Here is a 55861-nt window from a genome sequence, read left to right as displayed (position 1 = left end):
CGCGATGTCGACGCCCTCGTGGCGACGGGTCTTGCCGGCCAGACGGCGGATGCCGAAGGCCGAGTTGATGGCGTGGCCGCGAACCGGCTCGACGAAGGCGATCAGGCGCGTGACCGGACCCGCGTCTTCAACGACGGCGGTGACCGGAGGAGCCTCGGGGATGGAAACCGCATCGACGGCCGCGGGCTCGCTCGACGGGGTGAGGGGGGCGGCGGCCATGGCCATGACGGCGACGGCGCCGAAAGCGGCGATTTGGCCGGAGTGGATCAGAAACGACCGGGCGGTCGGCAACAGGCGTCGCATGGGCGGCGTCGGCTCCGTATTCGGCTCGGGCAGAGCAGGAAGGGACACGAGGACCGGCGCCGATGCGGCGGATCCGTGAAAGCAGGAGTGCGTCCCGGGAAGCGCTTAATCTGGGGACACCCGGCGGCCACTTTGGGGCGGCGCGTCGCGGCAGGACGTCGCAGGCCAGGAACCAAAGGAAAGGGCGCGCGACCCGGAGGTCGCGCGCCCTTCTTTCAGGCAAAAAAGTCCCGGTATTACTGGAGCTTGATGGTGTAGTTGATGCCGCCCATGTGGCTGTCGGCCGAGTCGCCGAAGCGACCGCGGTAACCGATGGACATGGTGCCCGGCCCCATTTCCGCCTCGACCCCGACCACCGCCAGGAAGGAACCGCCGAACGGATCGGCGAACTCGCGGTGCAGAACCTGGGCCGGGTTACCGGCGATGCCGACCCGGACGTCATCGCTGCTGTCGGCGAAGGAGTCGCGGTAGCCGCCTTCGGCGAAGAAGTTCATGCGTTCGTCGCCGCCTTCGGCCCGCAGGGTGATCTCGGCGGAGGCGCCCTGAACCGTCCGGTCCTGGTACTGGTACTGCGCCGCGAGGCCTTGTTCGGTGTAACCGTTGACGTCGGTCGAAACCATGCCGACGGCGACGCGGGGCGACAGGGCGATGCCGCCCATGTCGAACCACATGCCGCCCTGGACACGGGCGCCGACGCTGCCGCCGTCCGTATGGCCGGTGTGAACGATCGGAGCCAGCGAGGTGGCGCGGGTGATGTCGTCGTACTGGTCGATCGAGCCGCCCGCGGCGACGTTCACGAACATGTCGCCCGAGCGCCAGCCGGCGAAGGCGTCGATGGCGTAGGTTTCGACGTCGAAATTCATCGCGCCGGCGTCAACCTCGGCGGTGCGGAAGGCACCCGCGAAGCCGAAGCGGATGTTGCTGGCCATGGTGTAGTCGATGCCGACCCGACCGCCCCAGCCGGTGGCTTCGGATTCGGCGACCACGCCGCGGCGATCCGTATCAACGGTGTCGGCGATGGCGGAGAAGGTGATGCGGCCGCCCGGCTCCCAGGCTTCACGGCCGGCCAGACTTTCGGACGCCATGTCCAGCAGGTCCTCGCGCTGGCGGAAGGCGGTTTCGCCCTGCACCGTCGATTGGGCGCCCTGGTCGCCGTAATACAGATAGTCGTCGGCGAGCGCGGCGATCAGGCGGTGACCGGCGGCCGTCGGGTGGACGCCGTCCCAGTACAGATAGCCGTCCGGATTGGCGCAGACCGTGACGCCGTTGAAGCAGGCGTCGCGGGCGTTGGTCAGGCCGAAGCGGCCCGGGTTGGCGGCCAGCGGATCGCTGATCTTGTACAGGTCCATCATGATGATGTTGGTGCCCGGACGGGCGGCGGCCGTGGTCATCAGGCCGTTCAGCAGGGCGGTGTTGAAGGTCGTGCCGGCGAAGTCGGCCAGCGGACCCGCGGCGGCGCCGGGGCCCTGGTTGAACTGGGGCGTGATGCCGAGGCGCGGCAGGTTGGTCACCAGAATGGTGCCTGCGCCGGCGCCAGCCACGGAGTTGACGATGAAGTTGACGTCGGCGGCGGCCGAGGTGGCGGCCGGGGCGACGAAGCCCTGCGGGTTCAGCAGCGCCGGGTTGCCCGGCGGCAGGGCCGAGAAGGCCTGGATCTGCTGGAAGATGTTGTTGGCGCCGCCGAGGACGCTGACCAGATCATTGGGGCCGAAGGTGCCGCCCGCGCCCGTGTAGGCCAGCAGCTGGTTGCGCATTCCGGGCGGGAAGGCGGAGCTGTCGGTCCGCGCGCCGCCGAAGGCGTAGTTGATGCTGCCGGTGACCGGGGCGCCGAGGGCGTAGCGGCCGGCGTTGAAGCCGAGCAGTTCGGTGAACACCGGGCCGTTCGAGAATCGGCCCTGATAATAGGGAGGCGATGTCGGGGTCGTTCCGCCGCTGGCGGCGTAGAGGTTGCCGTTGTCGCTGAGGCTGTCGCCGAAGACGACGAGGCGGTTGTAGGACTGGGCGTTCGCGGCCGATGCGATCGCGCCCACGGCGGCGACGGCCAGCGCGGCTGCCGCCGCGTTGCGCAGGAAACGAGACATTGAGATCCTCCCTCGGTCGTCGGGTTGCGACCGTTACGGGTAGTCTGCGCCCGTTTCGCGGGCATGCAAGATGCCGCGAGGTAAGCTTTCAGTAGAGGAGGCGGAAGCGCAGCGTCCCTGCCACAGTCTTCAGACCGTCCAGAGCTTGCGGATCATAGTCGCGATCGACGTCTGTAATGACGTAGCCGGTGCGTTCGTCGGTCTTCAGATGCTGGCCCAGAATGTTCAGTCCCGCCGCGGCCAGGGCCCTGTTGAGGTCGGCGAGGACGCCGGGCTGATTGCGGTGGATGTGAAGGATGCGGTGGGCGCCGGAGACTTCGGCCAGCTGCACGTTCGGCAGGTTGACGCAGAAGGTGGTGTCGCCCCGGTTCAGGTAGGCGAGCAGGCGGTCGGCGGCGAATTCGCCGATGGCTTCCTGGGCTTCTTCGGTCGAGCCGCCGATGTGCGGGGTCAGAATGACGTTCTTCAATCCGCGCAGCGGGCTGTCGAACGGATCGGCGTTGGTGGCCGGCTCTTCGGGGAAGACATCGACGGCCGCGCCGCCGATGCGGCCGGAGCCCAGAGCCTGCGACAGGGCGCCGACATCGACGATGTGCCCGCGCGACAGGTTCAGCAGCAGGGCGCCTTCCTTCATGCGGGCCAGCTGCGCGGCGCCGATGATGGCGGTGTTCTCGACCCGGCCGTCGACATGCAGGCTGACCACGTCGCTTTCGGCGAGCAGGACGTCCAGCGAAGGCAGGCGACGCGCGTTGCCCAGCGCCAGCCGCTCGGTCAGGTCGTGGAAGACCACGCGCATGCCCAGCGACTCGGCCAGCACTGACAGCTGCGAGCCGATGGCGCCGTAGCCGACGATGCCGAGGGTCTTGCCGCGCAGCTCGCGAGAGCCGGTGGCCGACTTGTTCCATTCGCCGCGGTGCATGGCGGCCGACTTGTCGGTGACGTCGCGCATCAGGGCGATCATCACGCCGACCGCCAGTTCCACGACCGAGCGGGTGTTGGAGTAGGGGGCGTTGAACACCGCGACGCCCCGGTCGGCGGCGGCGGCGAGGTCGATCTGGTTGGTGCCGATGCAGAAGGCGGCCACGGCCATCAGCCGGTCGGCGGCGTCCAGCACCCGGGCGCTGACCTGGGTCTTGGAGCGAACGCCGAGGACGTGGACGCCGCGGATGCGGGCGATGAGCTCGTCCTCGTCCAGCGCGCCCTTGACGGTGTCGACCGTGTAGCCGGCGTCCTCCAGCCGTTCGACGGCGGCCGGGTGGACGTTTTCGAGCAGCAGGATCTTCATGCGGCTGCGCGGGTAGGACCAGCGACCCGTCAGTCCCTCGGCATGGAGCAGTTCGTCCATCGAGGCGACCTCGGCGTCGGCGGCGGCGACGACGGGCTCGCGGCGGACGACCTCGGTGAAGGCGTAGAAGCGATCGGCGGCGCCGGCCAGCTTGACCTCCGCATCGGTCCAGCCGTCGCCGATCATGACGATGGGGCCAGTCAGGTTGAGACCGCGGATGGCCTCGGCCTTGCCGCCGGCGCGTGACAGCGGATTGGTCCCGTCGACGCCGGTTACCCGCCCGGAGGCGTCATAGGTCAGGTCGTTGCACAGCACCCGGTCCGGGGAGACGCCCAGCCGTTCGGCGACCGGCGCGATGATCTCGCGGAAACCGCCGGAGACGATGACGATGCGGCCGGGGTTGTCGCGGAAGAAGGCGAGGTTCCGCCGCACGGAGGGCGTGCCTTCATCGAGGATGCGGGCCGCCAGCGTCGCGACGTGCTCGCGGGTCAGGGGCAGCAGGGCCAGGCGACGGCGCAGGGCCTCGCCGAAATCGAGCTCGCCCGCCATGGCCTGGTCGGTCAGCCGGCCGATCTGCGTGCGGATCGAGGCGGCGTCCGGGCAGCCGGCGAGGGCGAGATCGGCCAGCGCCTCGAGCGTCTCGATGCGGACGAGTGTGGAATCGAAATCGAAGACGAAGGTCGCCGCATCAGCCATGCGACGACCCTGGCTGACGTTCGCAGGTGCAGCAATGGCCGGAGACTATGGCCTCAGAATTTTCCGAGGGCGCGCAGCTTGCTGTCCGGGCGGCGGGCGTCGAGCGCCGCGGCGCCGACGGCGGCGGCGATGGTCGCAAGCGCCAGCAGCGCACCGGCCTCCTTCGCGTGGCCGCGGGCATAGTCGCCGGCGTCGTGCGCATAGCGGCCAGCGGTCTTCTTGTGCTTCTTCAGGGCTTTGCGGGACGCATATTTGGCGTCGTGCAGGAAGCGCTCGGAGCGGTGGCGGGCGTCGTCGCGCAGGTCGGCGGCGTGTTCGCCGACATCGTGCAGGCCGTGCCGCATGCTTTCGGCGAGATCATCCCAGCGGCCGCGCAGGGCGTCGGTATCCACCCAACCGCGCGGATCGAAGCGGTCGCGCAGGCTCTGCAGGCGGGTCGGGCCGGTGCGCTGGTTCAGCAGCAGGGTGGCGAGGCCCACGCCGGCCAGTATCGCGATGACGCCGGCGGTGATGCCGGGATGTTTGCGGACTTCGGCCAGGGCGGAGAACTGTCGAACCATCGGGTAGTAGACCTCTTCATCGAGGCCGTCTTCGGTCGGGTCGTACAGCCCGTCGTCGTACGGCTCATAAGCGGAACGTTTGTCCCGCATGAGAACAGGAGCGAACCGGGCGAAGAGTGGTTCCGCGACGCCGGGCAGGGCGGCGTAGAAGCTGGCTACCAGCCGGCCGCCGCCGCCCACGGTGATTTCGCGGATGGCGTGGCTGGCGCAGTACAGGATGGTGTCGGCGACGACGTGGGTGGCGTAGACCGGCTGCGGGTTCTGCACCGCCTGGCCCGTCAGGTTGCGGGCGTGCTTGCTGTAGGGGCTGTCGACCGCGGCCGGTTTGACGAGGCTGACCGAGATCGGCGCGCCGTCGTTGATCAGCTCCATACGCAGCGCGTTGGTGAAGCCCTTCACGGCGTGTTTGGAGGCGGAATAGACACCCTGCACGGGCATGGGGGCGTCCGACAGCGTCGAGCCGACGTTGATGATGGCGCCGCCGTAAGGCCGTTCGCGCAGGCGTTCTGCCGCCACCAGAGAGCCGTTGACCACGCCCCAGTAGTTGGTTTCGAACAGGCGGCGCTGATCCTCCAGGGTGGTGTCGCGGATGACGCCGAAGATCGACACGCCGGCGTTGTTCACCCAGGTGTCGAAGCCGCCGAACAGGCGGCGGCATTTTTCGGCCGCCTCGACCAGGGCGTCGTAGTCGGCGACGTCGGCCACGGCCCAGGCCGCGCGCGCGCCGGTGGCCTGTAGCTCCTCGCACAGGGCTTTCAGGTCGCTTTCGCCACGCGCGATCAGGAAGACGCAGGCGCCGGCCCGGGCGGCGCGACGGGCGACGGCCAGTCCGATGCCCGACGTGGCGCCGGTGATGACGATGGACTGGTTTCTCAGGGGCTTGAGGGTCGCTCTGGTCATGAAATCGCCGGTTCGATGCGCTGAAATCTGGCCTTTCGAAACGGGGTCGGAACTCCGTTCGTTCCTGCCTCTAGCACGCAGGCCTTATCATTCGCGATACGGACGCCTATCTAGCGGCGCTTCCGAACATCGGCCTTTTCGAGGACAGCCCGTGACCGATCACGCGCATATTCATTCCGCGCCTTCCGACGATCTCGCCGCCGCCTTCCAGATCGAAGGCTGGCCCGTGCGTGGCCGTCTGGTTCGTCTGGGCGAGACGATCGACGCCATTCTGTCCGCCCACGCCTACCCCGAGCCGGTCGCCGCGCTGCTGGGCGAGGCCTGTGCGCTGGCGGCCCTGGTCGGCTCGAGCCTGAAGTTCGACGGCCGTCTGATCGTGCAGGCGCAGGGTGACGGGCCGGTGCGCTATGTCGTGGCCGATTACGACACCGAGGGCCATCTGCGCGGCTATTGCCGCTTCGATCCGGACGAGGTCGAGGCCGCGTCGCAAGGCTTCACCCGCCCGGGCGCGAAGACGCTGCTGGGGCAGGGCGTGTTCGTGATGACGCTGGATCGCGGTCCGGACTTCGAGCGCACCCAGGGCATCACTCCGATCGAGGGCGAGTCGCTGTCGCTGGCCGCCGAGCACTATTTCCAGCAGTCCGAACAGGTGCCGACCAAGGTGCGCCTGGCCGTGGGATCGGTCACGACCGACGCCGGGACGGCCTGGAGGGCGGGCGGCGCGCTGATCCAGCTGATCGCGGGCGATGATGCGCGCGGCTCGACCGAGGAGGTCTGGGACCGCACGCGGGCGCTGTTCCAGACGCTGGCGGACGACGAACTTCTGGACCCGACGATCACCCCGGAAACCCTGCTGTTCCGCCTGTTCCACGAGGACGGCGTGCGGCTGGAGGACGCCCGCGCCCTGCTGGCCCAATGCCGCTGCTCGAAGGACCGGATCGGGGCCGTGCTGGGCTCGTTCAGTCCCGAGGAACGGGCCGGCATGGTCGAGGACGACGGCAAGATCCGCGTGACCTGCGAGTACTGCGCGACGGTCTATGAGCTGGAGCCGGAAGAGATCGCGGCGGAATAGCGCCGCATCCTGAGGGCGAGTTCATTTGAACCTTGGCGGTGGTCCGGACATTCAATGCGTCCATGATCACCGCACTGCTTTCCGCCTTCGCCCTGCTGACAGCTCCGGCGACCACGCCCGCGGCGCCCCAGTGCCGCTTCGAGGGCGAGCCTCGCCAATGGACGGCAGAGGCGCTGGCGTCGTGGGACCGGCTGGATCGCGAGCGGTTGCGGCTTGAGCGGCCGGTGACGCCGGTCATCACCCTGTTCGACCAGAGTTGCGCCTACACGCTGACGCCTGACCGGCGGGGCGATTTTCGGGTCGGCGCACGACGCTACCGCACCGGCGGCAGGCCGCACGACGGGCGGATCGGCTTGCCGGACGGGAACACCGTCCCGGCGCAGCGGCTGGCGTTCGCGGCGCCGATCTCGAACGGCGAGATGTTCTTCATCATGGCCCTGCCGTCGCTGTGGCGGGCGGACGCGTCGGAGCCGCGGGACGCCCGGCTGCTGTCGATGGTCGTGTTCATGCATGAGTTCGCGCACACCCAGCAGGGCGAAGGCCTGGGCGAGCGGATCGATGACCTGCTGACGCGTGGTCTGCCGGAAGACGCCAATGACGACGTGGTGCAGGACCGGTTCGCCGCGCGCGAAGGCTATACCGCCGCCTATGTCGCCGAGCGGGACCTGTTCTACCAGGCGGCGCAGGCGGGGGACGCCGCCCAGGCGAGGGACCTGCTGCAGGCGGCCGATCGCCGGATGACGGCGCGCCGGGACCGGTGGTTCACCGGCGAGGACAGGCTGTACGCCGAGGCCGACGACATCTTCCTGACCATGGAAGGGTCAGGCAACTGGGCCGCCTGGGCGTGGCTGACCCATCCGGAGGGCGGGCGGCTGTCGCCGGACGACGCCACCGCCTTCATCCGCGGCGGCGGCACGCACTGGAGCCAGGACGAGGGTCTGGGGATCATGCTGGCGCTGGAACGCCTGACCCCCGACTGGCCGCGACTGGCCTTTGGTCCGGACGGGGTGACGGCGGACGAGCTGATCGCCCGGGCGCTTCGCTAGGGTCGGCCGTCGGCGATGGCGGATTGCTTGATCGACGCCGCCGCAGGCGCGGCCCGGCGCTGCATTTGGAAAGTCCCCGACCAGGCGCTGGGAATGCTCCAGTGGCCGTCGACCGACAGGCCGTCGCTGGAGATCGCGCCGTCATAGTGGATCGGATGCTCGAAGCCTTCGGCCGCCTCGCTGAACTTGACGAACCGCAGGGTGCGCCCGTCGTGCCAGCCGTCGATGATGGACGGGATGACGGCGGCGGCGTCGTAGAGCAGGTCCGGCTCGGCCGCCGTACCTGACACTGCTCCGGCGACATCGCTCAGCTCCGCCGTGAACGGGACCGGCGGGAGGTCGTCGAATGGGTTCTCAATCGGGTCGAAGGGATAGAAATACACCCCCGTCCAGCGGCCGGAGAGGTCCACCAGCTTCGTCATCAGTACGCCAGCGCGATGCCGTCCTTGCGCATCTCGGTGGCCGCACCGTAGGTCCAGCGGCCGCCCGGGTTCTGCTGCATCATGACGTTCTGATAGCCGCCGAAGCCGCCGTTGGGGCCGCGCAGGACCCAGCCCATGGCTTCCAGCTGGGCCTTTGAGGCCGCCGGAACGCCGGTTTCGAGGAACAGTTCGCCGACGCCCTCGGCCAGCTGGCCGGTCGGTTCGGACGAGCCCTCGTGCTGCCAGCGCGGCGCGTCGCCGGCTTCCTGCGGGTCGAGGCCGTAGTCGACCATGTTGATGATGATCTGGGCCTGGCCCTGGGGCTGCATGCCGCCGCCCATGACGCCGAAGGCCATCCACGGATTGCCGTCCTTGCAGGCGAAGCCCGGAATGATGGTGTGGAAGGGCCGCTTGCCCGGGGCGTAAACGTTCGGATGACCGTCGGTCAGGGCGAACAGCTCGCCGCGGTTCTGGAACATGAAGCCCAGCGTGCCGCCCTGGCCGTCGTCGGGGGTCAGGCCCGAGCCCATGCCGCGGTAGTTGGACTGGATCCAGCTGACCATCATGCCGTCCTTGTCGGCGACGCTGAAATAGGTGGTGTCGCCCTGGGTCGGGGCGTCGCCGGGGAAGGCGCGGTCCATGACGCGGTCCGGACGGATCAGGGCGGCGCGCTGGCGGGCGTATTCCTTGGAGTTCAGCCACGCGACCGGGGTCTGGCTGAAGCGGTCGTCGGCGAACCATTTCGCCCGGTCCTCGAAGGCCAGGCGCTTGGCCTCGGCCTGGTGGTGGATCGAGGCGGCGGACTGGAAGCCCATCGACTTGAGGTCGAACTGTTCGCAGATGTTGAGGATCTGGTTGGTCGACAGGCCCTGGGTGTTCGGGCCGAGGCCGTAGACGTCGACGCCGCGATAGTTGGTCTGGATCGGCTCGACCCATTCGGTGCGGTGGGCAGCCAGGTCGGCGCGGGTCATCCAGCCGCCGATGCGCTTGAAGTAGCCCTCGATCGCATCGGCGATGGGGCCGTCATAGAAGGCGTCGCGGCCGTGCTCGGCGATCAGGCGCAGGGTGCGGCCCAGCGCCGGATTGGCGAACATCTGGCCGACCTTGGGTGTCGCGCCGCCGGGGGCGTAGACCTTCTTGCGGTTGTCGTTCTCCTCGATCGTCGCCGACTGGCGGTCGAAGCCGGCCATGTTGCGCTCGAGATACCAGGCGATGACCTGCGGGATCGGCACGCCTTCCTCGCACAGCTCGGCGACCGGCAGCAGAACGTCCTTCCACGGCAGCTTGCCATAGCGCTGGTGGGCGCTCCACCAGGCGTCGACGGTGCCGGGGACGTTGACCGTGACCGCGCCGTAGGAAGGCAGATAACCCTCGCGCGCTTTCGAACGGGCTGTCTCCAGCGACAGGCCGCGGGGGCTGTTCCCCGAGCCGTTGAAGCCGACGACCTTCCGCTGGGCCGGGTCCCACAGCATGCAGAAGGCGTCGCCGCCAATGCCGTTGGCGGTGGGCTCCAGGAAACCGAGCGCCGCATTGATGGCGATGGCCGCATCGATCGCCGAACCGCCGCGCCGCAGGGTGTCGATGCCGACCAGGGTCGCGCGCGGATGGGCCGTGGCGGCGGCGCCGTGCGCGCCCCACACCGTCGAGCGGCCGACGAATTTCGGACCCGTGACGCGATCGCCGATGCCGATGCCGGCGAAGGGATCGGCCGGGCGGGCGGGGGCAGGGGCGGCGCCGCCTGTCGACTGGGGCGCGGACGGCGCAGCGTTTGCGACGCCGGCGCCCGCAAGGAGCGCGCCCGCAGGCAAGGTCGACAGGAAGGTGCGGCGACGCATCGGCAGACTCCACGAAATGTGCGGGGGACCCTAGCGGGTCTAACGCGGCTGTGAAGGCTGTCCGTCGGCAGTCCTTCTCCCTCAAGGGGAGACGAAGGGCTTCAGCCCCCCAGATCCAGCGAATAGCCCGCCGAGCGCACCGTGCGGATCGGGTTGATCGTGCCTTCGACGTTCAGGGCCTTGCGCAGACGGCCGACGTGGACGTCGACGGTGCGGGCCTCGACGTAGACGTCGGAGCCCCAGACGGCGTCCAGCAGCTGCTCGCGGCTGAAGACCCGGCCCGGGTGCTGCATGAAGTGGTCGAGGAGGCGGAATTCGGTGGGCCCGAGGTGAATCTCGAGGCCGGCGCGGCGGACGCGGTGGGCGACGCGGTCGATGACGATGTCGCCGTGGTTGATGCGGTCGTCGGCCAAGCCCGGACGGATGCGGCGCAGGACGGCGCGGATGCGGGCCGTCAGCTCGGTCATCGAGAAGGGCTTGGTCAGATAGTCGTCTGCGCCGGTGTCGAGGCCGCGGACGCGGTCCGATTCCTCGCCGCGGGCGGTCAGCATGATAATCGGCAGGTTGCGGGTCTCGGCCCGGCCGCGGATACGGCGGCAGACCTCGATGCCCGACAGCTTGGGCAGCATCCAGTCCAGCAGCACCAGGTCCGGCAGGCGTTCGTCGACCTGGAGCATGCCTTCCTCGCCGTCGGAGGCGACGACGACGCGATAGCCTTCCTTCTCGAGATTGTAGGACAGCAGCGTGGCCAGCGCGTCCTCGTCTTCCATCACCAGAACATAGGGTTGCACGTCAGGCTCTCCGGTCTTGCTCGAGGGTCTCAGGCGGCAGGGGTGTCGAGGTCAGGGTCGGGGTTCCAGCGCGGGCGCTCGCCCGTGAACTCAAGCCCGGTGATCTCGTAGTGGATGGTCTCGGCGATGTTGGTCGCGTGGTCGCCGATGCGTTCGAGGTTCTTGGCCATGAACAGCAGGTGGGTGCAGGCCGTGATCGTCCGCGGGTCGCCCATCATGTAGGTCAGCAGTTCGCGGAACAGGGCGTTGTAGTGCTCATCGACCTCGTCATCGGTGTTCCAGACGGCGATGGCGCGGTCGACCTCGCCGACGGCGTAGGCGTCCAGCACGTCGCGCAGGCGCATCGACACCAGCTTGCCCATGCGCTCGATCGAACGCGTCAGGGGCTGCATCGGCTCGCCCTCGGCGAGGATGAGGGCGCGCTTGGAGATGTTCTTGGCGAGGTCGCCGGTGCGCTCCAGATCCACTGCCAGCTTCATCGCCGCGAGGGTGCGGCGCAGGTCGGAGGCGACCGGCTGGCGCAGGGCGATCAGGCGTATGGCCTTCTTCTCGATATCGCGATGCATGCCGTCGAGGCGGGCGTCGCGCTCGATCACGGCGCGGGCCAGGGCCACATCGCGACGGGCGACGGATTCGACGGCGTCGGCGACCTGGGCTTCGGCCAGACCGCCCATACGCGCGACCTCGGCGGTGAGCTGGTTCAGCTCGTCCCCGTAGGCCTTGACGGTGTGCTGGTTCATTTCAGGGACACTCTAGCCGAAGCGGCCGGTGATGTAGTCGAGCGTGCGGCGCTCGCGGGGATTGGTGAAGATCTCTTCGGTCGGCCCGGTCTCGACCAGACGGCCGAGGTGGAAGAAGGCGGTGCGCTGCGATACGCGGGCGGCCTGGGCCATCGAGTGGGTGACGATGACGATGCAGTAGCGCTCGCGCAGCTCGTCGATCAGCTCCTCGATCTTGGCCGTGGCGATGGGGTCCAGGGCCGAGCAGGGCTCGTCCATCAGGATCACTTCAGGCTCGACGGCGATGGCGCGGGCGATGACCAGACGCTGCTGCTGACCGCCCGAAAGGCCGGTGCCGGGCGAGTGCAGGCGGTCGGAGACCTCTTCCCAGAGACCGGCGCGCTTCAGCGAGATCTGGACGATGTCGTCCAGCTCGCCCTTCGAAGAGGCGAGGCCGTGGATGCGGGGGCCGTAGGCGACGTTTTCGTAGATCGTCTTGGGGAAGGGGTTCGGCTTCTGGAACACCATGCCGACGCGGGCGCGCAGCAGCACCGGGTCGACGGACTTCGCGTTGATGTCCTCGCCGTCCATCTCGATGCGGCCGGTGACACGGCAGTGCGAGATGGTGTCGTTCATGCGGTTCATGGTCCGCAGGAAGGTCGACTTGCCGCAGCCCGACGGGCCGATCAGGGCGGTGACGGTCTTGTCCGGAATCTCAAGCGAGACGTCGTAGAGGGCCTGTTTGTCGCCGTAGAAGACGGAGACGTCGCGCGCCGAAATCTTGGTCGGGCCGACGGGGCCGGCGCCATGGGTGACGACGGGCGTCGAGATGACGGGCGCTTCGGGGGCGGAACCGCCGCCCTGGCTGCCGTCCGGTGCGCGGAAAAGTTTGAACTTCATTGTCTTACCACCGGCGTTCGAAGCGCCGGCGCAGCAGGATGGCGGCGGCGTTCATCACGATCATGAAGGCGAGCAGAACCAGGATGGCGGCGGCCGTACGCTCGTGGAAGGCGCGTTCGGACGCGTTCTCCCAGATGTAGACGAGCGAGGGCAGGGCGCCGGTCGGCTCGACCAGGCTGTGGGGCAGGCCGGGCACGAAGCTGACCATGCCGATGAGGAGGAGCGGGGCGGTCTCGCCCAGCGCGTGGGCCATCGAGATGATGGCGCCGGTCATCACGCCGGGCATGGCCAGCGGCAGGGTGTGCTGGAAAACCGTCTGGGTCTTCGAGGCGCCCATGGCCAGCGCGGCCTCGCGGATCGAGGGCGGCACCGCCTTCAGCGAGGAGCGGGTGGCGATGATGATGGTCGGCAGGGCCATCAGGGCCAGCACGAGGCCGCCGACCAGCGGGCTGGCGCGGGGCAGGTGCATCCAGTTGATGAACAGCGCCAGGCCCAGCAGGCCGTAGATGATCGACGGCACCGCGGCCAGGTTGTTGATATTGACCTCGATCAGGTCGGTCAGCTTGCCCTTGGGCGCGAACTCTTCGAGGTACAGGGCCGCGCCGACGCCCAGCGGAATGGCGATCAGGGCGGTGACCAGAAGCATCAGCGCGGAGCCGATGACCGCGCCCAGCACGCCGGCGAGTTCGGGCTCGGTGGAGTCGCCGCGGGTGAACAGGCCGCTGTTGAAGTGGGCCGAGACGTGGCCGTCGGCCTTCATCTGGTCCAGCCACTGGATTTGCTGATCCGAGAGGCGGCGCTGGTCGGCGGGCGTGTCGCGCGACACCTTGCCCTTGAAGAACAGGTCGGCGTCGTCGGAGGCCGGGGCGGCGATGGTGACGGTCTGGCCGATCAGGCCGGGCTGCCTGGCCACGCGATCCGCCGCGAGGTATTTCAGTTCCGACGAGAACAGGCCCCGCATGGCGGTGGCCTTGGTGCCGGCCGCGTCGTCCTGGACGCCCATGCGCGCCAGCTGCTGCTCGGCGACCAGTTGCTCGAAATTGGTGCCTTGCGGATAGCCGCGGTCGATGCGGGCGGGGTCCATGTAGACCGGCACGGTGACGGTGTGGGCGTAGAAGGCGGTGTGGCCCTGCTCGACGATGCGTCCGAGCAGCAGGACCAGGAAGCCGACCGCGATGGCGATGGCGAGCAGGCCATAGGCGCGGAAGCGCTTCTCGCGGGCGTAGCGCTTCTTCAGGCCCGCGCGCAGGCGGTCGATGCGGGGGGAGTTGGCGGCGGCGTCAGTCATATTGCTGCCGGTAGGTCTGGACGATGCGCTGGGCCACGATGTTCAGCAGCAGGGTCACGAGGAAGAGGGTCAGGCCGAGGCCGAAGGCGGCCAGCGTCTTGGGACTGTCGAACTCCTGGTCGCCGGTCAGCAGGGTGACGATCTGCACCGTGACGGTGGTGACGGTCTCGAGCGGGTTCAGGGTCAACTTCGCAGCCAAGCCGGCGGCCATGGTCACGATCATGGTCTCGCCGATGGCCCGCGACATCGCCAGCAGCATGGCGCCGGAGACGCCCGGCAGGGCGGCGGGCAGCAGCACGCGCTTCACGGTTTCGGACTTCGTCGCGCCCATGGCGTAGGAGCCGTCGCGCAGCGACTGGGGCACGGCGTTGATGATGTCGTCGGACAGGGAGCTGACGAAGGGGATCAGCATGATGCCCATCACGCCGCCCGCGACGAGGGCCATCTGGTTCTGGACCAGCATCAGATACTGGCCGAGGCCGTCCAGGGGACCGCCGACCATCCAGCTGCCGATGGTGTTGAAGAAGGTCCGCAACGCCGGGCCGACGGTCAGGGCGGCGAAGAAGCCGTAGACCACGGTCGGGACGCCGGCGAGGATTTCGAGGACCGGCTTCACCGTCGCCCGGAACACCGGTCCCGCGTACTCCGACAGGTAGATGGCCGAGAACAGCCCGACCGGCGCGGCCACGCACATGGCGATGAGCATGATCAGGAAGGTGCCGGTGAACAGCGGCAGGGCCCCGAAGGCGCCCGAGGAGCCGATCTGGTCGGCGCGGATCGCGGTCTGCGGGCTCCACTGGGTTCCGAAGAGGAACTCGGTGATCGGCACCGAATGGAAGAAGCGGATCGAGTCGTAGACCAGGGAGGCGACGATGCCGATGGTGGTCAGGACCGCGACGGCCGAACAGGCGAACAGGGCGCCGACGATCCAGCCCTCGACGCGATTGCGCGCACGCATGCCGGGGCGGATCTGGCTGAAGACGAACAGGGCGCCCAGCAGGGCGGCGAGGGCGGCGGCGACGATTCCGCCGAGCGACAGCATCAGGCTGATGCGGTGGGCGCGCTGGCCTTCTGCGGGCAGGAGTTCGGCGTAGGGGGCGGGCCAGATTTGCGCGGTCTGATGGCCGGCGCCGACGGCGCGGGCGTCGGCGTAGAAGGCTTCACGCCGGAAATGCTCCAACTGCTGCACCGCTTCGGGCGCGCCGGAGGCCATCAGCTGGCGCTCGACCTGTGGCGAGAACACCGAGGCGGCGATCAGGACGATAAGGGCCGGAACGGCGGTCCAGATCAGTGCATAGGCGCCATGCTGGCCGGGGCGTGAATGGGCGCGCTGGCCTTCGGAGCGCCGACGCGCCAGCGCTCGCCCGCCGAGGAATGCGGCGACGGCTGCGGCGATCAGGATCGGCAGGAAAAGCCAGGTCATGGGCGTCCGGGAGGGAGAATCGGGACGGTCCGGTCACCCGGTTTGCCCCGCGGCGGAAACTGCCCTCGAATGGTCAGCGGATTAAGACGGCGACGTGACAGTTCTGTTACGGCGTCAGGCCCCCTGCAACGCAGGCGTCACAGTTCCGCCTGGGCGGCCCTGGCTTGCGCCACCGGGAAGTAGGCCGTGAAGACCGAACCCTGACCCGGCGCGCTCTCGACGGTCAGTCCGCCGCGGTGCCGGTTGACGATGTGTTTGACAATGGCGAGGCCCAGGCCGGTGCCCGACCGCTCGCCGCTTTTCTGGCCCTCGACCCGGTAGAATCGCTCCGTCAGACGCGGCAGGTTTTCGCGGGCCATGCCGGGGCCGTGGTCGCGCACGGTCACGGCGGCGTACCGAAGGCCAGGCTCGCGATCGGGCGTCACCAGGGGCAGTCGCGTCATACCGCCCTCGCGGGCGCCGCCGGACCACGGCGCCGACGCCTCTTCCAGCGGCACATCCGGCTTGATGCAGATGTCGACGGTGTCGCCGGCGGCCGAGTATTTGATGGCGTTGTCGACCAGGTTCTGGACCACCTGGACGATCTCGTCCCGGTCGCCGTGGACGGGCGCGGAGAGGTCGCGGGTGTCGAAGCGGATGGCGACGCCGCGCTCGGCCGACAGCACGCTGACGGCGTCCACGACGTCGATGGCGGCCCGCGACAGATCGACCCGTCCGGCCGGCGGGATATGCTCGTTCAGTTCGATGCGGCTGAGAGACAGCAGGTCGGAGACCAGGCGGCTCATGCGGTCGGCCTGGACGGCCATGATGTCGAGGAAGCGGTCGCGCGCCTTGGGGTCGTCCCGGGCGTGGCCCTTCAGCGTCTCGATGAAGCCGGTCAGGGAGGCGAGGGGGGTCTTCAGCTCGTGGCTGGCGTTGGCGAGGAAGTCGACGCGCATCAGCTCCATGCGACGCACGTCCGTCTCGTCGCGGAGCACCAGCAGGGCCAAGGTGCCGTCGCCTTCGGGCGTGGGCAGGGGGCGGGTCAGGGCCCGCCAGTGCCGCGTCTGGGCCCCCACGCCGGAATAGTCCGTGGTCCGCGCGACATTGCCGAACAGGGCCTCGTCGACCGCCTCCAGCACGGTCGGCTCGCGCACCGCCGAGACCAGCAGGGCGCCTTCGCGCTGGATGCGGAAGAGGTCGCGCGCGGCGGCGTTGGCCAGCACGACGCGGCGGCCCGCGATGTCGTCGGCCTCGCCGCCGGAGACCACCAGAACCGGGTCGGCGAGAGCCTCGAACGCGCTGTCGAGCAGGCGGGGATCGGCCGCGTCGATCGTCTGGGCCGTGCTCGCGACCCCGGCACCGCCGTGGATTCGCGACGCGGATCCACGATTGATCATCCAGGTGGCGACGCCGACCACGACCGCTGCGCCCAGCAGCCATGGCGCAAGGCCGGGCTGGGCCACAGCGAGCACCAGCAGCACCCCGATCGACACGCCCGCGCTGGCGCCCGCCGTCCACAGGCGGGAGGCGGCCGAGGGGATCACAGGGGAAGGGGCGGCTTCGAAAGGCATTCACGCATCCAGGGGGTGCGACTCGTATCCCGCGAACATGACACGGAATTCATGACAATAGCGCGGTGATGCGATAGAGGCGGGTTGTCAAACGTCCTTTACATCCATACCAATCATGGAAGGACGACGGAGGGCGCATGACAGCGGCACTGACCCTTGACGGGGTGAACAAGCGATACGGCCATTTCCATGCCGTGAGGGATCTCAGCTTCCAGGTCGAGAAGGGCTCGATCTGCGGCTTCCTGGGGCCGAACGGCGCGGGCAAGACCTCAACCATCCGCATGATCCTGGGCCTGCAGCCCGCGACGTCGGGGCGGATCGAGATCCTCGGCGCCGATGACGGTCGCCGGGTGCGCAACCGCATCGGCTTCCTCCCGGAGGAGCGCGGCCTCTACAAGAAGATGACGCCGGTCGACGCGATCGCGTTCTTCGGCTCGCTGAAGGGCCTGCCGATGGGCGAGGGCCGCAAGCGCGCCCGCCAGATGCTGGAAGAGCAGGGACTGGGCGCGTCCAGCCGCAAGAAGATGAAGGAGCTGTCCAAGGGGATGGCCCAGAAGGTCCAGCTGATCTCGTCGGTGGTGCACCGGCCCGAGTTCGTGATCCTTGATGAGCCGTTCTCCGGCCTCGACCCGGTCAATCAGCAGGGCCTGGAGCAGATGATCCGCGGCCTGGCCGCCGACGGCGCGACGGTGCTGTTCTCGACCCATGTGATGCAGCACGCCGAGCGGCTGTGCGACAAGGTCGTGCTGCTGGCGCGGGGTCAGAAGGCGTTCGAGGGCACGGTGGCCGAGGCGCGCGCGACCTCGCGGCGCTTCCTGGAGCTGGAAGGCGCCATCGATCCGGCGGCCTGTGCGGCCCTGCCGGGCGTGACCGGCGTGGAGCTGGTGTCCGACCGGGACGGCGTGCGCGTGCTGAAGGCCGCGCTGGGGCAGGGCGGCCGGGGCCAGGACGCCCTGAAGGCCGCCTTCCTCGGCGGTTTGGACGTGCGCCGCTTCGAACTACGCGAACCGAGCCTGCATGACGCCTTCATCGACCTGACCGGGGACAATCCCGATCAGGATCAGTCCGTGAAGCCGACCGGCGTGGAGGCCGCCCGATGAACCGCACGTTCCTGATCGCGCGGCGTGAATACGCCGCCTACGCTATGACGGTCGGATTCTGGCTGTCGCTGCTGGCCTTCCCGCTGTTCGCGGTGCTGGGCGGCGCCGTGCCGATCCTGATCAAATCGTCCGAGACGGTTCCCGCCGTCGCACTGGTCGAGGACGGCGCCGCCACCAGCGGCCTGGCCGCCACGGTGCAGGATGCGTTGGCGGTCGAGACCAGCCGCCGTCGAGCCAATGCCTTGCGCCAGGCCGCCATGGCCGAGACCCAGACCACGCCGGATGCCGGCACCGAAGCTGCGGATCGCGTCCGCGAGATCGCTGAAAGCGACGGCTTCGACGCGGGTATGGCGGAGCTCCGTCGTGTCGCCCCCATCGCAGCCGCCGCCTGGCGGGAGCCCAAACCTCCGATCACCCTGGCGCCGGCGCCCGCGGTCGTGCTGGCGGCTGCTCCGGGCAAGGCGCGGGACGACGCCGCCCGCACCTATCTGTCCGCCGGCAAGAAGGACCGGACTGTGGGCGCGATCGTCTTTCTGACCCGGGCCGACGGCAAGCCGGCCGCCCGCGTCTGGACTGCGCGCACCAATGACGACGCCGTCGAGGACTTTGTGCGTGACGCGCTCAAATCCGCCAACCGCAGGGAGGTGTTCGGTGCGTCGGGGGTCTCGCCGGAGGTCATCGTCACGTCCGAGCAGTTCCGACCGCAGGTCACCGCCTATTCGCCCAAGGCCTCGACCGGCGGTGAAGTGTCATTCCGCGACCGTCTGCCCATGCTGATGGGATTCATGGGCGGCTTCCTGCTGTGGTCGCTGATCATCACAGGGGCCTCGATCCTGCTGAACAGCGTGATGGAGGAGAAGTCGAACAAGATTCTCGAGGTCCTGCTGTCCTCGGCCTCTCCGACCGAAATCCTGACCGGCAAGGTGTTGGGCGTGGCCATGCTGACGCTCACCATGCTGCTGGCGTGGGGCGGGATGGGGGTCGGCGCACTGGCGGTGTTCCAGCCCGACTATGCGGCGGCGGTTGCCGAGATACTGATCCAGGGCGGCATGCTGGCCTGGTTCGCGGCCTTCATGGTCGGCGGCTATCTGATGTACGCGGTGCTGTTCGCGGCCATCGGCGCCTTCTGCGAGACGCCGCGCGACGCCCAGACGCTGATGGGGCCGATCATGATGATCCTGACGGTGCCGATCATGATCATGGTGATGACCATGAAGACGCCGGACGCGCCCCTGGTCCAGATCCTGTCGTGGGTGCCGTTCTTCACGCCCTTCCTCATGGTGGCGCGGCTGCACTCCAACCCGCCGCTGATCGAGTTGATCGGCGCCATGGCCGGCATGTTCGCCTTCGCCCTGCTGATGGTCTGGCTCTCGGGCCGCGCGTTCCGGGCGGGCGCCCTGTCGGACGTGAAGCTGAGCTGGAAGAGCTTCGGCGCGGCGATCAAGGGCGGGGGGAACTGATCCCCGTCTCCTCCCCGTCGCCTTGCGATGGGGAGGGGGACCGCGAAGCGGTGGAGAGGCGGAAAGAACCCCTCCGTCTCGTCGGCTACGCCGCCGATCCTCCTCCCCATTCGCTGCGCGAACAGGGAGGAGACAGGGAGCCAGGCCGCTCCCGTCACGCATAAGAAAAGGGCCGCTCCGGAAAACCGGAGCGGCCCTTGATCTGTTCAGCCTTGCGGCGGGGTCTTAACGACCGCCCGGCACGCGGGGCTTCGGAGCCGGCAGCAGGCCTTCGCGCTGGGCGCGCTTGCGGGCCAGCTTACGGGCGCGGCGGACAGCTTCGGCCTTTTGACGGGCGCGCTTTTCCGACGGCTTTTCGTAATGAACGTGGCGCTTCATTTCACGGAAGCTGCCTTCGCGCTGCATCTTCTTCTTGAGGGCTTTGAGCGCTTGATCGACGTTATTATCGCGAACGAAAATCTGTACCAGGTTGAACTCTCCTTTGGCCGCCCGCCGCGTCCTGTGAGGGAGACGGGCGAACAAATAAAATAGTCTTCCGGGATGGGGTCCGCGGATGAAGGCGCGCTGATACACGAGCCGCTCCGCCGTGTCCAGATCGTCGCGCAGAGTTGTAATGGCTCGAAACGCCCGCCGGACGGGCCTATGCTCCACCTATGACCGACGCGCCACACCTGTCGAACAGCGAGCCCGAAGGGAACTGGGCCGACCAGATGGAGCAGGCGGTGCTGGACGCCGCGATCGCCCGTGCGCCAGCGCTGGGCTGGAACAGCCGGCTGGTGCGGGCGGCCTGCGCGGACAAGGGACTGTCGAAGGGCGACGAGGAATTGCTGCTGCCCAACGGGGCCCGTGACCTGGCCGCCCTGCTGTCGCGCCGGCACGATGATCGGGCGATGGCGATCCTCGCTGATGTCGATCCGAAGTCGCTGAAGATCCGCGAGCGAATCGCCCGGGCTCTCTCGGCCCGCATGGAGGCCGGGGCGGAACACATCGAGGCGACGAAACGCTGCGCCGCCTTCCTGGCCCTGCCGGTCAACGCCGATCTGGGTCTGAAACTGACCTGGGAGACCGCCGACCTGCTGTGGCGCTGGGCCGGCGACACGACGACGGACTGGAACCACTATTCCAAGCGCGCGATCCTGTCGGGCATCCTGGTCCCGGCCCTGACAATGCGCTGGTTCGACGGACGCGAAGCGGCGGAAGCGTTCGTCGCGCGCCGCATCGAGAACGTCATGGCCTTCGAGAAATGGAAGGCCGGCAAGGATTTCGATGCCCCGCTGCGCAAGGTGACGGACGTGCTGAGCCGAATGCGGTACGGGGCGAAAGAGGCGTAGCGGCTACCGCTATCGTCATTCCGGGCGGAGGCGAGCGCAGCGCGCCGGAGACCCGGAACCCAGCGGCGCCGTAGCGTCAGCGAAGGCGATGGATCAGCGAGCTGCGTGCGTGACAGTTTCGCGCTCTCGCGCGCCGCCGGGTTCCGGGTCTCCGCTGCGCTTCGCCCGGAATGACGATAGCAGGGGGAGCTAGAGCCCCTTCACCCTGTTCACATGCGCCATCTTGCGGCCGGCGCGGGCCTCGGCCTTGCCGTAGAGGTGGAGGCGGGCGTCGGGTTCGGCGGAGAGGGCCTTCCACTGGTCGACCTCGTCGCCCAGCAGATTGGTCATCTCGACACGGAAGTGGGCGTCGGTCGGGCCCAGCGGCCAGCCGGCGATGGCGCGGATGTGCTGTTCGAACTGGTCGCAGACGCAGCCGTCCTGGGTCCAGTGGCCGGTGTTGTGGACGCGCGGCGCGATCTCGTTGACCAGCAGGGTCCCGTCGCCGTGGTCGAACAGTTCGACGCCGAGGACGCCGACGTAGTCGAGACCTTCGAGAATGGCGGTGGCGATGGCCTTCGCCCGCGCTTCGGTCTTCGCATCGATGGTCGCGGGGGCGACGGTGGTCTTCAGCACGCCGCCGGCGTGGATGTTCTCGCCCAGCGGATAGATGGCGATGCCGCTGTCGTGGCCGCGGGCGGCGATGACGGAAAGCTCGCGGGTGAAGTCGGCCTTGGCCTCGAGGATGGCCGGGCGTTCGCCGATGGCGTTCCAGGCGTCGGCGGCCATGTCGGCGGAGCGGACCCAGACCTGGCCCTTGCCGTCGTAGCCTTCGCGGCGGGTCTTGAGCAGGGCCGGGACGCCGAGGCGGTCGAGGGCGGCCAGCAGGTCGTCGAGGCTGTCGACCTGGGCGAAATCGACGGTGGTGGCGCCGACGCTGTTGAGGAAGCTCTTCTCCTCGACCCGGTCCTGGGCGACGGCCAGGGCGCGCGGGCCCGGCGCGACGGCGGCGCCGCCCTCGGCCAGTCGGGCGACGGAGGAGGCGGGGACGTTCTCGAACTCGAAGGTCACCGCCTGGGCGGTCTGGCCCAGCACGCCGAGCGCCGTTGGATTGTCATAGGCGGCGACGATCTGACCCTGGGAGACCCGGCCGGCGGGGCTGTTCTCTTCCGGGTCGAGGATGACGACGTTGAAGCCGAGCCGCGAGGCGGCCTGGCTGAGCATGCGGCCGAGTTGACCCCCGCCCAGGATGCCGATGGTCGAACCGGGGGGCAGGGGATACGCGGTCACTCAGTCCTCGACGCTTTCGTGGACGGCCTCGGTCTGGGCCTCGCGGAAGGCGGTCAGCCGTCCCGCCAGCACCGTATCGGACAGGGCCAGGATTTGCGCGGCCAGGATGCCGGCGTTCTTGGCGCCCGGCTCGCCGACCGCCAGGGTCGCCACCGGCACGCCGCCGGGCATCTGGACGATGGAGAGCAGGCTATCGAGGCCCTTGAGCGCCTTCGACTGCACCGGCACGCCCAGCACGGGCAGTTCGGTCATGGAGGCGGCCATGCCCGGCAGGTGGGCGGCGCCGCCGGCCCCGGCGATGATGATCTTGTAGCCCGCGGCGCGTGCGCCCGTGGCGAAGTCGAACAGGCGCTTCGGCGTGCGGTGGGCGCTGACGACCCTGGCGTCCCAGGCGACGCCGAGACGGTCGAGGGCGTCGGCCGCGTGCTTCATCGTCGGCCAGTCGGAACGACTGCCCATGATGATCGCCACCGGCGGGGTATCGGTCGCCATTTGCTTGCGGCCTCTTTCGCGGAAAGCGGCGCGATACAGGACTCGCGTTGCGCCCGCAACCGACGGCGTTAGGCTTGGGCATTGCCGGGCGCGCTGAGTCGCCGGCCGGGGAGCGACTTCCTTACTGTGACCGACGCGGCCGTCATCGACCCCTATGCCGAGATCGAGCGCCTGCGCGCCGAGCTTGAGGCCCTGCGCGCGCGCGCCGAGGCGGCGGAGGCGGCGGCCGATCACGACGTGCTGACGCCGGCCCTGAACCGGCGCGGATTCGTCGCCGCGATGAAGAGCGCGATGGCCTACTGCCAGCGTCACGGCACGCCGGCGGTGCTGCTGTATCTGGATCTGGACGGGTTCAAGGGCGTCAACGACCGGCTGGGTCATGCCGCCGGGGACGCCGCCCTGGTGCACGTGGCGGAGTTGCTGCGCGCCAATCTGCGCGAGTCGGACGCCGTCGGACGGCTGGGCGGCGACGAGTTCGGTCTGCTGATGCTGAACGCCGGTCTGGACGAGGGGCGCGAGAAGGCCCGGCGTCTGGCGGCGACGCTGGAGGCCGATCCGTTCCTGTGGGACGGCGCGGCTGCCGGGCTGGGCGGATCGTTCGGCGTACGCGCGTTCGCGGCCCATACCGACCCCGAGGTCTGGCTGGCCGAGGCCGACGCGGCGATGTGGATCCGCAAGAAGGGCCGCTGATGGACTGGGACCGCGCCGAGAGCGAGTGGGTCGGCGCAGTGGTGCTGGTGGGGCTGACCTTCCTGAACAAGGAAGGCGAGATCGACCGGCGCGAGCAGTTCTACGGCCAGATCGTCTCCGCCCATCGCGAACACGGCATCGAGCTGGACCTGTCGGGAGCCCGGGGCGGCGAAAGCTACTGGCTGCCGCCTGATCTTGAGGCGTTCCAGCCGGCGGCGAGGGGCGACTATTCGCTGGAGTCGACAGGCGAACTGGTGCGCGATCCCGATCTGGTGACCCAGTGGACGGTGCAGGCGCCGCTGGACGACTAGGCGATGATGTCCGGCAGGATCCGGGCCTCGATCTTCACGATCTCGTCGCGCAGGGTCAGCTTCTTCTTCTTGAGACGCGCGATCATCAGCTGGTCCGGAATCGGCATCAGGCCGAGGGCCTCGATGGAGGCGTCCAGGTCGGCGTGTTCCTGCTGCAGCTCCTTCAAGCGGGCATGCAGCGCGAGTTCTTCCTCGCTGAGAAACGGTTCGTCGTCGTTCATGTCGGGCCCCGGAGCGGCCCGCTTATAGCGCGCGACCGGCTAGAGCGAAATCGGTCTTGATGGACGCTGTCCATCAAGGCCCAGATTTCGCTCCAGTTTGAATCTGGACCATTTTTTGGATTCAGGTCGATCCGACCTGAAGCAAGAATGGTCTAGGCCGGAAGCCGCTCGGCGAGCAGGGTCAGGGCGGCGCGCGGCGTGATCGGGGACCACTCGCGCGAGACGGCCACGAGAACGGTCAGGACAGGCTTCGCGGCGCCGCCGGGGGCAGGCGACAGGGCTTCCAGCGCAGTCAGAAGATGCCGTTCCGCCTCAAGCTCGACCGCCTTCACCTGGGCCCGGACAGCCTCGCGCGCCGCGTCGTCGAGGTCGGGCGTGCGGGTCTTGAGCGACCGGCGGATGGCCCTGAGCGGGGCGATGGTCGTCTCCTGCCAGACGCGGGCGGTGTCGCAGGCGGCCTCGATCGTGTCGGCGTCCGGCGCCCGGCCGGTCTGTGCGGCCCAGGCGGCCCACAGCAGCAGCGGGATGTTCTGGCCCTGGGCGTCCTGCAGGTCGAGGCAGGCGATCTGGACGGCGTTCGATTCCCACGCCCTGAGCGACCAGTCCCACAGGCTCATTCGCCTGCCGGACCCTTGAGGCCGTCCCAGCGCTTCACCGCGGCCCAGTCGAGGCCGAAGACGTCCAGCGCGCGGCCGACGGACTGGTCGACCATCTCGGCGATGGAGGCGGGCTTCGCATAGAAGGCGGGCAGGGGCGGTGCGATGACAGCGCCCATCTCGGCCAGGGCGGTCATGGTGCGCAGGTGACCGAGGTGCAGCGGGGTCTCGCGCACCATCAGGACCAGGGGCCGGCGCTCCTTCAGCATGACGTCGGCGGCGCGGGTGAGGAGGGTGGAGGTCACCCCGGTGGCGATCTCGCCCATGGTGCGGACCGAGCAGGGCGCGACGATCATGCCCATGGTGCGGAAGGACCCCGAGGCGATGGAGGCGCCGACGTCGTTCAGGCGGTGCGACACGTCGGCGCGGCCCATCAGGTCGTCGGCCGAAAGATCGGTCTCCTGGGACAGGGTCAGCAGGGCGGCGCGCGTCACGACGAGGTGACTTTCGACACCCAGTTCGCGCAGCGCATCCAGCGCCCGTACGCCGTAAATCGCTCCGGACGCGCCTGAAATTCCAACCACGAGGCGGCGAGGCAAGGCGGGTACGGCTCCGTTCACATCTTCGGCCAAATCGGGCTCCAGGCTGAGCGGGTCAGACGGGGCGCCGCCTCACCGGAAAGTGATTCCACAGGCGGTCCCGCCGGGCGCTCTCTCTAGTGGTCCCTTAGACATGGAGGCGCAAGCCATGACCATTGAAGCTCGTATCCGCGAACTGGGAAACCGTCACCGGAGCCTGGATGAGACCATCCAGCGTGAGATGACCCACCCGGCAGCGGACTCGCTTCGGGTAAGGGAGCTCAAGCAACAGAAGCTTCGGTTGAAGGAAGAGATCACCAGCCTGGAGGCCAGGACGAACTAGTCCGCCTCCCGAAACAGACAACGGCCCCGGAGATCGCTCTCCGGGGCCGTTTTTTTATCCGGGCTCTGACGAGTCCTATTCCTTGGTGCCGAACACCGACGCGGCGGTCGGCTCGGCGCCGCGGCGCTCGCGCTCTTCCGGAACGAATTCCGGCTCGACGGGCTCTTCCGGCGCAGCGACGGCCTGCAGGGTGGCGCCGCCCTTCCTGGCGTCGTCCTTGGCCTTCTTGTCGGCGGCCTTGCGGACCAGTTCGTCCAGGGCCAGCTGGCCGACGAGACCCAGCGTCACCGGATCGACCGGCTTGATGTTGGCCGAGTTCCAGTGGGTGCGGCTGCGCACGCTCTCGATGGTGGCCTTGGTCGTGCCCAGCAGCTTGGAGATCTGGGCGTCGGTCACTTCGGGGTGGTTGCGGACGAACCAGGCGATGGCGTCCGGACGGTCCTGACGACGCGACACCGGCGTGTATTTCGGCGCCGGCTTGTGGGCCTTCATCAGTTCGGCGTGGCGGCTGACCACGGCCTTCATGAAGTACGCTGAGTTCTCCTGGGCCTTGTCGAGTTCCTCGCGGGTCAGCTGACCGCCGGTGATGGGGTCGACGCCGCGGATGTCGCGGGCGACGTCGCCGTCGGCGATGCCGCGCACTTCCAGCGGGTGCAGGCCGCAGAAGGCGGCGATTTGCTCGAACGTCAGCGACGTGTTGTCGACCAGCCAGACCGCGGTGGCCTTGGGCATCAGGATGTCGGTCATGGGCGTCTTCGCTTCTTATTGTGGCCCGCCCCGGCGCGGGGCCTGGCGGGTTCCGGATACGACGGCGCCCGACCTTTCGGCCGGGCGCTGATGATCGGGATATAGACCTGTTCGCCCGAAAAGAAAACGACAGCCGACAACCTCGTACAGCCGCGGTTCATGCAGCAAGCGTGACAGTGGGGTCCAGAACGCGAATGCGCGTGACACCGGACTTCAGGAGGAACCCATGTTTATCGAAACCCTCGCGGCGCTGGCGGTGATGTCGGGCGGCGGCCAGGAAGCGGCGCCCTATGGCGGTGGCCAGGAGCGGGTCGCCCCGCGCGGCGACTATCGCCAGAGCTGCAGCGGCGAATACGTCAACCGCGGCCGGCTTTACGCCGACTGTCAGACGCGCCGGGGGCGGGTGCAGGGCACCTCGATCCAGCTGAACCGCTGCACCGAGCATGAGATTCGCAACAACGACGGCGTGCTGGTGTGCGGGCCGTACCGCGGCCAGGTCGAGAACAGCGGCGGCGGCGGTGGTGGTGGCGGCGGCAACGGCGGCGGCTGGGGCGGCGGGCGCAACTCGATCGTCGTCTACCGCGACGCCAACTTCCAGGGCGCGTCGATGAGCTTCGACGGCGAGGTCGCGAACCTGGCCAACACGGGCTTCAACGACACGATCAGCTCGATGCGCTTCCGCGGCAGCTGGGAAGTCTGCACGGACGCCTATTTCCGGGGTTCGTGCCGGGTCTTCAACGACGAGGTGACCAACCTGCGTCCGTGGGGGATCAACGACCGGGTGTCGTCGATGCGGCCGGTGCGCGGCAGCCGCGGCTGGTAGTCCCGATCGGGAACCGGGCCGGAGGTCGGAGGCTTCTTCACGGACTGACCGATGAAGGAGCCTCCCCATGGCCTATGTCGATGGTTTCGTGGTCGCCGTGCCCAGGGGCAGGGTCGACGAGTATCGCGAGTTCTCCCGCAAGGCCGGCGAGGTCTGGAAGGAGTACGGCGCGAGGACCTACATCGAGTGCGTCGGCGACGACGTGCCGTATGGCGAGCTGACGTCCTTTCCGCGCGCCGTGCAGGCGAAGGAGGACGAGACGGTCGTCTTTTCGTGGATCACCTATGACTCGCGCGAACACCGGGATGAGGTGAACGAGAAGGTCATGGCCGATCCGCGGATCAGCGGCGGCATGGGCGACGCCCCGTTCGACGGGAAGCGGATGATCTACGGCGGGTTCACCACCCTGCTGGAGCTCTAGGCCGTCAGCACGATCTTGCCGACGTGATCGCCCGCCTCGAGCCGGAGGTGGGCGGCGGCGGCCTGTTCCAGCGGGAAGGTCGCCTCGACCGGCGGGCGCAGGGCGCCGGAAGCGACCCACGGCCAGGCGACGGCTTGGACGGCGGCGATCAGGCGGGCCTTTTCGTCGGCGGGACGGGCGCGCAGGGTCGAGCCGGTCAGGACGATCCGTTTCAGCATCACCTGCATCAGATCGATCTCCGCCTTCGCGCCCGAGAGGGTGGCGATGACGACCCAGCGGCCGAACGGCTTGAGGACGGCCTGGTTGAGGGCGGCGTAGTCGGCTCCGACCATGTCCAGCACGACGTCGACGCCGCCGAAGGCCGTGATGGCGGCCTCCAGATCGTCGGTGCGGGCGTCGAGGCTGAGATCGGCGCCCAGCGCCCGGGCGGCGGCGGCCTTGTCCGCGCCGCGCGAGGTGGCGACGACGCGGGCGCCGGCGGCCTTCGCCATCTGGATGGCGGTGACGCCGATGCCGCTGGTGGCGCCGTGGATCAGCAAGGTCTCGCCCGCCTTCAGCCCGCCGGCCTCGAAGACATTGGCGAAGACGGTGCAGACGGTTTCCGGCAGGGCGGCGGCCTGGACGAAGTCGAGGCCTTCGGGAATCGGCAGGGCGTGGCGGGCGTCAACGACCGCATGATCGGCGTAGCCGCCGCCGCCCAGAAGGGCGCAGACGCGATCGCCGACGGACCAGCGGTCGACGCCGGGGCCGATCTGATCCACCTCGCCGGCGACTTCCAGGCCGAGGATGTCGGGCGCGCCGGGCGGGGGAGGGTAGTGGCCGCGGCGTTGCAGCAGATCGGGACGGTTCACGCCCGCGGCGCGAATCCGGATGCGAATTTGTCCGGGTCCGGCGACCGGATCGGGCCGTTCCGAGACAGTCAGCGCCTCGGCCGGACCGCTGCCGCCCGCAATCTCGATCACCCGCATGCGACAGCCCTTGTTCTTGCAATCGTCCGTAACCGGGCGTTCAGATAGGGGGTTGCGTCCCCGATGGCCACGAAGGAGGCGGTGATGTTCGAGGATCTGGAGCCGCGTCCAGCGCGCGGAGCGTCCCTGATTGCAGTGACGCGGGAGGATCTGGACGGTTACTCGGTCGAGGATCTGAAGGAACGCATCGCGTCCCTGGAGGCGGAAATCGAGCGGTCGAAGGCGGCGATCGAGGGCAAGTCCTCGCAACGTAACGCCGCGGACGCGTTGTTTAATTTCCGATCCTGAACTTATCCCCTGACACGCCAGTGGCACAGGCGTTGCAGTTGGCGGTGAGGCCGCGCGCATCCGCGCCGGCCGTGATACGGATGCTCGTAATCGATGAGTTTGGCTGAGTTCATGTCCACCGACGACACCCTCCTTATGCCTTCGGGACGCAGCCGCGCGGTTGTGGTGGATGATTTCGCGCGCTCGGAGCTGTTTGATCGCACCTTCCGCGAAGGGATGGAGCTGGTCGAGGACACGGCGTCCTATCTGGACGGCGACGGCCGCCGGGAATCCAAGCTCCTGTCGCGCGCCGCCGCCCTGGCCTACGCCGGCGAGAGCATGAAGCTGACGACCAGGCTGATGCAGATCGCCTCGTGGCTGCTGGTGCAGCGCGCTGTACGGGAAGGCGACATGACCGCGGTTTCGGCCTGCGAGCCCCGCTATCGCCTGGCCGATCGCAAGATCGAGGTCGAACCGACCCACCCCGAACTGCCGATCGCCCTGGTGGAATACATGGTCCGGGCCGAGAAGCTGTACGACCGCGTCCTGCACCTGGACCACCGCATGTACCTGGACGAGCCCGAGGAAGAGGCGGTCAACCCGGTGCAGAGCCAGATGGATCGTCTGGCGGCCGCGTTCCGGCAGTGACACCCCAAACCGCTCATCCCCGCGAAGGCGGGGACCCAGTTCTGTCGGGGAAGCGCCGGCGCTTCAGGACATCGGGCTGAGCGAGACCGGTCTACACCGATCATCCAAAGCACTGGGTCCCCGCCTTCGCGGGGATGAGCGGAGGAGGGCGTAGCCCCTACGGCCCGACGTCGTTCGCGACGTTGCGGCCGTCGTCGACCGGCTTGGGCAGGCTGACGCCGATGCCGAGGGCCTCGGCCAGCTTGTGGTCGCGCTCGTAGACGTCCTCGCGGAAGGCGACGCGACCCTGACCGTCGACGAAGGCGGTCCAGTACAGCAGGCGGACGCCGATCTCGCGGCCCGTCTGGATGCGCTTGGTCTCGCGCGTGTCCTGGGCGGTGTCGAACTCGGACAGCAGCATCGGATCGGGCGAGAGCAGCAGGCGGGCGAAATCGACCGCGTTCTGGACCCGCACGCAGCCGTGGCTGCGCTGGCGCATGGCCAGGTTGAAGGCGGCCTTGGACGGAGTGTCATGCAGGAAGATGGCGTAGCTGTCGCGCAGCTCGAACTTCACATAGCCGAGGGCGGCGGTCGGACCGGCGCGCTGGATGACCGTGCCGTTCGAAATGTACATGTTCTGGCTGGCCAGATAGCCCGGACCCTTGGGCAGGATCTCGTTGCGGGCAATCGAGGCGGGCACGTACCACGGCGGATTGGCGACGACCGAGGCGAACGGCTTTTCGAGGCTGGGCGTCTGGTTGGTCGGCGAGCCGCAGACGACGCGGTTCGAGTGAACCGGGCGACCGTCCTTCCAGTAGACCATGATGGCGGCGGCGGTGTTGACCTCGATCCGCTCGGGATTGACCTCGCGCTTCAGCCAGCGGCGGCGTTCGAGGTTCAGGGCGATCTGGCGGGCCCGATCCTCGGCCGAGGCGGACAGCGAGCGCTGGCTGCCGGTGCCGATGCGGCCGTCCGAGACGAGGCCGTGACGGGTCTGGAAGCTGCGCATGCCGGCCTGGAGGTCGGGGCCGTAGACGTTGCCCTGGGCGGTGATGCGGGCGCCGTCCGCGGCCGATAGATCGCCTTCGGCGACCAGGCGCTGAACAATGACGGGGATGCGCGGGTCGCTGGCGCCCGGTTCGATGGCCTCGCCGACGCGGAACGCGGGCCAGCCGCCGCCGTCACGGATCAGGCGACGATAGCGGACGTAGCCGGCCGACAGGTTGGAATAGCCGATATCGGTGGGAGCCAGGCCTTCGAACCAGTCCAGCAGGCGGTTCTGGGCGAGGGCGTCGTTGAGGCCGACCGGCAGGTCGACCACGTTCTTCTGCATTTCCCAGAGATCTTCGACGTCCTCCGGGCGGACGCGGCCCTGGGCCAGCACGCGGGCGTAGTCGAGGGCGGCGGCAGTGGTGCGCATCTCGCCGCCGGTACGGTCGCGGCCGAGGGCGTCGAAGTCGAAATAGTCGCCGGTGGCGAGGCCGTGACGCTCGGCGCGGCCGGCGGCGGCCTGAAGGGAGCGCAGACGGTCGGGCGTCCAGACCGGACGCCAGCCGTTCAGTTCGTAGAAGGCGCGGACGTCAGGCTGCTGGTTGGCGGGCAGCAGGGCCAGCTGGTCGTTGAAGCTGTCGTAGAAGGCCACGGCGTTGGGATCGCGGGTCTGCGCCAGCGCACCCGCGCCAAACGACGACGCCAGCGCTGAAACCGCTGCGCCAAGACCCAGTTGCCGTCGATTCATCTCGCTCGCTCTCGTCCGTCGGTCGCTGCACGGACATTACGCCCACGCCCCGAAAGCCCAACGCGATCGACATTATCGGCGTTCCGGAAAAACAGAAAGGCGCCGGTCCCGTGGACCGACGCCTTCCGTACGTCTTGCTGTTGCGGTGTGGCCCGAAAGCCAGACCGTTAACGGCCTTACTTCTTGATGAAGCCGGCGAACTTGTTGTTGAAGCGCGAAACGCGGCCGCCGCGGTCCAGCATCTGCTGGTTGCCGCCGGTCCAGGCCGGGTGCGTCGACGGATCGATGTCCAGGTTCAGGGTCGCGCCCTCTTTCCCGTAGGTCGAACGGGTCTGGTACGAGCTGCCATCGGTCATCACGACGGTGATGAAGTGGTAGTCGGGGTGCGTATCGGTCTTCATGGTCGTGATCCGGTCTCTGTGCGGGGACGATGCCGACCGTCCTTGCACGTAAATGAGAAACCCGCCGAAGGACTCCGGCGGGAATGAGCGGCGGCGTTTACACCGGGGGCCGTTCCGGGGCAAGAGGCGCGGATATGACTGACATGACCGCCCCCGCCGCCGACGCCGCCGACCTCCGCGGTCGCCCCGGAGCGGGTGCGCTCATGGCCGAACAGATGGCCGAGGCGGGCGGTCGCCGCGAGAAGCGTCGCGACATTCGTCCGCTGGCCCGGCTGATCCCCTATGCGCTGCGTCACAAGGGGCATCTGGCGCTGGCGGGCTTCTGGCTGATCGTGTCGACGGCGACGTCGTTGAGCCTGACGGCGGCCGCGCGGGGCGCGATCGATCACGGGTTCGAGGGCGGCGGGCAGCGACTGAACCTGTGGTTCATGCTGCTCGGTCTGAACGCTGTGTTCCTGGGCGTGGCCACGGCGGTCCGGTATTTCTACGTCACCAAGACCGGCGAACGGGTGGTCGCGGACCTGCGGAAGGGGCTGTTCGACCGCATCCTGACGCTGGACCCGGCCTTCTACGCCAAGATGCGGACCGGCGAGGTGCTGTCGCGCCTGACGACGGACATCGCCCTGATCGAGACGCTGATGACGACCTCGGTGTCGTTCGCGCTGCGCAATTTCCTGACGCTCGTGGGCGGGGTGATCCTGCTGTTCGTAGTCAGTCCCAAGCTGACGGCGCTCGTGCTGCTGGTGGTGCCGCTGCTGCTGGGGCCGATCTTCCTGTTCGGGCGGACGGTGCGGAAGCTGACCGTGACGACCCAGGACAAGTTCGCCAACGCCGTCGGCTTCGCCGGCGAGAGCGTGGACGCGATCGAGACGGTGCAGGCCTTCGGTCGCGTGCGGAGCGCGGTGACGCGCTTCGGCGAGGCGGTCGAGTCGGCGTTCGAGTCCTCGCTGGTGCGGATGCGGGCGCGCGCGCTGATGACGGCCATGATCATCGTGGTGATGTTCGGCGGCGTGACCCTGGTCCTGTGGCTGGGCGCCCAGGACGTGATCGCGGGCCGGATGAGCCCCGGCGCGCTGCTGCAGTTCGTGCTGCTGTCGGTGTTCGCCGCGGGGGCCGTGGGCGCACTGGGCGAGAGCTGGGGCGACGTCCAGAAGGCCGCCGGCGCCATGGAGCGGATCGACGAACTGATGCGCAGCGAGCCCGCCATCGCCGCTCCGGCGACGCCGCGAGCCCTGCCGTCGCCGCCGATCGGCGAGGTGTCGATGTCGGCGGTGCAGTTCGCCTATCCCGGCCGTCCCGACCTGCCGGCGCTGAAGGGCTTTTCGCTGACTGTGCGACCGGGCGAGACCGTGGCGCTGGTCGGGCCGTCGGGCGCGGGCAAGTCGACGGTGTTCCGCCTGCTGCTGCGCTTCTACGACCCACAGTCCGGCATGGTGTCGGTCGACGGCGTGGACGTGCGAGAGGCCGATCCGGTGGATGTGCGCGCCCGGTTCGCCTGGGTGTCGCAGGAGGCCCCGTTGTTCTCCGGTTCCGCCAGCGAAAACATCCGCTTCGGCCGCGAAAGCGCGAGCGAGGACGAAGTGCGCGCCGCCGCCGACGAGGCCCAGGCGTTGGGCTTCATCGAGGCGCTGCCGGAACAGTTCGACACGCCGCTGGGCGAGCGCGGCAAGAGCCTGTCAGGCGGCCAGCGTCAGCGTCTGGCGATCGCCCGCGCCCTGGTGCGTGAGGCCCCGATCCTGCTGCTGGACGAGGCGACGTCCGCCCTCGACGCCGAGAACGAGCGTCTGGTGCAGGCGGCCCTCGATCCGGCCATGGAGACGCGGACGACCCTGGTCATCGCCCACCGTCTGGCGACCGTTCTGCGGGCCGACCGGATCGTGGTGATGGAAGACGGCAAGGTGGCCGAGGAGGGCACCCACCACGCGCTGATGGCGCTGGGCGGTCTGTATGCGCGTCTGGCGGAGTTGCAGTTCCGCGCGGACTAGCCGCTAGCGCTCCAGGAGCGCCGGATCGAGGAACTGCAGGTTCTCCTCACGGACCTTCGCAGCGTCCTCGTCGTAGAGGAACGGCAGGAAGGCGAAGCGTTCGCCTCGGGTGACGGCGGTGGCCTCGTGCAGGACCGAGCAGGAGAAGACGCAGGCGCCGCCGGGGGGCGGGCGATAGGTGCGGTCGCCGAACTCGGGGAAGCGCAGGTCGCCGCCGTCGTAGTCCGAATTCAGATTGATCGAGACCGCGAACCGGCGATGGGCCGTGCCCTTGGTGGTGTTATCGCGGTGCGGGCGGAAGAAGCCGCCGGTCTCGGCGTCGTAGCGGGCGACGAGATAGCGTTCGATACGCGTCGGCTTGAAGTTGAACGCCTTTTCGATCTGCGGGACGAGACGGCGGGTCAGGCGGGCGACGACCTGCTTCTGGAGCGTTTCGTCCTCGACGAGCACGTCCGAACGGCGCTTGTGCTGGTCGTTCATCATCAGCTTGGTGACGCCGTCAACCTCGCGCATGAAGCCGGAGGGTTCGCCGCCGGTCTCGCGATACAGGGCGATCAGATGATCGCAGAACGACTGTTCGAAGATGCGCGGCGTGACCAGCACCGGAGCGATGCCCTCCGGGCCGCCGTGCCGGTTGGGCGGCGGCAGGGAAGGGATCCGGTCGACCAGGGTCGCGGCCTTGTCAGGGCCGACGGAGGTCATGACGTGCAGCGCGGGGTCGATCAGGAACCAGCCGCTCTCCTGGACGCCGAACAGGGTGGCGACCGAACCGTCCTGGTCGAACAGGAAGCGGATGCCCGGCAGCAGGTCGGCGCGCTTCTTGCGCTGCTTGTCCTTGCCGACGATGACGATGAAGGCGCAGGCGTGCTTGTCGTTGAAGGCGTCGCGCTGCCGGCTGAGGGTCTCGACCGCGCGGGCGACTTCAGGCCCGGCCGGAACGAAGGCGAGCACCAGATAGCGTCCGGCGGCCGTGTCGAACACGTACCGGGGATTGCTGACGCCCTCGATGGAGAAGGTCGGGGCCGGATCGCCGAATAACAGAACCATGCGGCTACGATGCGCGCCACCGCGGCCGGAATTCAAGTCCGGCGGTCAGTTCGGGGCTTCGAAGACCCCGCAGGCGATGCGCGGACCGGCCCCGCCGATGGGCTGGCTGACGTGGTCGTCGCCGGCCGCGTGGACCATGAAGGTGACGCCGTCGCCGGCCAGCAGGTCCACCGCGACGCCCTCGGTGGCGGCGTGGGCCAGATAGACCTCGGCGTTGGCGGTCCCGTCGGCGGCGGCCCAGACGTTCTGCAGGTCGCCCATGTCCGGGCCGCCGCTGAAGTTCAGCAGGCCGTGCGGGCTGGCGTGCTCGTGGTTCAGGTGGCCGCCGGCGCTGGTGAAGCCCGGGCCCTCGCATTTGCCGACCGTGTGCAGATGGACGCTGTGCCAGCCGGCCGGCCAGTTGCGGCCCTCGATGCGGAACAGCATGCCCTGCGGCCCGCTGAAGGCCGTCACGGTCCCGAAATCCGTGCCCTCCGCCGTGTGAAGTTCGGTGCGGGCGACGGGCGCCGGAGGCGGGGCGGCGGGGGGCGCGGTCTGGGCCGCGACGGCTCCGGCGGCCGCCGCGAGCGGCGCGATCAGGCAGGCGGCGAGGAGGCGGATGCGCATGGTCATAACTCCCTGTCTGAAACCGACGGGAGTGCATGGCTTCGCTTTGCCTCTACAGCCCCCGGATGCTAGAAATCGGCGCAGCGGATCACGTTCCGATTCCGGCCATTTAAAGCCCGATTTCCTTGACCGACGACAGCTACCAGAACGCCGCAGCGCCTGCGGGCGGCGACATCTCCACTATCACCATCGAAGACGAGCTGCGCCGCTCGTATCTCGACTACGCCATGAGCGTGATCGTGAGCCGTGCGCTGCCCGATGCGCGCGACGGCCTGAAGCCGGTGCACCGCCGCATCCTGTATTCGATGCACGACCTGAAGATGACGCCCGAGAAGTCGTACTCGAAGTGCGCGCGCGTCGTCGGCGACGTGCTGGGCCGGTTCCACCCGCACGGCGACGCCTCGGTCTACATGGCCCTGGTGCGCATGGCGCAGCCGTTCTCGATGGGCCTGATGCTGGTCGACGGCCAGGGCAATTTCGGCTCGGTCGACGGCGATATGCCCGCCTCGATGCGATACACCGAGGCCCGGATGGCCCCGGCCGCCGTGGCGCTGCTGGCCGACATCGACAAGGACACGGTCGATTTCCAGCCGAACTACGACGAGAAGGAGCTGGAGCCGGTCGTCCTGCCGAGCCGGATCCCGAACCTGCTGGTCAACGGCGCGGGCGGCATCGCCGTCGGCATGGCCACCAACATTCCGCCGCATAACCTCGGCGAAGTGATCGACGGCCTGGTCGCGCTGCTGGACGACCCCAACGTCACCGACGACGCCCTGCTGGATCTGGTGCCGGGACCGGACTTCCCGACCGGCGGCGAGATCATGGGCCGCACGACGCCCCGCAACGCCCTGCGCGACGGCCGCGGCTCGGTCATCGTGCGCGGCAAGGCCTCGATCGAGACCATCCGCAAGGACCGCGAGGCGATCGTGGTCACCGAGCTGCCGTTCCAGGTCAACAAACAGACCCTGATCGAGCGCATCGTCGAACTGGTCCGCGAGAAGCGTGTCGAAGGCATCGCCGACGTCCGCGACGAGTCCGACCGCGACGGCATGCGTATGGTCATCGAGCTGAAGCGCGACGCCTCGGGCGACGTGGTGCTGAACCAGCTGTGGCGCTTCACGGCGATGCAGTCGTCGTTCGGCGTCAACATGCTGGCGCTGAACCATGGCCGGCCGGAGCAGATGGGTCTGCGCGACCTGCTGCAGATCTTCCTCGACTTCCGCGAGGAAGTGGTCGTCCGCCGCATCAAGTTCGAACTGGCGAAGGCCCGCGACCGCGGCCACGTGCTGGTCGGCCTGGCCGTGGCCGTGGCCAACATCGACGAGGTGATCCACATCATCCGCTCGTCGGCCGATCCGACCGAAGCGCGTGAGCGTCTGCAGGCCAAGAGCTGGCCGGTGGGCGACATGATCGCCCTGGTCGAACTGATCGCCGACCCGCGCTCGATGCTGGTCGACGGCGACAAGCTGAACCTGACGGACGAACAGGCCCGCGCCATCCTGGCCCTGACGCTGTCGCGTCTGACCGGCCTGGGCCGCGACGACATCTTCGCCGAGGCGCGCAACCTGGCCGACACCATCCAGGGCCATCTGACCCTGCTGTCGGACCGCGCCAACATCCTGGCGGTGATCCGCGAGGACCTGATCGCGGTGAAGGACGAGTTCGCCGTGCCGCGCCGCACCCTGATCGGGGAAGGCGACGGCGAGATGGAGGATGAGGACCTGATCCCGCGCGAGGATATGGTCGTCACCGTCACCCACGGCGGCTACGTCAAGCGCGTGGCGCTGAACGCCTATCGGACCCAGCATCGCGGCGGCAAGGGCCGCTCGGGCGTGGCGATGAAGGAGGACGACGCCGTCGTCGGCGTGTTCTCGGCCTCGACCCATACGCCCGTGCTGTTCTTCGCCACCAACGGCAAGGCCTACAAGCTGAAGACCTGGCGTCTGCCGCTGGGCAATCCGCAGTCGCGCGGCAAGGCGTTCGTGAACCTGCTGCCGATCGAACCGGGTGACAGCATCATGAACGTGCTGCCGCTGCCCGAGGACGAGGCGGACTGGGGCAACTACGACATCATGTTCGCCACCAGTTCGGGCGACGTGCGCCGCAACAAGCTGTCGGACTTCGCCACCGTGAACCGCGCCGGCAAGATCGCCATGAAGCTGGAAGGCGACGATCACATGGTCGGCGTCGCCCTGTGCACCGCCGAGGACGACGTCATGCTGACGACCGCCCTCGGTCGCGCCATCCGCTTCAAGGCCGACGACGTGCGCGTCTTCAAGGGGCGGGATTCGACCGGCGTGCGCGGCGTGCGCCTGCAGGAAGGCGACGAGGTCATCTCGATGGCCGTGCTGGGCCGCGTCGATGCGACGCCGGAAGAGCGGGCCGCCTACGTCAAGCACTCGAACGCCATGCGTCGCGCGGCGGGCGAGGGCGAGGACGAAACCCCGGCGGTGGAGACCGACGACGAAGCGACCGGCGACGCCGTGCTGAGCGTCGAGCGGATCGCCGAACTGGGCGCCGCCGAGCAGTTCATCCTGACGGTCACCGAGACCGGCTTCGGCAAGCGGTCGTCGGCCTATGAGTATCGTCGCACGGGTCGCGGCGGTCAGGGTCTGACGGCGCACGGCCTCGGCGGTCGCGCGGGCAACCGTCTGGCCGCGGCCTTCCCGGTCGAGGACACCGACGAACTGCTGATGGTCACCTCGGGCGGGCAGATGATCCGCACGCCGGTGGGCCAGGTCCGCGTGGTCGGTCGCTCCAGCCAGGGCGTGACCATCTTCCGCACCGCCGACGGTGAAAAGGTCGTCTCGGTCGAGCGCCTGCCGGACAGCGGCGGCGACAACGACGACGCCGGCGTTGAAGGCGACATCGAGGGCGGTGAGGGCGAGGCCTGAGCCTGACGATCCAGATCGACGGTCGCCCGGCCAGCGTCGAGACGCTGACGCCGGTCGTGCTGTCGAACTACGGCGCCTTCACCTCGATGCAGATCGAGGACGGCGGCGTGCGCGGGCTGGACCTGCATCTGGAACGGTTGGAGCAGGAAGCGCTGGAGCTGTTCGGCGTGGCCGTTCCGGAGGGGCGGCTGCGCGAGCGCATGCGCTCGGCTCTGAACGGTCGGACCGGGCGCTGCAGCTTGCGGGTGCAACTGTTCCTGCAGACCGTGACGCTGCGAAGTCCGGACGCCCAGGGCGAGCCGTCGGTCCTGGTCGTCGCCACTGATCCCGCAACGCCCCTGTGCGATCCGCTGCGACTGCAGACGCAGGCCTATGCGCGGGAGGCCGCGCATCTGAAACACGCCGGGACATTCGGGCTGACCCGGGCGCGGCGGGCGGCGGCCATGACGGGCTTCGACGACGCCCTGTTCATCGGGTCCGACGGCCTGGTTTCCGAGGGCAGCATCTGGAACATCGGCTTCGTCGAGGACGGACGGATCGTCTGGCCGGTTGCGCGGATGCTGGCGGGGACCGGGCAGGGCCTGATTGAGCGGGGGCTGGACTCCGTCGGCCTGGACAGCGAGCGCCGGCCGATCGACCGGGCTGCGTTGGCGGACTTCCGGCAGGCTTTCATATGCAACAGCGCGACGCCGGTCTGTCCGGTCGGCAATATCGACGGCCGGTCACTGGATGTGGACCCTGCGCTGATCGACCGGTTGCAGGCGGCCTGGGCGGCGAACGCGCCGCAACCGATCTAGGCCGCCCGTTTCGCACCTGCTAAACGGGAACAAAGTCGGGGAGGACTGCATGCGTATCGGGCTTTATCCCGGCACTTTCGATCCCATCACCAACGGCCACATGGACATCATCGGCCGGGCGGTGAAGCTGGTCGACAAATTGGTGATCGGCGTCGCCCGCAATGACGACAAGGGGCCGCTGTTCGCTACCGACGAGCGGGTCGAACTGGTGCGCGCCGAGGTGGCGACGTTCGGCGACCGGGTCGAAGTACGCTCGTTCTCCAACCTGCTGATGCATTTCGCCGAGGAACTGGACGCGACGGTGATCGTGCGCGGCCTGCGCGCCGTGTCGGACTTCGAATATGAGTTCCAGATGACGGCGATGAACCAACGCCTCAATGCCGACATCGAGACCGTCTTCCTGATGGCCGATCCGCGGCATCAGGCGGTCGCCTCGCGGCTGGTCAAGGAAATCGCCCGTCTGGGCGGGGATATCGGAAGTTTCGTCAGCCCGGCCGTTGCGGCCGCTGTGCTGGCAAGGGTCAAGGGATAGCATGCGTTTCAAGTTCACCTTCGCGGCGGCCGTTTCGGCCGCGCTTCTGGCCTCGGCCGTCCCGGTCATGGCCCAGACCGCAGCGCCCGCCGCGGCCGAATGGCGCACGATCGCGCCGGAGAATCTGCTGGTCATCCAGACCGCCAAGGGGCGGATCCTGGTGGAGCTGGAGCCCCGCATCGCGCCGTTGGCGGTCGAGCGGGTCAGCACCCTGGCCAATCGCGGCTTCTACGACGGCCACGCCTTCCACCGCGTGATCGAGGGCTTCATGGCCCAGACCGGCGATCCGCTGGGCACAGGCCTGGGCGGCAGCGAGCTGCCGGACGTCGCGGGCGAGTTCGGCTTCCGCCGGGGTCGGGCCGACGGCTACGTCTCGCTGTCGTCGACGCCGGGTGGACAGCTGGGGATCATGGGTTCGATGCCGGTCCAGACCCAGCCGGACGCCCAGATGATGGTGACGTCCGACTTCAAGGCGGCGGCGGTCGGTCTGTTCTGCCAGGGCGTGGCGGGCATGGCGCGCTCGAACGACCCGAACAGCGCCAACAGCCAGTTCTTCCTGATGATGGGCCCGCGCGCCTCGCTGAACGGCCAGTACACGGCGTTCGGCCGCGTGGTGGACGGCCTCAATGTCGTGGAATCGCTGAAGGTCGGTTCCGAGAGCGAGGACGGCAAGGTCACCAATCCCGACACCATGACCCGCACGCGCACCGCCGCGGCCCTGCCCGAGGGGCAGCGTCCGGTCGTGCGGGTGATGAACACCAACGCTCCGGCGTTCGCCGCGCTGATCGAGACCACGCGCACCGCACGCGGCGCGCAGTTCAACGTCTGCGACGTCCAGCCGCCGGTGCAGGTCGTCGGCTGATCGGGACGAAAAGGGGGAGGGGACCATGAGACTGACGCTCGCCATCGCCGCGCTGGCCGTGCTTTCGGCCGGAGCCGCCGCCGCCCAGGACGCCGGCGGCACGCCGGCCCCTCCGCCGCCGCCGACTGCGCAGACGATCATCGCCGATACCGACTGGCGCACCGTGCCGGCCGAGAACCTGATGGTGATCGACACCTCCAAGGGGCGGGTGATGGTCGAGCTGGCGCCGGAAATCGCGCCGCTGCATGTCGAGCGCATGAAGTTGCTGACCCGTCGCGGCTTCTTCGATGGGCAGATCTGGCATCGCGTGATCGACTGGTTCATGGCCCAGACCGGCGATCCGCTGGGCACCGGCGACGGCCAGAGCCCGTTCCCCGATCTGAAGGCCGAGTTCACCTTCCGTCGCGACCCGACCATGCCGTTCGTGGGCGTGGCCGATCCGATGGGCGCGCGCATGGGCTTTATCAACGCCCTGCCGGTGCAGACGCAGCCGGACGCGGCCTTCGCCCTGACCGGCGACGGCAAGGTGCACGGCTGGGGTCTGTACTGCCCGGGCGTGGCCGGCATGGCCCGCGACGAAGGCAATGACACCGCCAACAGCCAGTTCTTCCTGATGCGTCAGGCCTATCCGGCATTGGACAAGCGCTACACGATCTGGGGCGTGACGGTGTCGGGCCTCGACGTGGTGCGCTCGCTTCAGGCCGGCGACGGCGACAACGGCATGATGGCCCAGGCGCAGCCGGACCGGATGATCCGGGTGCGGATCGCGGCCGACATTCCCGAGGCCGAGCGGCCGACGGTGCAGGTGCTGTCGACCAGCTCGACCCGCTTCCGGGCGCTGGTGGACGAGGCCCGGGCCGCGCGCGGCGCCGATTTCTCGGTCTGCGACGTGACCCTGCCGGTTCAGGTCGCCGGCGGCTGACCGCCCCGGCCGCGGCGGCGACGACGCCGTGGCGGCTTGCGATCCTCACGGATCCTTTGCAGCAGAAGCCCCTCGCGCAGGCCGCGATCGGCGACGCGCACGCGCTCTGACGGCCAGGCGCGCTGGACGGCTTCCATGATGGCGGCGCCGGCCAGAACCAGGTCCGCGCGGTCCGGCCCGATGCAGGACTCGGCCGCGCGCCCCTCGGGCCCCAGGGCCTTCAGCCGTTCGGCGGCGGCTTCGCAGTCGCCGCGCGTCATCCACAAACCGTCGACGAGGTTCCGCTGATAGCGGCGCAGGCCCAGGTGGATGCCCGCCAGGCTGGTGATCGCGCCCGAGGTGCCGACCAGGTGCGCCCGCCCGGCGGTGAAGATCGTGCGCAAGGCGGGATCGACCGGCGCGGCGGCGATGGCGGCGCCCATGTCGACGATCATCTCTTCGTACCAGCCGGCCAGTTCGCCGTTGCGCGCATTGGCCGGTTCGGGATGCCGCTCGGCGAGGGTGACGACGCCGATGGGGGCCGACATCCAGCCCTCCAGCGTGAAGCCGCCCTCGTGACGACGCAGCCAGCTGAGTTCGGTCGAGCCGCCGCCGACATCCACGACCAGCACCGCCTCCGCGTTCTGGTCGAACAGGTTCAGGCAGCCCTCGACCGCGAGCCTGGCTTCCTCGATCGGATCGATGATGCGCAGCTTCAGGCCGGTGCCGACGCGGACGCGCTCGATGAAGGCGGCGCCGTTGTCGGCCTGACGGCAGGCCTGGGTGGCGACGGCCATCAGGCGTGCAGGTTCGACCCCGCGCCGGGCGACGCGCTCGCCGCACATCATCAGCGCGTCATAGGCCCGCTCCATGGCGGCGTCGTCGAGACGGCCGGTGCGGGACAGGCCTTCGCCGAGGCGGACGATGCGGCTGAAGGAATCGACGACGCGAAAGCCGTCGCGCGCCGGCTTCGCAATGAGCAGGCGGCAATTATTGGTCCCCAGATCGAGGGCGCCGTAGAGCGGCGCCTCGCGACCTGACGCCTCTGTGTCCCCGGAGGCGCCGCCGCGGGCGCTCGTTCCGTGGGACCGCCGAGGCTGGGACCGCGAACGCCGTGGGGCGCCGTCGGTCTCCGGCATGGGCCGAACTTTCAAGGTGGGCGGTCCAAAGCGGCGCCCGTCCCGGACAAACTAGACCGGCCTTCGCGATCCCGCCAAGCGTGTCTGACGCGAAAATGAACGAGACTACAGGGCTTTCGCTCAGGGAGCGGGGCGTAGCCTCGGCTCCATCATGAGCACCACCATCGCCCGTTTCGGCCTCGGCCAGATCGTCAGACACCGCCAGGCGGCCTTCCGCGGCGTGGTCGTCGACGTCGATCCTGTGTTCCGGGGGCAGCCCCAGGACACCGGCGCCATTTCGCCCAACCAGCCCTTCTACCAGGTGATGGCGATGGGCGCGGAGGGCGGCTTCATGGCCTATGCCCCCGAGGATGCGCTGGAGCATGATCCGGGGGCGGCGGTGCTGACGGGGGCTGAAGAGCGCCGGATGTTCAACGTCGACGCCAGCGGGCGGCACGCCCCCAAGGCGCAGGCGATCCACTGACCGGCGACTGACGCGCTTCGTCTGGCGCGCTTCGACGGCCGGGCCTAGATTGTCGGCAAGGGGCCGCCAGAGCCCGTAGCAGGAGTGCGTCCATGTCCGACTTCGAACACGTCTTCGAAAGCCCGCCCGAAGGCGCGGCCGCCGACTGGACTATTCCGCAGAACTGGCGCGCCTATACCGAGGTCGAGCACAAGACCTGGGACACGCTGTACGCGCGGCAGATGAAGATCCTGCCGGGACGGGCGGCGGACGTGTTCATCAAGGGTCTCGACGCGCTGGACCTGAACACCGGCGGCATTCCCGACTTCGCCCTGATGAATCCCAAGCTGCAGGCCCTGACCGGCTGGACGGTGGTGTGCGTGCCCGGACTGGTGCCGGACGAGGTGTTCTTCGACCACCTGGCCAACCGCCGCTTCCCCTCGGGCCAATTCATCCGCAAGCCGGACCAGTTGGACTACCTGCAGGAGCCGGACATCTTCCACGACGTCTTCGGCCATGTGCCGATGCTGACCGACCCCGACTTCGCCGCCTATATGGAGGCCTATGGCAAGGGCGGGCAGCGGGCGGCGTCGTTGGGCATGCTGCAGAACCTCGCGCGGCTGTACTGGTATACGGTCGAGTTCGGCCTGATGCAGGACACGGACGGCCTGCGCATCTACGGCGCGGGCATCGTGTCGTCGGCGACCGAGAGCGTGTTCTCGCTGGACGACCCGTCGCCGAACCGGCTGGGCTTCGACCTCGAGCGGGTGATGAAGACGCTCTACCGGATCGACGACTTCCAGCAGGTCTATTTCGTCATCGACAGCATCGAGCAGCTGAAGCGCGAGACGCTGCAGGACTTCGGCCCGATCTATGGGCGGCTGGAGGGCGCCGAGGCGATCCCGATCGAGACGGTGCTGCCGTCCGACCGGGTCTTCACCCGCGGCACCCAGGCCTATGCCGCCCGCGGCGGCAGGTTCGCGGCCTGAACCTCCAGTCGCGGTGACGGCTGCGGCCGCACGCCCAGCACCAGACCGAACCAGCCGATGCGGCGGGCGATCTCATAGGTCGCCCAGCAGCCGATGACGGTCGTCCCGATCAGGATCGAGGCCTCCGCCGCCAGCGGAAGGTTCAGCTTCGCCAGATGGTGGCCCGCGACGACGATGATCGTCTGATGGGCGATGTAGAACGGGAAGACGCCGATCGTCAGATAGCGGAGCAGCGGCGTGTCGCGGTTCAGGTGTTTAGCGCCGAAGCCGAGAATGGCGGCGATGAAGGCCCACTGGTCGGCGGCGTAGACCACCCGCATGACGCGGCGCAGGGCCTCGGCCGGGACGGCGTCGTCGGCGCGGTACTGCCAGGCGTAGGCGGCCCACACGGCCCAGGCGGTCAGGGCGAGCATCAGGGCGGGCCAGCGCAGGCGGATGAAGGTCTGACGCAGGCTGTCCGAGCGGGCGGTCAGGAAGCCGAACAGGAAGGCGCTGAACGACAGGGCGTGGTTGTACCAGTCCTCGACCAGGTCGTGGGTGATCTCGAAGCGGGCCGCCAGGGCCCAGCGGATCAGGGCGAGGAAGACGATCGGCCAGACCAGAAGGCCCCAGCCCTTCAGGGCGCGCTCCAGCACGACGCCCAGCGCCGGCAGCCGTCCGCCCGTCAGCGCAAGCAGTCCGGCGAGGAGCAGGCTGTAGACCAGCAGATAGGCGACGAACCACAGGTGGTTCCATGTCGGCGTGGTCAGGCAGCCATCGGCGTCGCACCAGTTGCCGGACGCCGTGGCGTACTTGATCCAGAAGTCGTTGAGCCACGGGCTGCCGGCCGGATCGGCGACGCCAAGGCCGCGCAACGCCTCCCAGACTTCGTAGTAGCTCTGCGGCGGCACGATCACGAACATGCCGAACAGCAGGGGCGGCAGCAGGCGCAGGGTGCGCGAGCCGGCGAGCGATCCCGGGCCCCTGCCGCGGGCGCTGAAACTGTCGGCCATGAAGCGGGTCGCCGCGCCGGAGACCAGGAACAGCAGGGTCAGGCGCCAGGGATTGGTCAGCTGCATGATCGGCTCAAGGGCCTCGACCTCATGACCGCTCTTCACGTGCCAGTCCCAGGGCACGTAGAACATGCCGACGTGGTAGAGGATGAGCAGGCCGAAGGCCCCGACGCGGATCCAGTCCAGATCGATGCGGCGGGCCGAAGGGGCGGCGAGGGAAGCGGGGGAGGCGGCGTCTGTTGACACGGAAAGGCTCCGGAAACGGCGGTGATGCGACCGATGGGACCTCTGGCGTCCCGGCGGAGCAATCGCCTCGGGCCGTACGGCGCCCTGGTGGGGACGACGCAGCGGCGGCTGTGACGAACGGCGAGCCGGGCGGGACGGGCGGCTGGTGGGCGACGTTCGGACGCGCCAGGGTCTGCGACCTGCGGATCGCCCTGTTGTGGATCGTGCCGGCGACGGCGGTCATCGCCGTCGTCAACTCGCTGTCCAATCTGGCGGACATGCCGCACGTCGACTGGTGGGAGCCGTGGGCGTGGGAGGGCAGCAGCGCCATCGCCATTCTGGTGGCGATGATCGTGCCTTGGCTGGCGACCGCGGCGGCCCCGCCAGACGAGGCGGCGGGCGAGGGCTGGCGACCCAAGCTCCGGTTCGCGGCCGTGCATCTGACGGCGCTGTTGATCTTTTCGGCCGTGCACGTCGCCGGCTTCGTGCTGCTTCGGTCGCTGATTTACCAGCTCATGGACGCCGGGCCGTACGAGTTCGGAAACCGCTTCATCTACGAGCTGCGCAAGGACATCATCAGCTACTGCGTCTACGTCGGGACCTTCTGGCTGATCACCTGGGTGCGGCGCCGGCGGGACGAGCCGGTGCGGCCGGTCAGCTTCGATATCCGCGACGGGGCCCGGATCATCCGCGTGCCCCTGTCCGGCATCCTGGCCGTGTCCTCGGCGGGAAACTACGTCGAGTTCTGGCTGAGCGACGGACGCCGGCCGCTGATGCGCGCGACTCTGGTGGCGATCGAGGTCGAGCTGGAGCGTTTCGGCTTCGTCCGCGCCCACCGCTCGTGGCTGGTCAATGTTGATCAGGTGAGGGGACTGCGCCCCGACGGCTCCGGCGACTGGACGGTCGAGCTGGGCGCAGTCGAGGCGCCGGTGTCGCGTCGCTATCCCGGGGCGCTGGAGCGGCTCAAGGGCTGATCACTCTGGTGGGCCGCGGTCGTCGGCCCTTCGGGACCTCCCGACCCGACGCGGCCTAGTCCGCGTGGTCGATCAGGCTGCGGTGCTTGGTGTCGCGCATGAACAGATAGACCAGCAGCGACACGCCGATCATGCCGGTCACGTACCAGAAGAAGGCGCTCTCGATGCCTTCGCTCTTGAACCACAGCGCCGCGTATTCGGCCGTGCCGCCGAACAGGGCGTTGGCGATGGCGTAGGGCAGGGCGACCCCCAGGGCGCGGATGTGGGCCGGGAACAGTTCGGCCTTCACCACGGCGTTGATGGAAGTGTAGCCGCTGACGATGATCAGGGCCGCCATGGCCAGCAGGAAGGCCATGAACGGGCTGTCGACCTGGGCCAGGGTCGACATGATCGGCACGGTGAACAGCACGCCCAGCACGCCGAACGCGACCATCACCGGCTTGCGGCCGATGCGGTCCGAAAGCGCGCCGACGGCCGGCTGCAGGCACATGAAAACGAACAGGGCGGCGGCGCTGATCTGGGTGGCGACGTCCTTGGAGAAGCCCGTCGTATTGACGAGGAATTTCTGCAGGTAGGTCGTGTAGGCGTAGAAGGCGAGCGTGCCCCCGGCGGTCAGGCCCATGACCAGCAGGGCCTCCTTCGGGTGTTTCAGGATCAGCAGCAGGGCGCTGGATTTCGGCGCCTCGCTCGCGTCTGTGACGACGAAGGCGCGGGTCTCGTCGAGGCGGCGGCGCAGCCAGAAAACGATCACCGCCAAGGCCGCGCCGACAAAGAAGGGAATGCGCCAGCCCCAGGAGGCGAGGGCGTCCTCGCTCATCGTGTTCTGCAGCAGGATGAGGAGCATGAGCGCCAGCAGCTGGCCGGAGATCAGGGTGACGTACTGGAAGCTGGACCAGAAGCCGCGGTGCTTCTCGGTCGCCATCTCGGACAGATACGTGGCCGAAGACCCGTATTCGCCGCCGACGCTTAGGCCCTGCAGCATGCGGGCGAACAACAGCAGGGCGGGCGCGGCGACGCCGATCGCGGCATAGCCCGGCGTCAGGGCGATGATCAGGCTGCCGGTGCACATCAGGGTGACCGACAGGGTCAGGCCGGCCTTGCGGCCCCGGCGGTCGGCGTAGACGCCCATGATCCACGCCCCGACCGGGCGCATCAGGAAGCCGACGGCGAAGATGGCGGCCGAGCTCAGCAGCTGGGCCGTGGTGTCGCCCTTGGGGAAGAAGACGGGCGCGAAATAGAGGGTGAAGGCGGCATAGGCGTACCAGTCGAACCACTCGACCAGATTGCCCGCCGAGCCGCCGATGATGTTCCGCAGCCGCCGGGCCGGAGTCATGTCGTTGTCCGCCCGCATGCCGTCCCCCCGAACCCTGTTCCGGGACAAAGGGCTAGAGCGGTTTGCCCATCCGCACCAGAGGCACGGGCGCGCCGCCGCGGTCGTCCTCGAAGCGTTCGATCTCGCGATAGCCGGCGGCGAGGTACAGCGGCTCTCCGCCCATGGTGGCGACCAGTTCGACGCGGTCGTAGCCGGCGGCGCGGGCGGCGTCCTCGCAGAGGTCCAGGATCAGGCGGCCGACGCCCTGCCGGACGAACTCGGGCGCCGTATACATGGCCCGCACCCGGGCGGCGTCGACGCCGGGCGTCAGCGGAGCCGGGATGCGGCCGGGCGTGTGGTCGCCGCCATAGGTGGTGATGCGCCCGCTCCAGCCGCCGCACCCGGCCATGACGCCGTCCTGCTCGACGATGAAATAGGTGCGGTCGGCGATGATCTGGCTGTCGAGGCCCATCAGCTTGCGGCTGGCGACGATCTGCTCGGGCGTCAGGAAGGCGGCCAGCGGGCCGCTGATCGAGCGATCCATCAGCGCGACCAGGGCCGGGATGTCGGCCTCGGTGGCGATGCGATGGGTGAAGGGCGAGGACATAGTGACCGAATAGGCTGCCCTTTCTCTCCCGTCATCCTCGGCCTTGTGCCGAGGATCCAGGAACTCAATAGCGGCGGAGGGCCTGCCGCCTGGACCGCGCGTATGGGCCCTCGGGACAAGCCCGAGGGTGACGGGTGAGGGGGGCGAGACGCGGCGACTAGCGCTGGAAGGGATAGAAGCCGGAGCCAAGGCCGAGGATCGACGTCAGCTCGTCCAGCGCGCCGCGGCTCTCGTCCAGCAGGGCGGGGTCGGCGAGGTCGGCGGGGCTGAGGCGGTCGCGATACCACGTCGCACCCCAGACGCTGAGGGCGCCGTGCAGTTCCTCGTTGATGCGCATGGCCGGGTTGGCGGCAGCCTGTTCCGCCGCGCTCAGGACAACGCGCAGCCGCAGGCAGGCGGGGCCGCCCCCATTGCGCATCGATTGGCGCACATCGACATACTCGACCCGGCCGATGGGGCCGTTGGAGGCCGCCAGCGCCTCGGCGACGGCATGGCTGCGGGCGTTGTCGCGGGTCTCGGTGGGGCAGATCAGGGTCAGGCGGTCCTCACCCGGGATCCGCACCAGCATGGAGTTGAAGAGGTAGCTGGAGATGGCGTCGGCCAACGGCAGATCGGCGGCGGAGACCTCGACGAAGATCGGCTCGAAGCCCTCGGCGGCGGCGCGGATGGCGGCCTTGGTCCCGGCCGTGTCCTCGAAGGCCAGCTCGTGGAAGAAAAGGGTCTCCAGCGCGCCGACGCAGACGACGTCGTTGTGGAAGGTCCCGCCCTCGATGGCCGCCTTCGACTGCCGGGCCAGCACCGCGCCGCGCGCGCCGTGGCGGCGGGCGACGGCTTCCGAGGCCTCGCGCGTCTGGCGGGCGGGATACGCGCCCGTCCACGGCTCATAGGCCTCGCGACCCCAGACCAGAAGGTTGACGCCCGGCGCGCCGTGGTCGGCGCACAGGCGGACGTGGTTGGCGGCGCCCTCGTCGGCGAGGTGAGCCACCGACGGCAGAGCGTCGTGGACGGCGAAGCGCTCGGGATCGGGGAAGAGGGCGTCCAGCGCCCGCTTCGTCTGCTGGTGCTCCAGCGAGCGGTGCAGGTTGGTGACCAGGTTGGCGGGGGTGAAGTGGACCCGGCCGTCGGCGCTGTCGGCGCTGGGGGTGACGGTGGCGGCGTTGGCGGCCCACATGGGGGAGGCGGAACAGGCGGCGGCGGCGAAGGTCGGCGCGTCCTTCCAGGCGCGCTCCAGCACCTGGGCGTCCGTGCCGGTGAAGCCCAGCGAACGCAGGAAGGGGACGTTGGGCCGCTCGTGCGGCGGCAACACGTACTGGGGCAGGCCGAGATCGGCGAGCCGCTTCATCTTGTCGAGACCCTGCAGCACCGCCGCGCGCGGGTTCGACGCCTCGCCCTTGTTGAGGCTCGATGCGAGATTGCCCGGGGACAGGCCCGCATAGGAATGCGTCGGTCCGATCAGGCCGTCGGCGTTGGCTTCGAGGGTTGTCAAACTGGAACGATCCGAACGGTCGGCGACATCATTTCGTGCGTCCAAAGCGCGGCCGCGATCAGGATCACCGCCAAGACCAACAGAGCTCCTGCGTTCAGGAAACGCCGGGTCTGAAGTAATTGAACCATTCCCAATACCATCACGCAGCCGAAGAATCCGCAGCCGACGTAGATGTTGGCGCGATCACTCCGTACCAACCAGTAGAAGGCTATGAGCAGACCGGTCGCCCCTACACAGCACGATGCGTAAATTATCGCTGGACGAATTTTGACCAGAAGGGGTTCCGGGCCGATTTGACGGTTGGTGCGCCAGCCTGAGATCACGCCCGCAAGCCCTTGATCTCACTTTCAATGTTCTTCACCGCCTCGGCTTCGAAACTGGCGACCGGATAGGCGCAGTAGTCGGCGGCGTAGTAGGCGCTGGGACGGTGGTTGCCGCTGGCGCCGAGGCCGCCGAAGGGCATGTCGCCGGCGGCGCCGGTGGTCGGGCGGTTGAAGTTGACCACGCCCGCGCGGATGCGGCGGACGAAGGTCTGCCAGGTGAACGGGTCGTCGCTGACCAGGCCGGCGCTGAGGCCGTAGCGGGTCGCGTTGGCCTCGGCGATGGCGGCCTCGAACGAGCTGACGCGGGTCACCGACAGGAAGGGGGCGAACATCTCCTCGTCCGGCACGGCGACGCCGGTGACGTCGATGATGGCCGGCTTCACGAAGGCGCCGGGCAGGTTGCCGACGGGGCCGGAGGCGCGGATGACGCGGGCGCCGAGGTCGACGCGCTCCTGCAGGGCGGCGAGGGCGGCGGCGGCGGCCTTCTCGGAGATCAGCGGGCCCGCGTAGGGCTCGGGCGTCGAGTTCCACGGCGCATAGGTCAGGCGGTCGGAGAGGGCGGCGACGGCCTCGATGATGGCGTCGCCTTGGGCACCTTCCGGCACGATCAGCCGACGCGCGCACGAGCAGCGCTGGCCGGTGGTGATGAAGGCGGACTGGACCACGATGCCGGCCACGGCCTCGGCGTCGGCGGCGTCCCAGACAACCAGCGGATTGTTGCCGCCCAGCTCGAGGGCCAGGATGACGTGCGGATCGTCGGCGAATTTGCGCCGGAAGTGGGCGCCGGCCGCGCCCGAGCCGGTGAACATCAGGGCGTCGATGCCGCTGTCCAGCAGGGCCGCGCCGGCAGCTCGCCCGCCCTGGACGACGTTGACCACGCCGGTCGGCAGGTCGGCGGCCGCGAAGGCCTCGGCCATCAGCTGGCCGGTGAGGGGCGTCTCTTCCGACGGTTTGAACACGACGGTGTCGCCGGCCAGCAGGGCCGGAACGATGTGGCCGTTGGGCAGGTGGCCGGGGAAGTTGAACGGGCCAAGCACCGCCGCTACGCCGTGCGGGCGGTGACGCAGGGTGGCGTGGCCGAAGGCGGTCTGGGCGGTGCGTTCGCCGGTGCGCTCGTCATAGGCGCGGATCGAGATGTCGACCTTGCCCTGCATGGCCTGCAGCTCGGTCTGGGTCTCCCACAGGGCCTTGCCGGTTTCCCGGCTGATGGCCTCGGCCATCTGCGGCGCCCGATCCTTGAGCACGGCCTGGTAGCGTTTCACCGCCTCGATGCGGTCCTGACGGGGCAGGTCGGCCCAGGCGGGGAAGGCGGCGCGGGCGCGGTCGGTTGCGGCCTGGACCTCGGCGGGTGAGGCGGCGGCGCCTTCCCAGACGGTTTCGCCGGTGGCGGGATCGGTCGAGCGGAAAGTGGTCATGGCAGCCAGATGGGGGTTCAGGTCTTTACGCGCACGGTCTCGCCCGCCCGCACCTTGAGGGCGTCGGCGGTTTCGCGGGTCAGGGTGGCGACGTCGCCCTCGATGTAGGCGCGCTGTCGGACGGCGCGGAAGCCGCTGACGCTGTCCGTCGAGATCAGGGCGGGCAACTCGGCATTGACCTCTTCGGAGATCGCCACGGTCAGGCGACGCGCGTCACGGACGGTGCGGATGTTGTCGCGACCGCAGGCCACGGTCGGACCGGCGTCGAAGATGTCGACCAGACCGTTGGGGCGGAAGCCCTCGCTCTCCAGCAGGGCCATGGCGGGGACGCCCTGGGGGTGGACCTTGCCGATCACGGCGCGCGCAGGCTCGGGCAGCAGCTCGATGTAGATCGGATGGCGCGGCGAAAGGTCGAGGATGAACTGCTTGTCGGTCGAACCGGTCAGCCGGTCGGCCTCGTCGAATTCCATCGGGAAGAATTTGCTCGCGACGTGATCCCAGAACGGACAGGCGCCGTCGGGGGTGAAGACCCCACGCAGCTCGGCCAGGACGTTGTCGGCGAACAGCTCCGGTTCGGCGCCGATCAGCATGTAGCGCGACTGGCTGAGCAGGCGGCCCGCACCGCCCTTGCGCCGGTCGGCCTTGAGGAACAGCGATCCGACCTCGGTCCAGCCGGTGCATTCGTTGACCAGCACCAGGGTCTTCTGTTCCAGCTTGATGCCGAGCGACGGCGACGACTGGGCGTTGTTGACCACGCGGAACGAGAAGAACGGGCGGTGCAGGCCGACCGCCGCCTTGACCGAGCCGACGCCGTCGACGTCGCCGGTCTCCGACTCCTCCAGCATCAGTGTGTACCAGCGGTCCTGCGGCTTGATGGCGCCGGTGAAGCTGTCGCGGCTGAGGTCGAGGCGTTCCGCCAGCTGGTCCGGATCCTCGGGCAGGCTGGTGAAGCCGGGGCCGGACAGGATGGCCAGCTCCAGCAGGTGGTCGAGGTCGGCAGGCGCTGCGGGTCGGACGACGAGCATGGGGGTTACATCGTCTCCAGACGCAGGGACTTCAGTTTCAGGGCGTCGATCTCGCCCGAGGCGATCTTGCACAGGATCAGCGCTGACAGCTGGGCCCGTTCGACGAAGCTGGCGGGCCAGGCGAACTCCTGGTCGGAATGGATGTCGCCGCCCAGGACGCCGAGGGTGTCGATGTTCGGCAGGCCGGCGGCGTGCAGGTTGTTACCCTCGCAGACGCCGCCCGAGGGCTTCCAGGCGATGGTCTGGCCCAACAAGGCGCCGGTGTCGCGCACGGCTTCGAACAGGGCGGTCTGGCTCGCGTCCATCGGCTTGGGCGCGCGGGTCATGCCGCCGTGCAGGTCCAGGGTCAGGCCGGGGAAGGGCGGCTCGGCGGCGATCTGACGCACCGTCTCCGAGATCCATGCCGAGGCCTGGGCATCGGGGACGCGGACGTTGAAGCGGACCACGGCGTTGTCGGCGACGACGTTGAGCGGCCCGCCGCCCGAAATCTTGGCGACATTGACCGTGACGCCCTCGCGCTGGCCGTTCAGGGCGTGCAGGCGGCCCGCGATGATGGCGGCGCCGGCGACGGCGTTGGCGCCCTCGTGGAAGGCGCGGCCGGCGTGGGCCGCCTTGCCGGTGACGATCAGATGGTAGTTGCCGCTGCCCTTGCGCTCGCCGGCCAGGGTGCCGTCAGCCAGCGCGGGCTCATAGGTCATGCCGACGTGGCCGCGTGCGCCGAGTTCGGCCAGCAGCGGAGCGGAAGCGGGCGAGCCGATCTCCTCGTCGGGTGACAGCAGCACGGTCCAGCCGACGCGGCCGTGGTCGGGATGCGTCTCGAAGGCCTCCAGCGCCGCCAGCAGGACGGAGATGCCGCCCTTCATGTCGGCGATGCCGGGACCGTTCAGGGCGCCGTCGGCGCGGGTGGTCACGGTCTGAAAGGCGCTCTCGGCGGGGAAGACGGTGTCGTAGTGGCCGGTCAGGACGACCTGCAGCGGGGCGTCGGGGCGGCAGGTGATCTTCAGCGCGTCCGCATGGGCCTCGGCGCGGACCGAGCCGTCGTCGGCGACGGTGGTGGAGCCGCGGGTGGGGATGCGCTCGACGGTCGCCGGCAGGCTGCGGGCCCCGGCTTCCAGCAGCGCCAGCACGGCGTTCAGCCCCTCGGCGTTGCGACTGCCCGAGTTGACGTTCGCCCACTCGATCGCACGGCCGATGATGGCGGTCTCGCGCGCCGCGACGTGGTCGAGCACGGTCTGGTCAGAGGGCAGAATCCGCATGCGGCCGGACCCTAGCCGGGCCGGCGGCAAAGGTGAAGCGAGCGTAACTTCCGACTCGGGACGAGTCCGGGTAACCCTTTCCCCCTATCCAAGGGAGGACACTGGATGACTGACTGGACGAAGGCGATGAATCCGACATCGCTGATCAAGACCGAGGCGGAGGCCACGGCCGCCGCCCGCGCCAGCGCGATCGCCATTTTTCTGGGCGTCGCGTGGGGCCTCGTCGGGATCATCTACATCATGACCGCCGGTCAGGCCGTCATGGAGGCCGCCATGGCCCAGGCCTCGGCCGAAACCCCGGAGATGGCCGGAATGGCCGGACCGCTGACCCAGTTCGCTCTGTGGCTGTCCGTCGGCCTGGTCGTCATTCAGCTGGTCATCGGCCTGGTGCAGTGGGCCAAGCCCAATATCGTCATCCCGATCATCTTCGTGATCCTGGTCGCGTTCGGCCTGGTCTCGGGAATCTTCGGACTGGTGATGGCCGGCAGCCCGAACATGCCTGAAACCGCCGCCACGCCGATGTGGCAGGTGGTGATCGGCCTGATCATCCTGGTGATCCAGATGGTCCTGCACATCGCGGGCATCCGCGGCGCTGCGAAACTGGACAAGCTGCGCTTCGAAGCCGCGCGGTAAGGACTGAAAGTTCGGGCGGCGGTCTCGCGATCGCCGCCCGTTCTGTTTTGCTCAGCGGCTCTGCCGCCGGTCCTCTCGGGCCGTTCCGGGTTGCCGCGACTGCCGGCGCCAGCGGATCGAAATATTGGTGTCGCCCTCCGCCGTGACGGAGGAACTGACGGTCACGTTGCGGCGCACGCGCCATTCGACGTTGACCTCGCCGCCGCCCTCGCCGCCGCCGATGATCTCCAGATAGACGTTGTCGCTGATGTAGCGCCCGCCGGCGACGGTCATGCTCGACGCCTCGCCGCCGAAGGACAGACGGTCCAGTCCGGCCAGCTCGCGCAGATTTCCGATCACATCAAAGCCGCCGCCGCCCGCGAGCGAGGCCACGCCCGCCGCCAGCTGGGCCGCCTCGAACGGCGACAGTTGCGAGGCCGAGCGACCGAACAGCACCTGCGACAGTATCTCGTCCTGGGGCAGGACCGGCGTCGAGCTCAGGGCGATCTCGGGCTGGGCGGCGGTGCCGGTGACGCGGACCGTGGCCGTCAGCGTCGGATCCTCTCGCGTGGCCGTCAGATTGAGACGGATCTGCTCCGGATTGGTCGACAGGCTGACGGTGCCGCTGTCGTCGAAGACGAAACGCTTGCCGGCGAAGTCGTAGTCGCCGCGCACCACGCGGGCGTTGCCGGTCAGGACGGGGCGGCTGATGGTGCCGGTGACCCGGGCGAAGACGCTCATCTCGACATTCAGGCCGCGCCCGACGATGCGGACGTCGCCGCCGGGCGAGCGGATGGTGACGTCGAGGCCGATCTGCGGACCGCGAGGCCGGTTCTGCTCGTCTTCGGGGATATCGCCGCCGGGGCGGTTCACCTCGATGACGTCCATGCGGACGATGCCGTTCGAGCCCGGCGGATTGGCGCTGATGCGGGCGTCGTCGATGTCGATCCGGCCGGCCAGCTGGATGTTGCCGTCCTCGGCGCGGACCACGGTCAGCGGACCGGAGGCGCGGGCGACGGCCAGGTCATTGTCGATGATCCGGAACCGGGTCAGGGCCAGCTGGAAGCTGGAGCCCGATCCCTGCCGCAGCCCGATCCGGCCGTTGCCCGCCACCGATCCGCCGTGTCCGTCGGTCGCTGCGAAGGTCTCGATCAGCGCGGTGGTGTCGTCGAAGCGGCTGGCCAGGGTCATGTCCTGCAGCCGCAGGCCCGTGGCGTTGTCGCGGAAGGCGCCCTCCTTGAGGTCGAAGCGTCCGTTGATGCGCGGCTCGTTGAGCGTGCCGGCCAGGCTGGCGCGAACATCGACCTCGCCGGCCAGCGACCGTTCCCCGCCGAGCAGCAGGTCCCAGATCGGCTGGATCTGGCCCGTGATGGCGACATCGCCTTCCATGGCGCGGGTGCGGGCGATGGCGAGACGCAGCGGCGCCGCCGACGCCTCGACCGGCAGGGTGATGTCGGCCCGGGCCTGGAGCGCCGTCTCGTCGGTCGCCTCGGCCTGCAGGTGCAGGGTGTTGTTGGCGAGAGTCGCCGTCACCGTGCCGTCGACCTCAAGGCCGCGGGGCGCGTCGATGCTGCGCAGGTCCTCGAGTTTGACGTTGGCCGATCCCGACAGGTCGTCGCCGGCCCCGCGCAGCGACAGGTTGCCGGTGACGCGGCCGCGCACATCGGGCGCCAGCGAGCCCAGCTCGACGCTGGTCAGATTGGCCTCGATGACGGCGGCGCGGGAATCCTGGCGGTACTCGCCGGTCAGCACGCCGCCGCCGACGCCCAGATCGACGCGGGCGACCCGGCCGTCCCCGGCGAAGGCGATCACAGCGGGGCTGCGGGTGGTGAAGTCGATGTCGCGGACGCTGCCCGAACCGTCGAGAATGACGGACTGCGCCGCGCCGTCGCGCGAATAGACGCCCGTGCCGTCGAACGAGACCGGCGTGGCCCCGCCGACGTCGGCCTTGAGCGTGAAGGGCAGGCGGTCGAGCGTGCCGCTGCCGTTCAGATCCAGCGACTTGATCACCCAGGTCGAGCCCGCGAGGCGGACGTTGCGCCCGCTGACGTCGAGGATGGCGGTTTCGGCGCCGCCTCCTTCGGTCAGGCGCACGCGGCCCTCGACCTCGCCGGAGGCCAGGAAGGCGCCGGGGCGGGCGGTGAAGGTCAGGTCGGCGCTGGACGGGATGCGGTTGGACAGGG

General features: G+C 69.0%; 56 protein-coding genes (2 of these 56 only partly in view). 22 read left to right on the top strand and 34 right to left on the bottom strand.

Annotated elements, in window-relative coordinates:
• The 4 genes from GGR12_RS11980 to GGR12_RS11965 form a co-directional block, all read right to left on the bottom strand.
• Window positions 1-303 carry the 5' end (the start) of a M23 family metallopeptidase gene (locus GGR12_RS11980; protein ID WP_183204617.1) on the bottom strand. 315 nt of this gene lie to the left of the window's left edge, so the window shows 303 of its 618 coding nt (coding positions 1-303); it begins with the start codon at window positions 301-303; the stop codon falls past the left edge of the window.
• A gap of 236 nt (window positions 304-539) precedes the next feature.
• Complete coding sequence (locus GGR12_RS11975; protein WP_183204616.1) at window positions 540-2384, bottom strand: autotransporter domain-containing protein; 1845 nt, start codon at window positions 2382-2384, stop codon at window positions 540-542.
• A gap of 88 nt (window positions 2385-2472) precedes the next feature.
• Window positions 2473-4365 carry a phosphoglycerate dehydrogenase gene (gene serA / locus GGR12_RS16915; RefSeq protein WP_183204615.1) on the bottom strand — a complete coding sequence of 631 codons (1893 nt, stop codon included), beginning with the start codon at window positions 4363-4365 and terminating at the stop codon, window positions 2473-2475.
• Between the two features lie 53 nt (window positions 4366-4418).
• On the bottom strand, window positions 4419-5825 hold the full coding sequence (locus GGR12_RS11965; RefSeq protein WP_183204614.1) for an SDR family oxidoreductase: 1407 nt from the start codon (window positions 5823-5825) through the stop codon (window positions 4419-4421).
• A 151-nt stretch (window positions 5826-5976) separates the two neighbouring features.
• Here GGR12_RS11965 and GGR12_RS11960 point away from each other — a divergent pair, with 151 nt between their 5' ends.
• Together GGR12_RS11960 and GGR12_RS11955 are read left to right on the top strand one after the other, a co-directional pair.
• Complete coding sequence (locus GGR12_RS11960) at window positions 5977-6897, top strand: Hsp33 family molecular chaperone (protein ID WP_183204613.1); 921 nt, start codon at window positions 5977-5979, stop codon at window positions 6895-6897.
• 62 nt (window positions 6898-6959) lie between these two features.
• The gene (locus GGR12_RS11955) at window positions 6960-7943 is read left to right on the top strand and encodes a hypothetical protein (RefSeq protein ID WP_183204612.1); all 984 of its coding nucleotides are present in this window, start codon (window positions 6960-6962) and stop codon (window positions 7941-7943) included.
• On the opposite strand, the gene GGR12_RS11950 is transcribed toward GGR12_RS11955, so the two are convergent.
• The 8 genes from GGR12_RS11950 to GGR12_RS11915 form a co-directional block, all read right to left on the bottom strand.
• Window positions 7940-8365 carry a hypothetical protein gene (locus GGR12_RS11950; RefSeq protein WP_183204611.1) on the bottom strand — a complete coding sequence of 142 codons (426 nt, stop codon included), beginning with the start codon at window positions 8363-8365 and terminating at the stop codon, window positions 7940-7942. The two genes, GGR12_RS11955 and GGR12_RS11950, sit on opposite strands and share 4 nt — an antisense overlap.
• Complete coding sequence (locus tag GGR12_RS11945) at window positions 8365-10200, bottom strand: gamma-glutamyltransferase family protein (RefSeq protein ID WP_183204610.1); 1836 nt, start codon at window positions 10198-10200, stop codon at window positions 8365-8367. Before GGR12_RS11945 ends, GGR12_RS11950 begins: the two co-directional genes overlap by 1 nt.
• Window positions 10201-10301: 101 nt before the next feature.
• Complete coding sequence (gene phoB, locus GGR12_RS11940) at window positions 10302-10991, bottom strand: phosphate regulon transcriptional regulator PhoB (protein ID WP_183204609.1); 690 nt, start codon at window positions 10989-10991, stop codon at window positions 10302-10304.
• 29 nt (window positions 10992-11020) lie between these two features.
• Window positions 11021-11731: a phosphate signaling complex protein PhoU gene (gene phoU / locus GGR12_RS11935; RefSeq protein WP_183204608.1), complete on the bottom strand. Its 711-nt coding sequence runs from the start codon at window positions 11729-11731 to the stop codon at window positions 11021-11023.
• Between the two features lie 12 nt (window positions 11732-11743).
• A complete protein-coding gene (gene pstB, locus GGR12_RS11930; RefSeq protein ID WP_183204607.1) occupies window positions 11744-12610 on the bottom strand; it encodes a phosphate ABC transporter ATP-binding protein PstB in 867 nt (288 codons plus the stop codon).
• Between the two features lie 4 nt (window positions 12611-12614).
• Entirely contained in the window at window positions 12615-13898 is a 1284-nt protein-coding gene (pstA, locus tag GGR12_RS11925; protein WP_183204606.1) for a phosphate ABC transporter permease PstA, read from the bottom strand.
• Window positions 13891-15321, bottom strand: coding sequence for a phosphate ABC transporter permease subunit PstC (pstC, locus tag GGR12_RS11920; protein ID WP_183204605.1), 1431 nt, complete (start codon window positions 15319-15321; stop codon window positions 13891-13893). The genes pstA and pstC overlap by 8 nt, the downstream gene beginning before the upstream one ends.
• Window positions 15322-15458: 137 nt before the next feature.
• Complete coding sequence (locus GGR12_RS11915) at window positions 15459-16874, bottom strand: ATP-binding protein (protein ID WP_183204604.1); 1416 nt, start codon at window positions 16872-16874, stop codon at window positions 15459-15461.
• A 137-nt stretch (window positions 16875-17011) separates the two neighbouring features.
• Between GGR12_RS11915 and GGR12_RS11910 the strand changes: the two genes are divergently transcribed.
• The gene (locus tag GGR12_RS11910; RefSeq protein WP_183204603.1) at window positions 17012-17974 is read left to right on the top strand and encodes an ABC transporter ATP-binding protein; all 963 of its coding nucleotides are present in this window, start codon (window positions 17012-17014) and stop codon (window positions 17972-17974) included.
• Window positions 17971-19434: an ABC transporter permease gene (locus GGR12_RS11905; protein ID WP_183204602.1), complete on the top strand. Its 1464-nt coding sequence runs from the start codon at window positions 17971-17973 to the stop codon at window positions 19432-19434. Before GGR12_RS11910 ends, GGR12_RS11905 begins: the two co-directional genes overlap by 4 nt.
• A 225-nt stretch (window positions 19435-19659) precedes the next feature.
• Here the strand turns inward: GGR12_RS11905 and rpsU are convergent, their stop codons facing one another.
• Window positions 19660-19902: a 30S ribosomal protein S21 gene (rpsU, locus tag GGR12_RS11900; protein WP_087120183.1), complete on the bottom strand. Its 243-nt coding sequence runs from the start codon at window positions 19900-19902 to the stop codon at window positions 19660-19662.
• A 185-nt stretch (window positions 19903-20087) separates the two neighbouring features.
• On the opposite strand from rpsU, the gene GGR12_RS11895 reads away from it, so the two are divergent.
• Window positions 20088-20765, top strand: a complete 678-nt coding sequence (locus GGR12_RS11895) for a COQ9 family protein (protein ID WP_183204601.1) — start codon at window positions 20088-20090, stop codon at window positions 20763-20765.
• A gap of 189 nt (window positions 20766-20954) precedes the next feature.
• Here GGR12_RS11895 and GGR12_RS11890 read toward each other — a convergent pair whose 3' ends face one another.
• Together GGR12_RS11890 and purE are read right to left on the bottom strand one after the other, a co-directional pair.
• Window positions 20955-22034, bottom strand: a complete 1080-nt coding sequence (locus GGR12_RS11890) for a 5-(carboxyamino)imidazole ribonucleotide synthase (RefSeq protein WP_183204600.1) — start codon at window positions 22032-22034, stop codon at window positions 20955-20957.
• Window positions 22035-22526, bottom strand: coding sequence for a 5-(carboxyamino)imidazole ribonucleotide mutase (gene purE / locus GGR12_RS11885; protein ID WP_183204599.1), 492 nt, complete (start codon window positions 22524-22526; stop codon window positions 22035-22037).
• Window positions 22527-22652: 126 nt separating this feature from the next.
• Here purE and GGR12_RS11880 point away from each other — a divergent pair, with 126 nt between their 5' ends.
• The gene (locus GGR12_RS11880; protein ID WP_183204598.1) at window positions 22653-23216 is read left to right on the top strand and encodes a diguanylate cyclase; all 564 of its coding nucleotides are present in this window, start codon (window positions 22653-22655) and stop codon (window positions 23214-23216) included.
• Window positions 23216-23527 (top strand): hypothetical protein, encoded by a 312-nt coding sequence (locus GGR12_RS11875; protein ID WP_183204597.1) that lies wholly within the window; start codon window positions 23216-23218, stop codon window positions 23525-23527. The genes GGR12_RS11880 and GGR12_RS11875 overlap by 1 nt, the downstream gene beginning before the upstream one ends.
• On the opposite strand, the gene GGR12_RS11870 is transcribed toward GGR12_RS11875, so the two are convergent.
• From GGR12_RS11870 to GGR12_RS11860, 3 genes are all read right to left on the bottom strand, one after another.
• Entirely contained in the window at window positions 23524-23748 is a 225-nt protein-coding gene (locus GGR12_RS11870) for a YdcH family protein (RefSeq protein ID WP_183204596.1), read from the bottom strand. The two genes, GGR12_RS11875 and GGR12_RS11870, sit on opposite strands and share 4 nt — an antisense overlap.
• A gap of 152 nt (window positions 23749-23900) precedes the next feature.
• Window positions 23901-24365 carry a TIGR02444 family protein gene (locus GGR12_RS11865; protein WP_183204595.1) on the bottom strand — a complete coding sequence of 155 codons (465 nt, stop codon included), beginning with the start codon at window positions 24363-24365 and terminating at the stop codon, window positions 23901-23903.
• Window positions 24362-24964 (bottom strand): UbiX family flavin prenyltransferase, encoded by a 603-nt coding sequence (locus GGR12_RS11860; RefSeq protein ID WP_183204914.1) that lies wholly within the window; start codon window positions 24962-24964, stop codon window positions 24362-24364. The genes GGR12_RS11865 and GGR12_RS11860 overlap by 4 nt, the downstream gene beginning before the upstream one ends.
• Before the next feature lie 127 nt (window positions 24965-25091).
• Between GGR12_RS11860 and GGR12_RS11855 the strand changes: the two genes are divergently transcribed.
• Window positions 25092-25265, top strand: coding sequence for a YdcH family protein (locus GGR12_RS11855; protein ID WP_183204594.1), 174 nt, complete (start codon window positions 25092-25094; stop codon window positions 25263-25265).
• 75 nt (window positions 25266-25340) lie between these two features.
• Here the strand turns inward: GGR12_RS11855 and GGR12_RS11850 are convergent, their stop codons facing one another.
• On the bottom strand, window positions 25341-26012 hold the full coding sequence (locus GGR12_RS11850; RefSeq protein WP_183204593.1) for a DUF1013 domain-containing protein: 672 nt from the start codon (window positions 26010-26012) through the stop codon (window positions 25341-25343).
• 226 nt (window positions 26013-26238) lie between these two features.
• On the opposite strand from GGR12_RS11850, the gene GGR12_RS16735 reads away from it, so the two are divergent.
• Both GGR12_RS16735 and GGR12_RS11840 read left to right on the top strand, forming a co-directional pair.
• Window positions 26239-26835 (top strand): beta/gamma crystallin-related protein, encoded by a 597-nt coding sequence (locus tag GGR12_RS16735; protein WP_183204592.1) that lies wholly within the window; start codon window positions 26239-26241, stop codon window positions 26833-26835.
• Between the two features lie 67 nt (window positions 26836-26902).
• Window positions 26903-27256: a DUF1428 domain-containing protein gene (locus GGR12_RS11840; RefSeq protein WP_183204591.1), complete on the top strand. Its 354-nt coding sequence runs from the start codon at window positions 26903-26905 to the stop codon at window positions 27254-27256.
• On the opposite strand, the gene GGR12_RS11835 is transcribed toward GGR12_RS11840, so the two are convergent.
• On the bottom strand, window positions 27253-28224 hold the full coding sequence (locus tag GGR12_RS11835) for an NAD(P)H-quinone oxidoreductase (protein ID WP_183204590.1): 972 nt from the start codon (window positions 28222-28224) through the stop codon (window positions 27253-27255). The genes GGR12_RS11840 and GGR12_RS11835 overlap by 4 nt on opposite strands.
• An 84-nt stretch (window positions 28225-28308) precedes the next feature.
• Here GGR12_RS11835 and GGR12_RS11830 point away from each other — a divergent pair, with 84 nt between their 5' ends.
• Window positions 28309-28512 carry a DUF1192 domain-containing protein gene (locus tag GGR12_RS11830; protein ID WP_183204589.1) on the top strand — a complete coding sequence of 68 codons (204 nt, stop codon included), beginning with the start codon at window positions 28309-28311 and terminating at the stop codon, window positions 28510-28512.
• A 111-nt stretch (window positions 28513-28623) separates the two neighbouring features.
• Window positions 28624-29139, top strand: a complete 516-nt coding sequence (gene rcdA / locus GGR12_RS11825; RefSeq protein WP_246328860.1) for a protease adaptor protein RcdA — start codon at window positions 28624-28626, stop codon at window positions 29137-29139.
• A gap of 157 nt (window positions 29140-29296) precedes the next feature.
• On the opposite strand, the gene GGR12_RS11820 is transcribed toward rcdA, so the two are convergent.
• Window positions 29297-30856, bottom strand: a complete 1560-nt coding sequence (locus GGR12_RS11820) for a L,D-transpeptidase family protein (RefSeq protein WP_183204587.1) — start codon at window positions 30854-30856, stop codon at window positions 29297-29299.
• A 176-nt stretch (window positions 30857-31032) separates the two neighbouring features.
• Entirely contained in the window at window positions 31033-31257 is a 225-nt protein-coding gene (gene rpmE, locus GGR12_RS11815) for a 50S ribosomal protein L31 (protein WP_183204586.1), read from the bottom strand.
• A gap of 134 nt (window positions 31258-31391) precedes the next feature.
• Here rpmE and GGR12_RS11810 point away from each other — a divergent pair, with 134 nt between their 5' ends.
• Complete coding sequence (locus tag GGR12_RS11810; protein WP_183204585.1) at window positions 31392-33242, top strand: ABC transporter transmembrane domain-containing protein; 1851 nt, start codon at window positions 31392-31394, stop codon at window positions 33240-33242.
• 3 nt (window positions 33243-33245) lie between these two features.
• On the opposite strand, the gene GGR12_RS11805 is transcribed toward GGR12_RS11810, so the two are convergent.
• Together GGR12_RS11805 and GGR12_RS11800 are read right to left on the bottom strand one after the other, a co-directional pair.
• Window positions 33246-34289 (bottom strand): 2OG-Fe(II) oxygenase, encoded by a 1044-nt coding sequence (locus tag GGR12_RS11805; RefSeq protein WP_183204584.1) that lies wholly within the window; start codon window positions 34287-34289, stop codon window positions 33246-33248.
• A gap of 45 nt (window positions 34290-34334) precedes the next feature.
• On the bottom strand, window positions 34335-34895 hold the full coding sequence (locus GGR12_RS11800; protein WP_183204583.1) for a superoxide dismutase family protein: 561 nt from the start codon (window positions 34893-34895) through the stop codon (window positions 34335-34337).
• 125 nt (window positions 34896-35020) lie between these two features.
• On the opposite strand from GGR12_RS11800, the gene gyrA reads away from it, so the two are divergent.
• The 5 genes from gyrA to GGR12_RS11775 are packed head-to-tail and all read left to right on the top strand — an operon-like array spanning window position 35021 to window position 40902.
• Entirely contained in the window at window positions 35021-37789 is a 2769-nt protein-coding gene (gene gyrA / locus GGR12_RS11795; RefSeq protein WP_183204582.1) for a DNA gyrase subunit A, read from the top strand.
• On the top strand, window positions 37786-38586 hold the full coding sequence (locus tag GGR12_RS11790) for an aminotransferase class IV (RefSeq protein ID WP_183204913.1): 801 nt from the start codon (window positions 37786-37788) through the stop codon (window positions 38584-38586). The genes gyrA and GGR12_RS11790 overlap by 4 nt, the downstream gene beginning before the upstream one ends.
• A gap of 49 nt (window positions 38587-38635) precedes the next feature.
• On the top strand, window positions 38636-39118 hold the full coding sequence (coaD, locus tag GGR12_RS11785; protein ID WP_183204581.1) for a pantetheine-phosphate adenylyltransferase: 483 nt from the start codon (window positions 38636-38638) through the stop codon (window positions 39116-39118).
• Window position 39119: 1 nt separating this feature from the next.
• Window positions 39120-39980: a peptidylprolyl isomerase gene (locus GGR12_RS11780; protein ID WP_183204580.1), complete on the top strand. Its 861-nt coding sequence runs from the start codon at window positions 39120-39122 to the stop codon at window positions 39978-39980.
• Between the two features lie 25 nt (window positions 39981-40005).
• Window positions 40006-40902 carry a peptidylprolyl isomerase gene (locus GGR12_RS11775; RefSeq protein WP_183204579.1) on the top strand — a complete coding sequence of 299 codons (897 nt, stop codon included), beginning with the start codon at window positions 40006-40008 and terminating at the stop codon, window positions 40900-40902.
• Here GGR12_RS11775 and GGR12_RS11770 read toward each other — a convergent pair.
• Window positions 40884-42020 carry a Ppx/GppA phosphatase family protein gene (locus GGR12_RS11770; protein WP_183204912.1) on the bottom strand — a complete coding sequence of 379 codons (1137 nt, stop codon included), beginning with the start codon at window positions 42018-42020 and terminating at the stop codon, window positions 40884-40886. The two genes, GGR12_RS11775 and GGR12_RS11770, sit on opposite strands and share 19 nt — an antisense overlap.
• 151 nt (window positions 42021-42171) lie before the next feature.
• Here GGR12_RS11770 and hspQ point away from each other — a divergent pair, with 151 nt between their 5' ends.
• Together hspQ and phhA are read left to right on the top strand one after the other, a co-directional pair.
• Window positions 42172-42483 carry a heat shock protein HspQ gene (hspQ, locus tag GGR12_RS11765; RefSeq protein WP_183204578.1) on the top strand — a complete coding sequence of 104 codons (312 nt, stop codon included), beginning with the start codon at window positions 42172-42174 and terminating at the stop codon, window positions 42481-42483.
• 92 nt (window positions 42484-42575) lie between these two features.
• Window positions 42576-43451: a phenylalanine 4-monooxygenase gene (phhA, locus tag GGR12_RS11760; RefSeq protein ID WP_183204577.1), complete on the top strand. Its 876-nt coding sequence runs from the start codon at window positions 42576-42578 to the stop codon at window positions 43449-43451.
• Here the strand turns inward: phhA and GGR12_RS11755 are convergent.
• Window positions 43418-44689 carry an acyltransferase family protein gene (locus tag GGR12_RS11755; protein WP_183204576.1) on the bottom strand — a complete coding sequence of 424 codons (1272 nt, stop codon included), beginning with the start codon at window positions 44687-44689 and terminating at the stop codon, window positions 43418-43420. The two genes, phhA and GGR12_RS11755, sit on opposite strands and share 34 nt — an antisense overlap.
• A gap of 110 nt (window positions 44690-44799) precedes the next feature.
• Between GGR12_RS11755 and GGR12_RS16845 the strand changes: the two genes are divergently transcribed.
• Complete coding sequence (locus GGR12_RS16845) at window positions 44800-45642, top strand: LytTR family transcriptional regulator DNA-binding domain-containing protein (protein WP_183204575.1); 843 nt, start codon at window positions 44800-44802, stop codon at window positions 45640-45642.
• Between the two features lie 55 nt (window positions 45643-45697).
• Here the strand turns inward: GGR12_RS16845 and GGR12_RS11745 are convergent, their stop codons facing one another.
• From GGR12_RS11745 to GGR12_RS11715, 7 genes are all read right to left on the bottom strand, one after another.
• On the bottom strand, window positions 45698-46993 hold the full coding sequence (locus tag GGR12_RS11745) for an MFS transporter (protein ID WP_183204574.1): 1296 nt from the start codon (window positions 46991-46993) through the stop codon (window positions 45698-45700).
• A gap of 34 nt (window positions 46994-47027) precedes the next feature.
• Window positions 47028-47561 (bottom strand): GNAT family N-acetyltransferase, encoded by a 534-nt coding sequence (locus tag GGR12_RS11740; RefSeq protein WP_183204573.1) that lies wholly within the window; start codon window positions 47559-47561, stop codon window positions 47028-47030.
• 157 nt (window positions 47562-47718) lie between these two features.
• On the bottom strand, window positions 47719-49047 hold the full coding sequence (astB, locus tag GGR12_RS11735) for an N-succinylarginine dihydrolase (RefSeq protein ID WP_183204572.1): 1329 nt from the start codon (window positions 49045-49047) through the stop codon (window positions 47719-47721).
• Window positions 49044-49370, bottom strand: a complete 327-nt coding sequence (locus GGR12_RS11730) for a hypothetical protein (protein WP_183204571.1) — start codon at window positions 49368-49370, stop codon at window positions 49044-49046. The genes astB and GGR12_RS11730 overlap by 4 nt, the downstream gene beginning before the upstream one ends.
• Window positions 49367-50785, bottom strand: a complete 1419-nt coding sequence (gene astD, locus GGR12_RS11725; protein WP_183204570.1) for a succinylglutamate-semialdehyde dehydrogenase — start codon at window positions 50783-50785, stop codon at window positions 49367-49369. Before astD ends, GGR12_RS11730 begins: the two co-directional genes overlap by 4 nt.
• Window positions 50786-50802: 17 nt before the next feature.
• A complete protein-coding gene (locus tag GGR12_RS11720) occupies window positions 50803-51810 on the bottom strand; it encodes an arginine N-succinyltransferase (RefSeq protein WP_183204569.1) in 1008 nt (335 codons plus the stop codon).
• 5 nt (window positions 51811-51815) lie between these two features.
• On the bottom strand, window positions 51816-53066 hold the full coding sequence (locus GGR12_RS11715) for a hydrolase (protein WP_183204568.1): 1251 nt from the start codon (window positions 53064-53066) through the stop codon (window positions 51816-51818).
• A 105-nt stretch (window positions 53067-53171) separates the two neighbouring features.
• On the opposite strand from GGR12_RS11715, the gene GGR12_RS11710 reads away from it, so the two are divergent.
• A complete protein-coding gene (locus GGR12_RS11710) occupies window positions 53172-53699 on the top strand; it encodes a hypothetical protein (RefSeq protein WP_183204567.1) in 528 nt (175 codons plus the stop codon).
• 51 nt (window positions 53700-53750) lie between these two features.
• Here GGR12_RS11710 and GGR12_RS11705 read toward each other — a convergent pair whose 3' ends face one another.
• A protein-coding gene (locus tag GGR12_RS11705; protein WP_183204566.1) for a translocation/assembly module TamB domain-containing protein crosses the window boundary here: on the bottom strand, window positions 53751-55861 show its 3' end. The gene runs 2122 nt beyond the window's last position; 2111 of the gene's 4233 nt are visible here — the last part of the coding sequence; the start codon falls outside the window, past its right edge; it ends in the stop codon at window positions 53751-53753.

Origin of the sequence: Brevundimonas lenta (assembly GCF_014196335.1) — a bacterium.
In the GTDB taxonomy this organism is placed as follows: domain Bacteria; phylum Pseudomonadota; class Alphaproteobacteria; order Caulobacterales; family Caulobacteraceae; genus Brevundimonas; species Brevundimonas lenta.
This window is presented reverse-complemented; position numbering and strand designations above follow the sequence as displayed.

Coding starts and splice junctions, on each gene's coding strand:
- GGR12_RS11975 (WP_183204616.1), bottom strand. CDS start 2,384: ATGTCTCGTTTCCTGCGCAACGCGGCGGCAGCCGCGCTGGCCGTCGCC.
- serA (WP_183204615.1), bottom strand. CDS start 4,365: ATGGCTGATGCGGCGACCTTCGTCTTCGATTTCGATTCCACACTCGTC.
- GGR12_RS11965 (WP_183204614.1), bottom strand. CDS start 5,825: ATGACCAGAGCGACCCTCAAGCCCCTGAGAAACCAGTCCATCGTCATC.
- GGR12_RS11955 (WP_183204612.1), top strand. CDS start 6,960: ATGATCACCGCACTGCTTTCCGCCTTCGCCCTGCTGACAGCTCCGGCG.
- GGR12_RS11950 (WP_183204611.1), bottom strand. CDS start 8,365: ATGACGAAGCTGGTGGACCTCTCCGGCCGCTGGACGGGGGTGTATTTC.
- GGR12_RS11945 (WP_183204610.1), bottom strand. CDS start 10,200: ATGCGTCGCCGCACCTTCCTGTCGACCTTGCCTGCGGGCGCGCTCCTT.
- phoU (WP_183204608.1), bottom strand. CDS start 11,731: ATGAACCAGCACACCGTCAAGGCCTACGGGGACGAGCTGAACCAGCTC.
- pstB (WP_183204607.1), bottom strand. CDS start 12,610: ATGAAGTTCAAACTTTTCCGCGCACCGGACGGCAGCCAGGGCGGCGGT.
- pstA (WP_183204606.1), bottom strand. CDS start 13,898: ATGACTGACGCCGCCGCCAACTCCCCCCGCATCGACCGCCTGCGCGCG.
- pstC (WP_183204605.1), bottom strand. CDS start 15,321: ATGACCTGGCTTTTCCTGCCGATCCTGATCGCCGCAGCCGTCGCCGCA.
- GGR12_RS11915 (WP_183204604.1), bottom strand. CDS start 16,874: ATGCCTTTCGAAGCCGCCCCTTCCCCTGTGATCCCCTCGGCCGCCTCC.
- GGR12_RS11910 (WP_183204603.1), top strand. CDS start 17,012: ATGACAGCGGCACTGACCCTTGACGGGGTGAACAAGCGATACGGCCAT.
- GGR12_RS11905 (WP_183204602.1), top strand. CDS start 17,971: ATGAACCGCACGTTCCTGATCGCGCGGCGTGAATACGCCGCCTACGCT.
- GGR12_RS11895 (WP_183204601.1), top strand. CDS start 20,088: ATGACCGACGCGCCACACCTGTCGAACAGCGAGCCCGAAGGGAACTGG.
- purE (WP_183204599.1), bottom strand. CDS start 22,526: ATGGCGACCGATACCCCGCCGGTGGCGATCATCATGGGCAGTCGTTCC.
- GGR12_RS11875 (WP_183204597.1), top strand. CDS start 23,216: ATGGACTGGGACCGCGCCGAGAGCGAGTGGGTCGGCGCAGTGGTGCTG.
- GGR12_RS11870 (WP_183204596.1), bottom strand. CDS start 23,748: ATGAACGACGACGAACCGTTTCTCAGCGAGGAAGAACTCGCGCTGCAT.
- GGR12_RS11865 (WP_183204595.1), bottom strand. CDS start 24,365: ATGAGCCTGTGGGACTGGTCGCTCAGGGCGTGGGAATCGAACGCCGTC.
- GGR12_RS11855 (WP_183204594.1), top strand. CDS start 25,092: ATGACCATTGAAGCTCGTATCCGCGAACTGGGAAACCGTCACCGGAGC.
- GGR12_RS11850 (WP_183204593.1), bottom strand. CDS start 26,012: ATGACCGACATCCTGATGCCCAAGGCCACCGCGGTCTGGCTGGTCGAC.
- GGR12_RS16735 (WP_183204592.1), top strand. CDS start 26,239: ATGTTTATCGAAACCCTCGCGGCGCTGGCGGTGATGTCGGGCGGCGGC.
- GGR12_RS11840 (WP_183204591.1), top strand. CDS start 26,903: ATGGCCTATGTCGATGGTTTCGTGGTCGCCGTGCCCAGGGGCAGGGTC.
- GGR12_RS11835 (WP_183204590.1), bottom strand. CDS start 28,224: ATGCGGGTGATCGAGATTGCGGGCGGCAGCGGTCCGGCCGAGGCGCTG.
- GGR12_RS11830 (WP_183204589.1), top strand. CDS start 28,309: ATGTTCGAGGATCTGGAGCCGCGTCCAGCGCGCGGAGCGTCCCTGATT.
- rcdA (WP_246328860.1), top strand. CDS start 28,624: ATGTCCACCGACGACACCCTCCTTATGCCTTCGGGACGCAGCCGCGCG.
- GGR12_RS11820 (WP_183204587.1), bottom strand. CDS start 30,856: ATGAATCGACGGCAACTGGGTCTTGGCGCAGCGGTTTCAGCGCTGGCG.
- rpmE (WP_183204586.1), bottom strand. CDS start 31,257: ATGAAGACCGATACGCACCCCGACTACCACTTCATCACCGTCGTGATG.
- GGR12_RS11810 (WP_183204585.1), top strand. CDS start 31,392: ATGACTGACATGACCGCCCCCGCCGCCGACGCCGCCGACCTCCGCGGT.
- GGR12_RS11805 (WP_183204584.1), bottom strand. CDS start 34,289: ATGGTTCTGTTATTCGGCGATCCGGCCCCGACCTTCTCCATCGAGGGC.
- GGR12_RS11800 (WP_183204583.1), bottom strand. CDS start 34,895: ATGCGCATCCGCCTCCTCGCCGCCTGCCTGATCGCGCCGCTCGCGGCG.
- coaD (WP_183204581.1), top strand. CDS start 38,636: ATGCGTATCGGGCTTTATCCCGGCACTTTCGATCCCATCACCAACGGC.
- GGR12_RS11780 (WP_183204580.1), top strand. CDS start 39,120: ATGCGTTTCAAGTTCACCTTCGCGGCGGCCGTTTCGGCCGCGCTTCTG.
- GGR12_RS11775 (WP_183204579.1), top strand. CDS start 40,006: ATGAGACTGACGCTCGCCATCGCCGCGCTGGCCGTGCTTTCGGCCGGA.
- GGR12_RS11770 (WP_183204912.1), bottom strand. CDS start 42,020: ATGCCGGAGACCGACGGCGCCCCACGGCGTTCGCGGTCCCAGCCTCGG.
- hspQ (WP_183204578.1), top strand. CDS start 42,172: ATGAGCACCACCATCGCCCGTTTCGGCCTCGGCCAGATCGTCAGACAC.
- phhA (WP_183204577.1), top strand. CDS start 42,576: ATGTCCGACTTCGAACACGTCTTCGAAAGCCCGCCCGAAGGCGCGGCC.
- GGR12_RS11745 (WP_183204574.1), bottom strand. CDS start 46,993: ATGCGGGCGGACAACGACATGACTCCGGCCCGGCGGCTGCGGAACATC.
- GGR12_RS11740 (WP_183204573.1), bottom strand. CDS start 47,561: ATGTCCTCGCCCTTCACCCATCGCATCGCCACCGAGGCCGACATCCCG.
- astD (WP_183204570.1), bottom strand. CDS start 50,785: ATGACCACTTTCCGCTCGACCGATCCCGCCACCGGCGAAACCGTCTGG.
- GGR12_RS11720 (WP_183204569.1), bottom strand. CDS start 51,810: ATGCTCGTCGTCCGACCCGCAGCGCCTGCCGACCTCGACCACCTGCTG.
- GGR12_RS11715 (WP_183204568.1), bottom strand. CDS start 53,066: ATGCGGATTCTGCCCTCTGACCAGACCGTGCTCGACCACGTCGCGGCG.
- GGR12_RS11710 (WP_183204567.1), top strand. CDS start 53,172: ATGACTGACTGGACGAAGGCGATGAATCCGACATCGCTGATCAAGACC.